A 54,995-nucleotide genomic window follows, 5' to 3' on the forward strand; every position below is an offset into this window, starting at 1 on the left:
ATCTTCGCGAGCAGGCTCGCTCCCACATTGAAAATTTTGTTATGTGCAACTAATGCCCGCCGACGACCATGTAGGTGAACGGTGCGACATACGCCTGCAGCGTCACCAACCCGCCCACCAGAATCGCCAGCACAATCGAATGGAAGAACACATAGCGCAGAATCTCGCCCTCATGCCCGTACCATCGGGTGGCGGTGGAGGCGACCACAATCGACTGCGCATCGACCATTTTGCCCATCACCCCACCGGAGCTATTGGCGGCGGCCATCAGCACCGGGCTGATCCCGAGCTGTTCCGCCGTCACCCGCTGCAAGCCGCCAAACAGCACGTTCGACGCGGTATCCGAGCCCGTCAGCGCCACGCCAAGCCAGCCGAGCAAGGTGCCGAACATCGGGTAGAAAATCCCCGTCGCCGCAAACGCCAGGCCCATGGTTGCGTCCAGCCCCGAGTAGCGCGTGAGGAACCCCAGCGCCAGCATCGCCGCAATGGTGATCAGCGAAAACCGCACCACCCACAGCGTGCGCAGGTATTGCTTGATCAGTTGCGGGATTGAATAGCCCATCAGCAAGCCGCCGACAATCGCCGCCAGCAGGATGCCGCTGCCGGTGGAGGTGAGCCAGGTGAACTTGTAGACGGCTTCTTCAGCTTTCGGTGCCGCCACTACCGGCGGGACTTTTTCGATTTGCAGGTGCAGATTGGTGAAGGTGATGGCCGGAGCGAAAATCGGGTTGGCCTCGCGCAGCGGTTTGCCCTGCGGATCAAGCTTGGCCGATTGCGTGACCGGATCGATCGCAGGGCGGGTGTCGAACATATTCTTGAAGCCCTGAGTGCCCCAGGCGAACACGAACACGGTGAGGATGATCCACGGCATCCACGCGCGCATCACCGCCGGGCGCGCCTGATCGCTGAACGCTGCGCTGGCGGTGACTTTCTCTTCGTCGACTTTGGAATTGTCGACCCGCCCGGACAGCGCCGCCGAGGTATGGATCGTCGCCGGTTTCCAGACCTTCAAAAACAGCGTCAGACTGGCCATGGAAATCAGCGCAGCAATCACATCCACCAGCATCGGCCCGTGGTAGTTCGACACCAGGAATTGCGGCACGGCGAAACTGACACCGGCCACCAGAATCGCCGGCCAGATCTCGAGCATCTTGCGCCAGCCGGCAAAGGCCCAGATCAGCCAGAACGGCACCAGCACCGAGAAGAACGGCAACTGCCGACCGACCATCATCGACAGCTCCATCTCATCCAGCCCGGTGACTTTGGCCAGGGTGATGATCGGCGTGCCGAGGGCGCCGAAAGCCACCGGCGCGGTGTTGGCAATCAGTGCCAGACCGGAGGCCGCCAGCGGTGAGAAGCCCAAACCAATCAGAATGGCCCCGGTCACTGCCACCGGTGTACCGAAACCGGCCGCCCCTTCGAAAAACGCACCGAAGCAGAAGGCGATCAGCAGCAACTGCAAGCGTCGGTCATCGGTAATCCGCGCCAGTGAATCCTGCAGCACTTTGAAGGAGCCGTTCTCGGTGGTCAGGCGATGCAGAAAGATGATGTTGAGGACGATCCAGCCAATCGGCAGCAGACCGTTGGCCGCGCCGAACAACGCCGCCGAACCGGCCATGCTCGCCGGCATGCCGAAGGCGAAGATCGAGATCAACAAGGCCGAAGCCAGCGCCAACAGGGCGGCCAGATGCGCCTTGACGTGGAAGAACGCCAGCGCCGCCAGCATCACGACCACCGGCACAGCGGCCATGAGCGTGGAGATCATCGGGTTGCCGAACGGGTCGTAAATCTGCTGCCAAACCATGGTGCACCTCTACTTTTTGTTATTGAGGGCGCAGTTCCATTGCGTGGTGATGGGTTGGGAGCAGTATAGGTGGCATTACGCCGCCGTTTGGCCGATCAGGACGAGGCGATAAACGGTCGTGGGCGGGCACTGAATCAAAGCCGATTTGCCCGGTCGTATTTGCGGCAGCGCGCACCGAGTCCCGGAGGCGAGGGCAGCGCTGGCCGATTCCGTCGTCAAAACCTTGGTTTTAGGGAAGTATTGAATGAAGCGCGCTACAACGATGCTGTTGACCGTGACTGCCGCCGTACTGCTGAGTGGCTGTATTGCGGACTTTGATGATGATCACCGCCACGGCCGGCATTACGACCGCGACCATGGGCGCAATTACGACCATGATCGTCGGGATAACCGTTGGGATGACCGCGATGACCGCCGCGATGGCCGTCGCTATCACCGCGATCGGGATGACGACTGATTGAACAAGAGAGGGCGTTCCCGCAAAGGAACGCCCTCGGTTCTCAAGAAAAATGAGCGCTCGCCTGGACGCGGGATCTCGCAGGCACTGAGGCCTCGATGTCCAGCAAATGAGTGGCGAGAATGTCGCTCAGAAAACGGAACTGATCGTTGATGCCGACCACTTCATTGCTGAAATGGTTAGTGGCGGCGGGCATCAGCAGATCTTCGAATTCTTCGTTGAACACCAATGTCTGCGCCTTGCGGTTTACGACGTGTTGTTCGTAGTAGTTGCTGCCGAACACCGGAAAACTCACGGAGAGTGCGATGGTGTGAATCATGATGTGTACTCCTCGTTGTGGTTCGGATGACGCAATCGTGCCTTCGCCGGCCGGTGGGCGGAAGGCAATCGTCGCGATGGTGAATATCGACGGTATTGATGGTCGGGATTTGTGGTGGTTTGGCTGGCCTCATCGCTGGCTTGCCAGCGATGAGGCCGGTACATCCAACATCACCTCTGACTGACCCACCTATACTCAAATCTGTCTCTCCCGTTTCAAGGACATCCCACCGTGAACCTGCGCGCGCTGGTCGTCGCCGCACTGTGTCTGTTGGCCGGCTGTGCCTCTACGGCGCGGGCCCCGGTAACGGCGCCTGCCGTGGTGGTGTCGCCCGCGACCTGGCAGCGGATCGACCGCGAGATCGTCAGCGCTTCGCAACAATCCACCGAGCAGGTCAAGCTGTTCGCCCGTGGTTCGATGGAACATTGGCGCACTCGCGTCTATCAGCAAACTGAAGAAAATTTCATCCCGTGGTTCAGCAGCTACTGGACCCAGGAATGGCTGTCGATGAAGGTCAGTTGGTACACGATCAGTGCCGGCGGTGAGCAGGACGCTTCGGCCAAAAAGCTGGCGGCGTATCTGCTTGATCAATATCAGGAAAAGGTGCTCGCGCCGGTCGCCGTGGAAATCGATCCGGACGCGATCCTCAGTCAGGCCACGGCGTTCTATGCGCAACTGATGGCCCAGCAAATGCCGCTCATCGCCCAGCGTCACGGCGTGCCGGTTGCCCAGCTCAACGGTCGCTTGCAGAAAGTCCCGGCCATCGCCCTCGGCCCGCCAGCGGCGCGGGATGCCTCGCTGTACAAGGTGATCAGCACAGAGCCGTTGAACACGCTGCCGGCCTACGCCGCGTTGATCGACAAGATTCACACCGACGGCGGCGCCAAAGGCATCGCCTCGACCGATGCCGGCATGGCGCCCGTGGCCAAACGCGCGAGCCAACGCATCGAAGCGGAAATGGCCCCGCGCGGCGCGGCCAGTGCGGTGGCCGCAGCGGCGGGCAAACTGGCCGGGGCGATGATTTCCGTGGGGGTGATGGGCATCCGCGCCATTATCCAGGCCAACGACCGCCCCGACAGTGAAGCGCTGATCCGCAGCAGCCTGGGCAACACTTTCGACAAGGCCTGGCTGAAACTGGTGCAAAACCCGACCACCGGCGTGATGGCCGGCACGCTGCACATGGCCGGGCAGGTCGAGCGCAATCTGGGCGGGGGAGAAGAGCCGTCGGTCGGGCTGGGGGCGAATCGTGTCGAATGGCAGCCGCCGCAATCGACTACCCAGCAGATCGAACCCACCGTACAAGGAGAATGAACATGGCTTACATCGATATTTTTGTAGCGCCGGTTCCGACTGCCAATCGTGAACAGTACAAAAAACACGCCGAAATCGCGGCAAAAATCTTCAAGGAGTACGGCGTCCTGAGTGTGGCGGAATGCTGGGGTGATGATGTCCCCGACGGCAAAGTCACCTCATTCCCGATGGCGGTCAAACTCAAGGACGGTGAAACCGTGGCGTCGGGCTGGCTGATCTGGCCGGACAAGGCCACCCGCGATGCGGGCATGGCGAAAATGATGGAGGACCCCCGCATGCAACCGGACGTCAACCCGATGCCGTTCGATGGGCAGCGGATGATCTTCGCCGGGTTCAAATACCTCATTGAACCTTGATTCCCTTGTAGGAGCTGTCGAGTGAAACGAGGCTGCGATCTTTTGATTTTGTTATGAAAGATCAAGATCAAAAGATCGCAGCGTGCCGCAGCTCCTACGGGTAACCGGGGTCACTCGGAGGAGGGCGTGATCCGGCAGCCCTTGCGGTTGCGTATCTGCTCGTCCGTTGGCCGTTCGCGGACGAACTCAAAACGCGGTTCGCCTTCGCTGTAATGCACCAGCCAGCCCCATTCCAGTTCGGCTTCATCCTGCCCGGGGCTCGGTGGTCTGGCCCACCACGGTTCTTTACTGAGGATCTCGCGCATGGCGTCCTCCGGTTGATGGCAATCCTTGCACTATAGACTTGTGTGGCGAGTCGTCAGAAAGGGACGGGTAGAATCGGCGATCACGAACCTTAAAGGAGCCAGGCCATGACGGATGAAAAGCGGCTGTTCTTTGCCCTCGACTGCCCACCGGCGCAGCGCAAGGCGATTGCTCAGTGGCGCAGCGAGTTGAGCCTGCGAGCCGGCAAGTCAGTGCCTGCGGACAACTTTCATCTGACGTTACTGTTTCTCGGCGCAGTGCCGTTGGCGCAGATTGGCGAGGTCTGCGAGGCCGCCAGCAAGGTACGCACGCCGGGGGAGGCGTTGAAAATTTCGCTGGATCGCGTGCAGGTCTGGCACCGTGCCGGGGTGTTGTCATTGGCGCCCGAGCAGGCACCACAGGCGTTGCTGCGCCTGGTCTATGCGCTGGAACAGGCCATGCTGCCATTTGGTTTTGAAGAGCCGTCGCACGAGTTTCGCCCGCACCTGACGCTTGCCCGGGACTATCGCGCGCCAGAGCCGGAGTCCGCCACGCCGCCTGAGTTCTTGCTGCGTGCCGAGCGCTTTGCCTTGTTCGAATCGCACAAGGGCCGTTACCGGATTGTGCAGGAATGGCCGCTGACCTGAGTGACAAAAAAAGGCGCCCGAGGGCGCCTGAAATTCACCTGAGCCGAGGGAGCCAGGTGAGGCCGTTCATTTGCAGGGTGCAGCGGTGGTAAGGCGCTGCGTGAACGGGAAATTTTTCCACTGATCGTTCCCATGCTCTGCGTGGGAATGATCATCTGAATCACTTGCCGAGCTTCACCCGGGTCCAGCCGCGAGTCATGATGCGCTGGGTCGCTATCGGCTGATCGGGCACCGCATACAGCGTGGCCATCACCGCTTGCGACGGGTAAGAACCGGGGTCGTTGCGGATCGCTTCGTCCACCAGCGGCGTGGCCGCCGAGTTGGCGTTGCTGTAGCCGTTGCTGTTGGTGATCTCGGCGATGATGTCCGGACGCATCAGGAAGTCCATGAACAGGTACGCGTTGTCGACGTTCGCTGCATCGCGTGGGATCGCGACCATGTCGTAGAAACTGCCGGCGCCTTCCTTCGGAATGCTGTAGTCGATCTTCACCTTGTTGCCCGATTCCACCGCGCGGGCCTTGGCCTGCAGCACGTCACCGGAATACCCCACCGCCACGCAAATGTTGCCGTTGGCCAGGTCCGAGATGTACTTCGAGGAATGGAAGTACGCCACGGATGGGCGGATTTTCATGAACAGCGCTTCGGCTTCGAGGATGTGCGCCTTGTCCTTGTCGTTCACCGGATAACCCAGGTAGTGCAGGGCGGCCGGGAGCATTTCGGTCGGCGAATCGAGGAAGCTGATACCGCAGGCTTTCAGCTTTTCAGCGTTCTCGGGCTTGAACAACAAGTCCCAGGAATTGGTCGGGGCGTTGGTGCCGAGCACTTCCTTGACCTTGTCCGGGTTGAAACCGATGCCGATCGAGCCCCACATGTACGGGAACGCGTGAGCGTTGTCCGGATCACTGGCGGCGGCGTTCTTCAGCAGCACCGGGTTGAGATTCTTCCAGTTCGGCAGCTTCGATTTGTCCAGCGGCTGATAGACGCCAGCCTTGATCTGCTTGGCCAGGAAACTGTTGGATGGCACGACGATGTCGTAGCCGGATTTGCCCGCCAGCAAGCGCGCCTCAAGGGTTTCGTTGCTGTCGAAGACGTCATAGGTCACACGGATGCCGGTCTCGTCTTCGAACTTCTTGACGGTGTCCGGCGCGATGTAATCGGACCAGTTGTAAACACGCAGCACCTTGTCGTTGGCTTGGGCGCCCATGACCATTGCGCCCATTAAGGACAGTGTCAGCAGAGTCCTGCCAAACATTTTCATCGGTACAACTCCATTCTTTTTATTCACATTACGCAAAGCCCCTCACCCTAACCCTCTCCCAGAGGGAGAGGGGACTGACCGAGGGGCTGATTCCAGTTCCTGCAGGGTTATGCGGTGGCGGAGCGTGGCGGTTGCTGCCACGACTCGTTCGCGGTCTGATCCATCGCGTCCTGAATCGCACGTTTGCGGTTGGCTTCTGCCTTGCGGCCGAAGTACCAGACGAGGAAGGTCACCAGCGACACCGCCAGCAAAATCAGGCTGGCCACGGCGTTGATCTCAGGCTTCACGCCCAGACGCACCGCCGAGAACACTTCCATCGGCAACGTGGTGGAACCCGGGCCGGACACGAAGCTCGCCAACACCAGGTCATCCAGCGACAAGGCGAACGACATCATCCCGCCCGCCGCCAGCGATGGCGCGATCATCGGAATGGTGATCAGGAAAAACACCTTGAACGGTTTGGCCCCGAGATCCATCGCCGCTTCTTCGATCGACAGGTCCAGTTCACGCAGGCGGGCGGAGACTACCACCGCCACATAGGCTGCACAAAACGTGGTGTGGGCGATCCAGATCGTGACGATGCCACGCTCCTGCGGCCAGCCGATCAACTGCGCCATTGCCACGAACAGCAGCAACAGCGACAGACCGGTGATCACCTCAGGCATCACCAACGGCGCGGTGACCAGACCACCAAACAGCGTGCGGCCCTTGAAGCGAGTCACGCGAGTCAGCACAAACGCCGCCAGCGTGCCCAAGGCAACAGCGGCAATCGCGGTGTAGCAGGCGATTTCCAGCGAGCGCAGCACCGAGCCCATCAGTTGCGTGTTGTCGAGCAGGCCGACGTACCACTTCACCGACCAGCCGCCCCATACCGTCACCAGTTTCGAGGCGTTGAACGAGTAGATCACCAGGATCAGCATCGGCAGGTAGATAAACGCCAGGCCGAAGATCAGCATGAATTTTGCAAAACCGAAGCGTTTCATCCCCGTGCCTCCATCTCTTTGGCCTGGCTGCGGTTGAACAGCAGAATCGGCACAATCAGGATCAACAGCATCACCACCGCCAGGGCAGACGCCACCGGCCAGTCGCGGTTATTGAAGAACTCTTGCCACAGCACGCGACCGATCATCAGCGTCTCCGGGCCACCCAGCAGTTCCGGAATCACAAACTCACCGACCACCGGAATGAACACCAGCATGCAACCGGCAATAATGCCGTTCTTGGCCAGCGGCACGGTGATTTTCCAGAAGTTGTTGAAGTTGCTCGAACCCAGATCCGACGCGGCTTCCAGCAGGCTACCGTCGTGCTTCACAAGGTTGGCGTACAGCGGCAACACCATGAACGGCAGGTAGGCGTAGACCACGCCGATGTACACCGCCGTGTTGGTGTTGAGGATCTCGATCGGGTGATCGGTGAGCCCGGTCCACATCAGAAATCCGTTGAGCAAACCGTTGTTGCTGAGAATGCCCATCCACGCGTAAACGCGGATCAGGATCGCCGTCCAGGTCGGCATCATGATCAATAGCAGCAGGACGTTTTGCGTTTCCTTGCCGGTCTTGGTGATCGCGTAGGCCATCGGGAAACCGATTACCAGACACATCAACGTGCTGAGTGCAGCGACCTTCAGTGAGCCGAGGTAGGCCGAGAGATACAGCTCGTCTTCGCCGAGCATGGTGTAGTTGCCGATGTTCAGCAGCAGCTGGAATTTCTGTTCGGCATAGGTGTAGATCTCCGAGTACGGCGGGATCGACAACGCGGCTTCCGAGAAACTGATCTTCATCACCAGGAAAAACGGCAACATGAAGAACAGGAACAGCCAGATGAACGGAATGCCGATTACCAGTTTTCGTCCGCTGGGCACCAGGCGCAGGAATTGCTGATTGAAGGTTCTCATGAGCGCAGTACCACGCCGCTGTCGTCTTCCCACCAGACGTAGACCGTGTCGTCCCAGGTCGGCCGCGCGCCACGGCGTTCGGCGTTGGCCATGAACGACTGGACGATTTTGCCACCAGGCAATTGGACGTAGAACACCGAGTGACCGCCGAGGTAAGCGATGTCATGCACTTTGCCTTCGGACCAGTTGTAGCGAGTCTCTGGCTTGATCGTGCTGACGAGCATTTTTTCCGGACGAATCGCGTAGGTGATCGACTTGTCCTGCACCGAGGTGCTGACGCCGTGGCCGACGTAAATCTTCTGCTGCAAGTCCGGGCTGTGGATGATCGCGTGACCTTCAAGGTCTTCCACCACGGTGCCGTCGAAAGCGTTCACGTTACCGATGAACTCGCAGACCATGCGGCTGACCGGCGCTTCATAGATGTCGACCGGGCTGCCGATCTGGGCGATCCAGCCCAGGTGCATGATCGCGATGCGCTCGGCCATGGTCATGGCTTCTTCCTGGTCATGGGTCACCATCACGCAGGTCACGCCGACGCGTTCGATGATCTCGACCAGTTCCAGCTGCATTTGCGAACGCAGCTTTTTATCCAGCGCACCCATCGGCTCATCGAGCAGCAGCAGCTTCGGACGCTTGGCCAAAGAGCGGGCGAGGGCGACGCGCTGGCGCTGACCGCCGGACAACTGATGCGGTTTGCGTTTGGCGTATTGGGTCATGTGCACCAGACGCAGCATTTCTTCGACGCGGGCGTCGATTTCGCTGGCCGGCAAACGGTCCTGCTTGAGGCCAAAGGCGATGTTCTGCGCGACGGTCATATGTGGGAACAACGCGTAGGACTGGAACATCATGTTGATCGGCCGCTCATAGGGCGGCATGTCGGTGATGTCCACGCCGTCGAGCAGAATTCGCCCTTCAGTCGGGCGCTCGAAACCGGCGAGCATGCGCAGCAGGGTCGATTTGCCCGAACCGGAGCCGCCGAGCAGGGCAAAGATTTCACCCTGATGGATCTCCAGGGACACATCGTCCACGGCGGTGGTTTCGTCGAACTTCTTGGTCACGCGATCGACTTTCACCAGAACCTTTTTCGGTTGCTGATGACCTTCAAGAGCCTTCCTGTAAGTGCTGGAGGCGTTTGCCATGTGAAACTCCCAACAGATTTCAGTCGCCGGGCCAATGTGGCCTGGCTTAAAAGTGGATTGCAGAGCTTTACGGGATGTCTGTCAGTTGTGGCGCAGAACCTGTGGGAGCGAGCCTGCTCGCGAATACGGAGTGTCAGTCGACATCATTGTTTGCTGATACACCGATTTCGCGAGCAGGCTCGCTCCCGCAGGGGAAGTGCGTTTACCTGGCTGGCATTACCCGTACCGATCCGGCTTGTTCGGCGCCGCCATCCTGGCTGCCTGGGTCGTACTTGTTGTTATTACGGTTTGTTGTTTTCACGGATGACGGATGCGCACACGCACAGCCGCCGACCCCGTGGGGGCAGTCAACAGTTATTGAATCCTGGGTTGTGTCAGCGCTTGTTGCGTCGCGCGGCCCGTTGCCGGCAAGCCTCACCGAATGCCTGGAAAATCTTCAGGTAGTTCGGGTTGTCCAGCACCTGCCATTCCGGGTGCCATTGCACGCCGAGGGCGAAGGTCGGGCTGTGCTCCACCGAGATCGCCTCGATCAGACCATCCGGCGCCACCGCTTCGGCGCGCAGGCCGGGAGCGAGGCGGTCGATGCCCTGACTGTGAATCGAGTTCACCTGGAACTCGCCTGGCAACTCCAGCGCTTCGAACACGCCGCCGCCAAGCACCGTGACGGCGTGAGCCGGTGCGTATTGCACAGCCACGTCCGGGCTGTCGGCTTCGCGGTGATCGAGCATGCCCGGCAGCTCATGCACCTTCTGATGCAGGCTGCCGCCGAAGGCCACGTTCATTTCCTGGAAGCCACGGCAAATGCCCAGCACCGGAACGCCCGCCGCAATGGCTGCACGCAATAAAGGAAGGGTGGTGGCATCCCGCGCCGGATCGTGATCCGTACCGGGAGCGCTGGCCGGGCCTTGATAGTGGAAAGGTTCCACATTCGAAGGAGAGCCGGTCAGCATCAGACCGTCGAGTTGACCGAGCAGGTCTTCGATTTCAGTCAGGTTGCCAAGGGAAGGAATGACCACCGGCAACCCCAGCGCCGCAACGCTGACAGCGCGAACGTACTTGTCGCCGCTGATGTGATAGGGGTGCAGGCCAATCTGTTTGACGCACGCTGTAACGCCGATCAATGGCTTGAATGCCATTTTTATTCACCTCGAAGTTTGACACTTGAACGAGCTTTTCCGGAGCTTAGCCTCGTTGATTTTAATTAACAACCGCCATGTAAAAAATTCTAAACGCCGTTCATCAAATCGTCAGGGTTTCTGGGCGTCTTGCGCCTGTATTGGCACGCAAGTGTTAAAAAAAGCCCTAAAAATAAAGGCTGAGCGGCAAGCTGTTCGCTATTGACTTCACTTTGCCGTTCGGGTTGACTGGCTCGGCGAAACAGCAGTGAACATAATAATTAACAGCTAAATAGGTGCATCATGTCGGTCCCTCTGCGTACCGTTCAACTCAACGAAGCAAACGCATTCCTTAAGAAATATCCTGAGGTTTTGTACGTCGACCTTCTGATTGCGGATATGAACGGTGTGGTGCGCGGCAAGCGCATCGAACGCACCAGTCTTCATAAGGTTTACGAGAAAGGCATCAACCTGCCGGCCTCGCTATTCGCCCTCGACATCAATGGCTCCACAGTGGAAAGCACCGGCCTAGGCCTGGACATCGGCGACTCTGACCGTATCTGCTACCCGATCCCCGGCACCCTGAGCATCGAGCCGTGGCAGAAGCGCCCAACCGCGCAATTGTTGATGACCATGCACGAACTTGAAGGTCAGCCGTTCTTTGCTGACCCGCGTGAAGTGTTGGCCAACGTCGTGCGCAAGTTCGATGAGATGGGCCTGACCATCTGCGCCGCGTTCGAACTGGAGTTCTACCTGATCGACCAGGACAACGTGAACGGCCGTCCGCAGTCGCCGCGTTCGCCGGTTTCGGGCAAGCGCCCGGTGTCGACTCAGGTCTACCTGATCGATGACCTCGACGAGTACGTCGACTGCCTGCAAGACATCCTCGAAGGCGCGAAAGAGCAGGGCATCCCCGCTGACGCCATCGTCAAGGAAAGCGCCCCGGCGCAGTTCGAAGTCAACCTGCATCACGTCTCCGATCCGATCAAGGCGTGCGACTACGCCGTCCTGCTCAAGCGTCTGGTGAAAAACATCGCCTACGACCACGAGATGGACACCACCTTCATGGCCAAGCCGTATCCGGGCCAGGCGGGCAACGGTCTGCACGTGCACATTTCGATTCTGGACAAAGAAGGCAACAACATCTTCGCCAGCGAGGATCCCGAGCAGAACGCCGCGCTGCGACACGCGATCGGCGGTGTGCTGGAGACCCTGCCTGCGCAAATGGCGTTCCTCTGCCCGAACGTCAACTCGTACCGTCGCTTCGGCGCACAGTTCTACGTGCCTAACTCGCCGAGCTGGGGCATCGACAACCGCACGGTTGCGGTACGTGTGCCAACCGGTTCCGCCGACGCCGTGCGTATCGAGCATCGCGTAGCCGGTGCTGACGCCAACCCGTACCTGCTGATGGCCTCGGTGCTGGCTGGTATTCACCATGGCCTGACCAACCAGATCGAACCGGGCGCGCCTGTCGAAGGCAACAGCTACGAGCAGAACGAGCAGAGCCTGCCGAACAACCTGCGCGACGCCCTGCGCGAGCTGGACGACAGCGAAGTCATGGCCCGCTACATCGACCCGCTGTACATCGACGTCTTCGTCGCGTGCAAGGAAAGCGAGCTGGCCGAGTTTGAGAACTCGATCTCTGACCTTGAGTACAACTGGTATCTGCATACGGTGTGATTGTTTGAGGGCCCCAAAAGCCCCTCACCCTAACCCTCTCCCAAAGGGAGAGGGGACTGACGGAGTTGTCTTGAGATATTCAGCGACCTGAACGATCCAGTCGATTATGGATTCGGCAAAAATTTTTCAGGTCGGCGGAGATTCTGAGCATCCCCCAATCGGTCCCCTCTCCCACCGGGAGAGGGCTAGGGTGAGGGCAGCCATCTCAAGCCAGACATCACCCCCAATTCCCCCTTGTCGAGCCACAACAATGACTACAACCCGCAACGACTGGGAACAACGCTTCCAGTCCCTGAGCATCGAATCCCGCGCCTTCATCAACGGCGAATACCGCCCTGCGATCAGCGGCGACACCTTCGAATGCCTGAGCCCCGTTGACGGCCGTTTCCTCGCCTCCGTGGCCAGCACCGATGAAGCCGACGCCAACCTCGCCGTTGAGGTCGCGCGCCAGTCTTTCGAATCCGGCGTGTGGGCGAAAAAAGCCCCGGCCGAGCGCAAGCGCATTCTGATCCGCTTCGCCGATCTGATCCTGCAACACCAGGAAGAGCTGGCGCTGCTCGAAACCCTGGACATGGGTAAACCGATCAGCGACTCGATGAGCATCGACATCCCGGCGACCGCCAACGCGATCCGCTGGAGCGCCGAAGCCATCGACAAGATCTACGACGAAGTTGCCGCCACGCCGCACGACCAACTGGGTCTGGTTACTCGCGAACCGTCCGGTGTTGTCGCCGCGATCGTGCCGTGGAACTTCCCGCTGATCATGGCCAGCTGGAAATTCGCTCCGGCGCTGGCGGCGGGCAACTCGTTCATCCTCAAACCTTCGGAAAAGTCGCCGCTGACTGCCATCCGCATCGCTCAGTTGGCGTTGGATGCAGGCATTCCAAAAGGCGTGTTCAACGTTTTGCCAGGCTTCGGTCACACCGTCGGCAAAGCATTGGCGCTGCACATGGACGTCGACGTGCTGGCCTTCACCGGCTCCACGGCGATTGCCAAGCAACTGATGATTTATGCCGGCCAAAGCAACATGAAGCGCGTCTGGCTCGAAGCAGGGGGCAAGAGCCCTAACGTCGTATTCGCCGACGCACCGGACTTGCGCGCGGCAGCACAAGCGGCGGCCGGCGCCATTGCCTTCAACCAGGGCGAAGTCTGCACTGCCGGTTCGCGCCTGCTGGTCGAGCGCTCGATCCGCGAGCAGTTCATCCCGATGCTGGTGGAAGCGCTGCAAGCGTGGAAACCCGGTCACGCCCTCGACCCGGCCACCACTGTCGGCGCCGTGGTCGATCAGCGCCAACTCGACAACGTGCTGCGCTACATCAGCATCGGTCGCGAGCAGGGCGCTGAACTGATCGCCGGCGGCCAACGCACCCTCGAAGAAACCGGTGGCTTGTACGTCGAGCCGGCGCTGTTCGACGGCGTGACCAACGCCATGACTATCGCTCAGGAAGAAATCTTCGGCCCGGTCCTGTCGCTGATCACCTTCGACACCGCTGAAGAAGCACTGCAAATCGCCAACGACAGCATCTTCGGCCTCGCCGCCGGGGTCTGGACCAGCAACCTGAGCAAGGCGCACACCTTCGCCCGAGGCCTGCGCGCCGGCAGCGTGTGGGTCAACCAATACGACGGCGGCGACATGACGGCGCCGTTCGGTGGCTTCAAACAATCAGGTAACGGTCGCGACAAATCGCTGCACGCGTTCGACAAGTACACCGAGCTGAAAGCAACCTGGATCAAGCTCTGATTTTTCTAAAGCGGTGGTCGCCTTCAATGGGCGACCCTCGGAGAACAATAAAATGAAACAACAACACGTCAACAGCTACTACGCCGCCACCCGCAACGAAGTCATCGACTTCCCGGTTCTGGAAGAAGCGGTGGATTGCGATGTCTGCATCATCGGCGCCGGCTACACCGGCCTGTCCTCGGCACTGTTTCTCAGCGAGGCCGGCTATAAAGTGACCGTGCTTGAAGCGGCGAAAGTCGGCTACGGCGCCAGCGGTCGCAATGGCGGTCAACTGGTCAACTCCTACAGCCGCGACGTCGATGTGATCGAAGAGCGCTACGGCGACAAGACCGCAGAAATCCTCGGCAGCATGATCTTCGAAGGCGCCGACATCATTCGTTCGCGCATCAAGGACTACGACATCAAATGCGACTACCGCCCGGGCGGCATCTTCGCAGCGATGAACAAGAAGCAGCTCAACGGCCTGGCCGAACAGAAGCGCAACTGGGAACGCTACGGCAACCACAACCTGAAGATGCTCGATGCGGCGGACATTCGTCGCGAAGTCGGCTCCGACGCCTACGTCGGCGGCCTGCTCGACCTGCAGGGCGGTCACGTTCACCCACTGAACCTGGCCCTCGGTGAAGCCGCTGCCATCGTGCGTCTGGGCGGCAAGATTTATGAACAATCCGCCGCCGTGGAAATCACCTACGGCGAGCCAAACGTTGTGCGTACCGCCAAAGGCCTGGTGCGCGCCAAGTACCTGCTGATCGCCGGCAACGCCTACCTGCCGCAAGGCCTCGACAACCGCGTGACCGCGAAAAGCATGCCGTGCGGCTCACAGATCGTCGTCACCGAACCGTTGACCGTAAAACAGGCGCGCAGCCTGATTACCAACAACTACTGCGTCGAAGACTGCAACTATCTGCTCGATTACTACCGCCTCACCGCCGACAACCGTCTGCTCTACGGCGGCGGCGTGGTCTACGGCGCCCGTGAACCGGACGACATCGAACAACTGATCCGCCCGAAGATCCTCAAGACGTTCCCGCAGCTCAAAGACGTGAAAATCGATTACCGCTGGACCGGCAACTTCCTGCTGACCATGTCACGCATGCCGCAATTCGGCCGCATCGAGAAAAACGCCTACTACATGCAGGGCTACAGCGGCCACGGCGTCACCTGCTCGCACCTGGCCGGCAAACTGATCTCGGAAATGATCCGCGGCGACGCCGAACGCTTCAACGCCTTCGCCTCGCTCCCACACATGCCAATGCTCGGCGGCCGCACCTTCTCCGCACCGCTGACAGCCCTCGGCGCGGTCTACTACTCGCTACGCGACCGCTTCGGCCTCTAAGTTACCTCCCCGGCGGCGGCCCCCAAGACCCCGCCGGTTTTTTACCTGACACAACGCTCTACTGTAGGAGTGAGCCTGCTCGCGATGAGGCCAGCCCAGCCATCACCACTCTTCCAGAAACACCACAAATCCTGTGGGAGCGAGCTTGCTCGCGAATGCGATCAATCAGTCAAAAGTGATGTTGAATGTGCCACCGAATCGCGAGCAGGCGAAGGCCTACAGATCCGCATTGCCAAGGCAGGAAAGACTTTTCCCCCACCATCCATCGAACCTGCTGAGCTACACCATCAAACGTGATTTAATAGCCGCCTTTCACGGTTCCGGGACACGGGAGCAACGTGATCCGCGCCCCGGCGCGTCACCCGCCACCCACCCCCATTACCCTTAAGTACCTCAACATAAGGCAGTCATGGATACGGGTTCTCGACTCAAACTAGTACGCGAAAGCTACAAACTCTCCCAGCGCGAGCTGGCCCGGCGTAGCGGCGTGACCAATGCCACCATCTCCCTGATCGAACAGAATCGCGTCAGCCCCTCCGTCAGCTCCCTGAAAAAGCTGCTCGAAGGCATCCCGATGTCCCTGGCCGACTTCTTCACCTTCGACCAGCCGCCGCGCGAACATCAATACGTCTTCCGCGCCAACGAACAACCCGACCTCGGCCGCCATGGCTTGCGCCTGCTGCTGATCGGCGCCTCCGTGCCGAGCCGGCAGATGCGCTTGCTGCGCGAGCAATACGCACCGGGCGCGAGCTCCGGGGAAGAGCCGATTGTGCATTCGGAAGGTGAGGAGTGTGGGTTGGTGACGCGCGGGACTGTTGAGTTGACCGTGGATGGGTCGGTGAGTGTTTTGAATGCGGGGGATGGGTATTACTTTCCGACAACGCTGCCGCATAAGTTCCGGAATATCGGGGCGGATGAGGCTGAGATTATTAGTGCGAATACGCCGGCGAATTTTTGATAATGCCCCGTGGCCGATATTGGCGACTGGTTACTGCCGGGGTTGTCGAGTTTAGGCAATAAACCAGTGTGGTGGCGGAAATACACTGTGGCGAGGGGATTTATCCCCGATCGGCGACGCAGTCGTCGTGATCCGTGGCGTGCGGCGTATCTGGAGAAATGAACTCGCCGGGTTGGGGCCGCTTCGCAGCCCATCGGTGATGAATCCCCGCGCCACAAGAGGTGTTTTCCTACGCGTTTTTCAGACTTCAAATTCGGTCGAATCTCAAATCATGGCTTTGCATCCCGTTTGGAACTTTCCTTAAAAGCGATGTCAATTTGATGGCGTGTCGCGACGCTCATTTTGAACGGATCAAGCAGTGCCAGGCTGTTTCCTGGTGAGCCTAAGGAAGTGTGAGATGAAGCTGATTCTTGCGATGTTGTTGATGTTCAGCGGTTACGCTTTTGCCGGTTGCGGAAATATTGATGACCATGACCAACGTGCCTATTGCTATGCGCGGGAGAGCGGTGGCAGTTGCGGCAACATTGATGATCATGATTTGCGTGAGCGCTGCAATGCGGAAAATGGCAATGGCTCCTGTGGCAACATTGCTGATCACGACCAGCGTACCTATTGCAATGCCAGGAAGAGCGGCGGCAGTTGCGGCAATATCGATAATCATGATTTGCGTGAGCGTTGCAATGCGGAAAATGGCAACGGCTCCTGCGGCAACATTGGTGATCATGACCAGCGTACTTATTGCGAGGTCATGAAGGGTAATGGGAGCTGCGGCAATATAAGCGACCATGACTTGCGTACTAGGTGTGATGCCAATAAGCGCTGATACCGATGGTGAAGACAGCCCGGCTATGAGCCGGGCTTTTTTATATCGTGAGCATCACGGCTTAGCCGTTCGTTGCTTTCATTTCACCTTCCAATCCCCACCCCCACTTTCGCAATCAATCTTCGCCTGCCCCAGATTCTCCGCACCGTAGTAATACGTGGTCACCTGCGCACCATCAGGAATATTCAACGCCTTGGCGTTTTTGTCCTTACTGGTGGAGTGCGGGTTGGCCAGTGATTCCTGGGTGAGGGTGGCGATGCAGGTGGCCTGGTAGTGGTCGTCGCACTGTTGGACCTTTTTCTTGACGGCGTTGACCATGTCTTTGCTTTCGTTGCTGCACGACCAGTCGATGGAATTGACGGGCACACCCTCATATTCGTAGCAACTGTGGCTGGAGACGGTGGGCACGGAGGCGCTGGAGGAGCGGGTTTCGACGTCGCAGCCTTCGGCCATGACGCAGGTGGGGATGACGCTGAAAGTGGCGATCAGAAGCAGGAATCGAATGTTCATCGGGCTTTCCTCTTCAATGGCGCCGGTTCTGATCAATGAGTGGGCGCTTATGGTTTCGAGATAGCGCAGGGGAAGGAGGTTCAATCAGGTTTTTGATTTGCGCTGTTCGCGTAGACTGAGAAACAATCGGACACATCTAGCGCCCCAAGGATTGGAATATTGCCCATGATTGAAATCGGCAGCCGCAACAACGCCCCCACGTCGCAGCACCCAACCCACGACGTCTACATTTTCAACATCGACCTGTCCCGACCGGCCACGCCTTTGTGTTTCGAACAATCGACGGCCGGAGGGCATGGTGGGCAGGGCGGTGCGCGCTGGTTGGCGCTGGATGAGCTGGACGCCTGGCCCGGTGAGTGGCGTGAGCATTTGAAAAAGGCTGATTGTGTCTGGGTCGCGGAGTTGATCGATGCGCATCCGGGGGCGGATCAAGTGACGATGGTGTCGATGATACTCAAGCGTCACTCCGAGCCAGCGAAGCCAGTCGGTCGCTTGAAGGCCATTGGCGCTTGGCTCAAACGCAATATCCACGTTGGCGGCCGGTACGGCGTTTAACCCGAGGAAATTCCATGACGCAAACACTCGAACGCGCAATCGCCATCGCCGCCACTGCGCACGCGGGGCAGGTGGACAAGGGCGGGGCGCCGTACATTTTGCATCCGCTGAAAGTGATGTTGCGCATGACCACGCTGGAGGAACGCATCGTCGCGGTGCTGCACGATGTGGTCGAGGATTGCGATATCAGCCTGGATGACCTTCGCAAGGAAGGTTTCAGCGAAGAGGTGCTGAGCGCTATCGAATCAGTTACCAAGGTGCCCGGCGAGTCCTATGAGGATTTCGTCGAGCGCGCGGCGCAAAACCCCATCGGCCGGGTCGTGAAACTGGCGGATCTGGAAGAGAACAGCGACCTGTCGCGCATCGCCTCGCCAAGTTGGGAGGATCTGGAGCGGATCGAGAAGTATCGGCGCGCGATTGGACGGTTGCGCGCTTAAGCCATTTGAATAGCCAGGAAGGCGAATATGAAATCCATTCTATGTTTGTTGATCGCCGCCGGTTTTGGCGCTGTGTTGCAGTCCCTCGGTGTACCTCATGGGGTGCTGCTGGGGTCGATCCTTGTTACGGCATTGGTCGTCACTAAATCCGGTTTTGCACCCGCGACACCTTATGGTTTGGGCTACATCCAGGTCACGCTGGGCATCGCCACCGGGCTGATGTTCGAAGCGTGGGACAGTGCGACGGCGTCGACGATGTTGCCGAGCCTTGGCGTGTTGCTGCTGTGCTTGACTGTGCAGATTGCCTTGGCCGGTTGGTGGCTGACGTGCGGGGCAGGGTGGAATCGCACGGATGCGCTGCTGGCGGTGTATCCGGGGGCGCTGGCGGCGGTGTTTGATTTGCTGGAGTCGGAGAAGGCCTCGAGCAAGGTAATCATCGTGCATCTGATGCGGTTGCTGTTGATCACGGTGTTGGTGAGCTTTTTGATTCCGGGGCAGGTGTCGGTTGCTGCTGTTGATAGCGATCCGTTGACCACCGGCATGGCGTTGACGGTTTTCTCGGTAATCGGCTTGAGCGTCGTGCTCGGTCGATTGCTGCTGGTAATCGGCGTGCCGGCGCCATTTATGCTCACGGCGATTATCATCACCGCAGTCTTTGTAAAAGCAGGCTGGCTGCAGGGTTTTCACATGCCGGACTGGAGTTTGAATCTGGCAGCCCTGGTGCTCGGCGTACGCATCGGCTCGCGGTTTAAGGGTTTGGGCCTCAAGGAATTGGGGCTGCATGGTCGTGCGGCGCTGGTGTCGGTCGGGTTGATGATCGTGGTGGCGGCGGCATTTGCCGAAGGGGCGGCGCGATGGTTGGGCAGCGATCCGCTGTCTCTGTGGCTGGCGTACATGCCGGGGGCGATTGAGACGATTGCGATTGTCGCGTTTGGGGGTGGGCTGAATGTGGTGTTTATCCTCACTCACCACCTGGCGCGGATGGTGCTGCTGCATTTTGCGCCGGCGTTGTTGGTGCAGGTGCGGCGGGTGCGGGAAGAGTCCTGATTACACATCATCCGTCGTGGTGAGGGAGTTTGCTCCTTCACCGCTTAAATGAGTTTGTCACTGGTGAACTACACTATTTGATTACCCCGCATCACAGCCAACCCCAGGCCCCGCCGGAGGTAATCATGAACCGTTTGTCGTCCACCGCTCTCTTGATCGCCGCTCTTTGCGCCACGCAAGCCCATGCGCAAACCATCATCCCGCTCAAGGGCCAGACTTCGCAACAAACCCAGATCGACATGAACGACTGCCATTCGGTCGCCGCCAGTTCCACCACTTCAACCCCGCAAACCGGTGGTCGCCTGAGGGGCGCTGCCGTCGGTGCTGCGGCCGGTGCAACAGCGGCTGAGGTGCGCGGCCGTCAGCACGACGAGTTTTATGATGCGGTCGACGATGATCGCAAGCAGGATTACCGGCAGAACCGCGCCGGGCAATCGGCTGCCGCCGGCGCGGTGGTGGGTGGTGCGCGACAGCGTCAGGATCGACGTGCGCAGAGCAAGACTGATGCAGCAGCCAGTTCCAGTGCTTACACCGGGTGTCTGCAAGGGCGCGGCTATCAGGTCACGCCTTGACGGCTTGGTTTGTGCGCTTCGAGCAGGCGCATCATCAACGCGCTGTAGAGCGTCACCAGAATGAACAGACCCATGCGCACGGCGAACGCGCTGTAGACGTCTTTGCCCGCGGCGCTGTCCTGCACCGATTGGCCGAGCAGGATGATCATCGTCACCAGGGTGTTGAGCCAGAAGCCGGGGCTGAAGGTTGTCGGGCTGAGGCGATTGAGTTTGCGCGCCAGCCACAGCCCGAACAGCAGCGTCCACAAAAAGAACATCCACACATGCACAAACAGGCTCAAGCCACACCAGAGCAGCACGGCCAGCAAGCCTCCGAGCAGGGTCGAGCCGAGCAGTTCGCGCCCGGCGTGATGGGTGTTGGGCGTGGAGGTTTGCTGGCCGAGGCTGACGGCTTTGAGGATGATCGGCAGGTAACTGGCCGGGTCGCTCAGGGCCAGCAAGAATGTCGGCATGACGATCAGGGTGGCGCGCAGTGCCACACGCGGGACTTCATCGGCGGGTAAGGTGGGCGGTTTCGGTGGGACAGGGCTGTCGGGCCGTTCTGGAAACAGTGTATGGCTGATGCCCACTACCGCGACCGCCAGCAACAAGCCTTTGACCAGCGCACCAATGACCGCCATCGCCAGATCGAATTCGGCAAACCCGGCGGCAGAAATCATGGTCATGCCGATCACCAGAAAGGTCACGATCAACGGGTTACCGCCGCGCAGGCCAAAGCGAAACACCACAAACAAACCGAGCCCAATCAACAACACACCACTCACCGGGTAATAGCGCAGCAACGGCACCAGCAGCAGGCCGATGCTCGTCGTGAGCGCAGCGACCAGTGCCAACACTATCGCGCCTTTCAGCGGTAATGGCCGGGGCAGACTGGCCAGCAACAACACCGCCAGCACGGGCGAAATAAACGCCAGCGGAAGCGCCAGCGCATAACTGACGGCGGTGCACAGCGCGGTGCCGAACGCCAGGCGCAAGGCCCGTTGCGCCGGGACGCTGCGCTCAGTAGGCATACGACAGCCAGCTCATCAGCCCGACAAACAAGCGCCCCAACGGGTTGAGCGGATTGCCTTCGCTGGGGAAGGCCATGACTTCCGCCTGACCGCCGGCACGGATGGCGCGGCTGTCGATCAGGCGTTTTTTCGCCTCTTCAGTGAATTCGATGATCACCGGAAAACGTTGCGCCGGACGCAGCCAGTCGCGGCTGTTCTGGATGCTCGGCAGGGTGCCGGGCGCCGGCGTCTGGCCGACACTGACGCCATAGCCGACGCTGCGCACCCGGCCGTCGAGGACTTCGCCGGGCAGTGCGTCAAGGACGATGGCCACCGGGGTTCCAGGTTGCACGCGGCCGAGGTTGTTTTCAGTGAGGTCGGCGCTGACCCATACGTCGTGGATCGCTATCAGGGTCATCAGCGGGCTGCCGGCGGCGGTGAACTGGCCGACGTCGGTGCGCAGGTCGGTGATCAACCCGGCCGAGCGTGCGCCGATGCGGGTGTTGGCCAGATCCAGCTCGGCTTTGGCCAGTGCCGAGGCGGCGCTGCGTAACTGCGCGTTGGTGTCGGTATTGCCACCTTCCTGTTCCTGCGCCCGTTGCACTTCGGCGCGGGCGGCGGCAACTTGGGCGACCGCTTGTTCACGGTTGGCTCGCGACACCTCAAGAAGGCGAACGGAGACCGTGCCGGGATCTTGTTTGTACAAACCCTCGAGGCGCTGATTGTCCTGTCGTGCCTTGAGTTCGTTGGCTTGCGCGGCCCTTAAGGAAGCCTGTGCCGAGGCGATTCCGGCGGTGCTCGCGCCGACCTGACGTCGGGTCGATTCCAGATCGGCTTTTGCTCGATCGACGGCGATTTGCAGCGGCTGTGGATCAAGTTCGAAGAGGGTGTCGCCCGCTTTCACATCCTGGTTGTTGCGCACGTTGACCCGAATCACCCGACCCGCGACTTCCGCCGCCACCGGAATCACGAACGCACCGACCCGCGCCTGCTGGGTGTAGGGCGTGTAGCGGTCGGCGAGCAGATACCAGGCCAGGCTCAGTACAATCAGCAGTAGCACCCAGCGGATGCCTTTTTTCGCTGCGTCGGGCTGGACAGGGGCAGGAGCGGGCGTCGTGTTTTCAGTCATGGCGGCTTTCCTGCGATGGAAGGGGATACGCCGGTTGGGCGGGTGGCGCGGTGAGCAAATCGCCCCAATCGGTGCGTTGTTGCATCTGTTGTCGGGTCGGCTCGTCTATCTGCGGCGCGTTGCTCTGCCAGCCGCCTCCGAGGGATTTGTACAGAGCTATCAGATTGCTCACGGCGTTGCTGCGGCTGACCAGATAGTTGTCCTGCAATTCCAGCAACGCACGCTGGGCGTCGAGCACCCTCTGGAAGTCCGAATAGCCTTCGCGGTATTGCGTGTTGGCCAGCACCAGCGAACGCCGCGCTGCGCCTTCGGCCTCACGCAAAATGCGTTCGCGTTCCAGCGCCTTGCTCAAGCCACTGGCGGCGTCGTCAGCCTCGCGCGCGGCTTGCCGAACCTTGTCGCGATAGGCTTCGATCAGTTGCTGCAAGCGTGCGTCCTGCACCCGCACGTTATTGCGGATGCGGCCGTAATCGAAGATGTTCCAGCGCAGGCTCGGGCCACCGATCAAGTCGAGGCTGCGTGGGGTAGCACCGAGGGAATCTGTCGACCAGACGATGCTGCCGAGCAAGGTCAGCGACGGGTACAGATCAGTCTCGGCAACACCGACCAGCGCCGATTGCGCGGCGACATTCAGTTCCGCCGCGCGCACGTCCGGGCGGCGCATCAGCAGGTTGGCCGGGACGTCTTGCAAGACGGCGCGATCCAGCAATGGAATCAGCCCGGTTTGTTCGGCCAGCAGCGCCGCGGCGCCACCGGGCGGCTGGCCGACCAGCACCGCCAGGGCATTGCGCGTGCGCAGCAATTGGTCTTCGAATGCCGGAATGCTGCTCAGCGTGCCGAGGTATTGGGTTTTCGCCTGTTGCAGGTCGAGTTCGGCGCTCTGGCCGCTGGTGAAAAGCTTTTCGGTGATCTCGAAATTGCGTTTTTGCTGGACGGCGTTTTCCCGGGCGACGCGCAGTCGTGCTTCAGTGGTGCGCAGGGAAAAATAGGTGTCGGCGACTTGCGCGCGCAGCAGTACAAGGGCGTCTTCGTAGTTGGCCTGAGCGGCGAAGTAGCTGGCATCGGACGATTCGATGGCGCGACTGAAGCGCCCCCAGAAATCCAGCTCCCAACCGATATCGAAAGCGGCGCTGTGTTGCCAGAAGTGCAGATCCTGCGGGTTGCTGCCGCCGGACTGGTGGCGGTCGATGTAGAGGCTGTCGACCCCGACCTGTTGCAGTTGCGGGTAGCGGCCGCTTTCGGCGATGCCCAGTTGGGCGCGGGCTTCGAGCACCCGCAGGCCGGCGATTTTCAGGCTGCTGTTATGTGCATCCGCATCGGCAATCAGGCGATCCAGCACCGGGTCGGCGAACACCTGCCACCACTGGCGCAGATCTGGCTGGGCCGCACGTTCGCTGGCCTGCTCCAGCGCTGCGCTGTTCCACTGCTTGCTCCATGCTTCGGCCGGCGGCTGGAAATCCGGCCCCAGACGCACACAGCCGCTGAAGCTCAGCGCGCCGAGCAACAACAGGTGACCGGGCCGCGTCAGCAGGGCTGTCGGTGCAGGCATTGCGTGTGTCCCCAATCGCCAATATCACTGGAGCATAGACCGCGAATTGCAGGTTGTTCGGGCGAATCTGCTGCTACGCTTTTCAGGCACGGCATCCCGCCAAAACAGGTACGAAACCATGGACACTGCCCAAGATCCGGTAACGCCGACCACCACCGCCAACTGGCGCTTCAAGGTCGGTGTGGCGATCATCTGCCTGATGCTCGGTTCGTGGCTGATGGTGCCACTGGCCGCCGCCCTCGATGTGCCCGGCTCGAAAGTGGCGGCGCTGACCGGTGTGCTGTTTATCAGTAACAAAGTGCTGTTGCTGCTGGTGATCGCGGTAATGGGCAAGGCCGGATTCGCCGAGCTCAAGCGCAAGATCGGCGGTTATGTCTCGGGAATGATTCCGACACCGGTCGACGAGGTCGGGCCGCTGCGGCACAGGATCGGCGTGGTGATGTTTTGCCTGCCGTTGCTTGTCTCGTTTCTGGAACCGTATTTCGATAACTTCTGGCCGGGGTTGCGGCCCAATCTGTGGCAGCTGCAATTGCTTGGGGATTTGATGTTTGTTGGCAGTTTCTTTGTGCTGGGCGGCAACTTCTGGGAGAAGGCCCATGCGTTGTTTGTGCGTAAGGCGCGGGTGGTATCGCCTTGAGATACGGTGAAGGAGCTTGCTCCTTCACCTTTCTCCGCTAAATGAGGTGTGCGGCAAAGCCCTGCTTACCGGGCGCAACATCATCCTTCAACGTCAACCCCGGAATCTCGTAATCCCCCGCATTCTGCTGCCTGAACGCAATCGGCCGGGCACTCCACAACTCATCCAGTCGGCGCCCCAGTTCATCCGTTGTCTCGGTAAACCGGGCGTCGTCCATGCGGCTGGTGCGATAGACAAGGAAGGGGGGCAGCACGTCAAAACCGGGGTAATGCAGAACTCCGTGCTGAATCGGGAACAACAGGTCATCCATCGGCCCATTGATCCCGCGCGGGCTGTAATGCGATTCCCAGCCACCAGTGGTGACCATCAACATCGCCCGTTTGCCTTTCATTTTCCCTTCGCCATAACGCTCGCCCCAACGGCTGTCGGAGTGTTCGCCAACGCCATAGGCAAACCCGTAGGCGTAGACGCGTTCGATCCAGCCCTTGAGGATCGCCGGCATCGTGAACCACCAAAGCGGGAATTGCAGAATCAGCGCGTCGGCCCACAGCAGTTTTTCCTGCTCGCGGGCGATGTCGGCGGCTTGCGTGCCTTGGGCGTAGGCGAGTTTCGAGTCGAGGGAGGCGTGGAACGGTTTGCTGTTATCACGCTGTGGGGCGTCGTCGGCATCGAGGATGGCTTTCCAGTTCATCGCGTAAAGGTCGGAGACTTGCACGTTGTGGCCGGCGGCTTCGAGGCGCTGAACGGTGAAGTCCTTGAGCGCGCCGTTGAGGGAGGTGGGTTCGGGGTGGGCGTAGACCAGTAGTACATTCATTTTTAAAGCTCCGTGGCTGAGTGGGAGCAGGATCAGCGCTCCACAGGTATATTGGAAATGAATGTCTGATATGTCTGGTATAGCCATGAATAATTTGAGACGACTGGATATTAATCTGCTGTTGACCCTCGATGTGCTGCTGTCCGAGCACAACGTAACCCGCGCGGCGCAACGGCTGAACCTGTCGCAGCCCTCGGTGAGCGTCCATTTGGCCAAGCTTCGCGACATCTTCGGCGATCCGCTGTTGCTCCCTGGCCCGCGGGGTATGCGCCCGACGGCGCGAGCCGATGAGTTGCGTGAGCCTTTGCGCGAGGCTCTGGACGCACTGGAACGGGCGGTGGCCCCGGCCACTGTGTTCGACCCCGCACTGGCGACCCAGACCTGGAGAGTCGCGGCAACCGACTACGGTGAATCGACCATTCTTCTGCCGGCGCTGAGCAGTTTACGTGCGCAGGCACCGGGCACTCGGCTGGCGGTTATCGACCTGATGCCAGCGCAATTGGTCAAGCAAGCGGAGCAGGGCGTGTTCGATCTGGCGCTGCACATCACCGAAGACGCGCCGCTGGACCTGCATCAACGGGTGCTGTTTAGCGAGCGTTACGTGTTGGCCGGGCGTCTCGGGCATCCCGGTTTGACGGGTAAACCGAGCTGCGATGAGTTCTGCGCACTGGAACATGTGCTGGTGTCGCGAGAGGGCGGGGGCTTTTTCGGGGTGACTGACAAGGTGCTGGCCGACGTGGGGCTGTCGCGCAAAGTGGTGCTGTCGGTGCCGCACTTTCTGATGGTGATGTCGGTGCTGGCGAGCACCGATCTGGTGGCAATGCTGCCGTCACGGCTGGTGCGCGGCAACTCGGCATTGCAAGTGGTCGAGGCACCGCTGCAGGTGCCGGGCTACGAAATGGCGATGTTCTGGGACGAGCGACTTCACCGTGATCCCGCGCACAAGTGGTTTCGCGAGCATCTGGCGGCGTCGGTTTAATGCCTCAGGCGTGGCCCAAAGCGATCGCGAACGACACGACGATCATGCAAGCAAACGCGAAATTGAGATTCATTAGGTGGTCATCCTGAGCCTGTTGAGAGTGGGGCCATTCTGAACAGGCTGAATGCAAAGGAAAAATTCGGCTTTGTGATTCCAATGATCGAAACAATTGATATCCGCCGATTTGTGTTTACCCGAGGCTTTCGCTAGTCTCGGCGAAAACCTGCAACTACAAGCATAAACAGGCAGAACCATGCACGATCATTCAGTCACCGAACTTCCCTCCCTGCGCCGGCAGAAAATCCTCCTGATTCTTGAACGTGACGGCAAGGTCATGGCCTCCGAGTTGAGCCAGCATTTCGCTGTGTCCGAGGACACCATCCGCCGCGACCTCGCCGAGCTGGATAACGCCGGCCTGGTGCAGCGGGTACATGGCGGCGCGTTGCCGAGGCCGAAAGACACCGGCAAGGATTACTTCACCCGCATCAGTGAGACCGACGAGGTGAAAACCCGCCTGGCGCAACTCGCCGCCGGACGGGTGAAGGATGGCCAGATCGTGCTGTTCGATTCCGGCACTACCACGTTGCAGATCGCGCGTTCGTTGCTGGCGGATATCAAGATCACAGCGGTGACCACGTCTCCGATGACCGCCATCACCCTCGCCGAATACAAAGGCATCAAGGTGATTCTGGCGGGCGGGCAGTTGAACCTGGCAACGATGTCGGTCAGCGGCCACGAGACCGTGCGCCTGCTGCAAAGCATCAAGGCTGATCTGCTGTTTACCGGGGTGTGTGCGATTCATCCGGAGGTGGGGTTGAGCTCGCTGTATTTCGATGAGGTGCCGGTGAAGCAGGCATTGTTCGATAGCGCCGCGCAGGTGATCGCGGTGACCACGGCGGACAAGTTGGGCGCGGTGGAGCCGTTTGTGGTGGCGCCGTGCACGCGGGTGCATACGTTGATTACCGAGCGGCACCTGGCGTCGGGGAGTGTCGAGGATTATCAACGGTTGGGGATTGAGGTGGAGCAGTTGCCTGACTGAGATTTGTATAGCGGCGTAGGGCCTCATCGCGAGCAGGCTCACTCCTACAGTTGGAATGCATTCCCCTTGTAGGAGTGAGCCTGCTCGCGATGGGGTCAGTCCAGTCAACGCAACTTTTCAAGCATCTGGTAGTACCACATCCCCGCCGCCAGTAACGGATTGCCCAGCAAATTCCCCATCGGCACGCGAATGTGCTGACACGCCGCAAACGTATCGAACTGCTCCATCTGCCCGGTGATCGCCCGACTCATGATTTCGCCCATGATGTGGGTAGAGGCGATGCCGTGCCCGGAGTAACCCTGGCAGTACCAGACATTGTCCGAAAGCTTGCCCAGTTGCGGGATGCGGTTGATCACGATGCCCATCGCGCAGCTCCACTGGTAGTCGATCTGCACGCCTTTGAGCGCCGGGAAAGTCTGCTCGATGCACGGGCGCAGTTCGGCGGCGATGTCGCGCGAGTCCTTGCCGCTGTAGTTGGCGCCGCCGCCGAACAACAAGCGGCCGTCAGCGGTGAGTCGGTAGTAATCGAGGACGAAACGGCAGTCGTACACCGCCAGATCTTCAGGGTTGATCTGCCGTGCCAGATCGCCGAGCGGGGCCGTGGTGACGATGCCGCCCATGGCCGGAAAAATCTTGCCCTTGAGCTGTCCTGGTTCGAGTTTGTGATAGACGTCGCCGGCGAGCATTACCTGATTGGCGTCGATCTGGCCGTGGGCGGTTCTGACCCCAGGCGTATCGCCGTGAATGATCTCTAGCACTTCGCTGTTTTCGAAGATCAGCGCACCCAGACTTTCCGCCGCTCGCGCTTCGCCGATGCACAGGTTGAGCGGGTGCAGGTGCATGTTGCGGGTATTCTTGATCGCGCCGTGGTAGAGGTCGCTTTGCAGCAGGTCGCGCACCTGGCTGCGGTCGAGCAGGCTGACTTCATCACCCAGTCCGCGTCGCACGGCTTCTTCGTAATCGCTGCGCAGATCGGTCATGTGGCTGGGTTTGTAGGCGGCGTGCAGATGACCGTGTTTGAGGTCACAAGCGATGGCGTATTTCTCGACGCGCTGTTTGATGATCTCGTGCCCGCGCCAGCGCAGATGCCAGATGAAATCGTCGACCTCATCACCCAGTTTCGGGCGCATCTGTTTGCGCATCGCGCCATCGCCAGAGAGGCTGCCGGTGACCTGGCCGCCATTGCGCCCGGTGGCACCCCAGCCGATTTTGTTGCTCTCGACGATGGCGACTTTCAGGCCTTTTTCGGCGAGTTCGACAGCGGTGGCAACGCCGGTGAAACCGCCGCCGATGATCACCACATCGACTTTGTGCCGGCCTTGCAGGGTCGGGTAGTCGGTGTCCTGGTTGAGGGTGGCGGTGTAGTAGGAATTGCAGCGATTGGTCATGTCAGTGTCCACACAAAATCAAAGTCGGTATGCGATCCCCTGTAGGAGTGAGCCTGCTCGCGATAGCGGTGTGTCAGTCAAATCAGCGTTAACTGACAGATCGTTATCGCGAGCAGGCTCACTCCTACAGGGGGAGCAGTGGTGATTTCTCAGGCTTCAGTCAGATACCAGCGCCAATCCTGCTCACCCACTTCAGCCATGAACTGCCGATACTCAGCGCGCTTCACCGCCAGATAAACCCCAAGAAATTCTTGCCCCAACGCATCCCGCGCCCAACTTGAATTTTCCAGCGCCTGCAACGACGTCAGCCAATCGGTCGGCAGTAATTCCTTCGCTTGCGCATAGCCGTTGCCCTCGACTGGTGCGCCCGGATCAAGGTTTTCGCGAATGCCGCGATGAATGCCGGCAAGGATCGCCGCTGCCGCCAGATACGGGTTGGCGTCGGCGCCGCAGATACGGTGTTCGATGTGTCGGGTGTTGGCCGGGCCGCCGGGCACGCGCAGGCTGACGGTGCGGTTGTCGACACCCCAGGTCGGCGCCAGTGGCGCATAGCTGTTGGCCTGAAAACGGCGATAAGAGTTGGCATTCGGGCAGAACAGCAGCAGCGAATCGAGCAAGGACGCGAGCATCCCGCCAATCGCCGTGCGCAGCAGCGGGGTACCGGCCGGGTCTTCGGAGGCGAACAGGTTACGGCCTTCGGCATCGGCGAGGCTGACGTGCATGTGCATGCCGGTGCCGGCCAGATCATCGAACGGCTTGGCCATGAATGTCGCTTGCATGCCGTGCTTGTGCGCCACGGCTTTGACCAGGCGCTTGTAGCGCACCGCTTGATCCATCGCCTCCAGCGCATCGCCATGTTCGAGGGTGATTTCCACTTGCCCCGGTGCGTATTCCGAGATCGCCGTGCGCGCCGGAATGCCATGCAGTTTGCAGGCGCCGTAAAGGTCGGCGAGGAACGGTTCGATCTGCTCCAGTTCACGCAAACCGTAGACCTGGGTGTGTCGCGGTCGACCGCCGTCAGCATCCAGCGCCGGTTGCGGGCGGCCGTTGTGATCGCGTTTGGCATCGAGCAGATAGAACTCCAGTTCGCAGGCCATCACCGGGTAATAACCCTCGGCTTTGAGCGCGTCGACCACCTTGATCAACAGGTGGCGCGGGTCGGCGATGCTCGCCGGCATGCCCTCGGTGGGGTGCATGCTGACCTGCACCGCAGCGGTGGGGATCTGCCGCCACGGCAGGCGTACCAGGCTGCCCTCCAATGGATAGGCGCGGCAGTCGATATCGCCGACATCCCAGACCAGACCAGAGTTTTCGACGTCCTCACCCTGTACGGTCAGACCGAGAATAGTGCTGGGCAGCGGGCGGCCGCTTTCATACACGGCGAGCAGTTCTTCACGGTGCAACAGCTTGCCGCGTGGTACGCCGTTGGCATCGAGAATGAACAGTTCGATCATGTCGATATCGGGGTTCTGTTCAAGGAACAGGCGTGCGTCTTCAATGGCTGCGAATTTCATAATCAATCACTCACGGTGGCGCCGCAAAGGCGCGCAGATTCGGCCAGAGGACATTAGTGGGCAAAAGCCCAGGCGTCCTGGCAGGGATATCGAAAGAGAAAAGTCCTACGCGTTTTTCAGATGCGATCAGGCAGAGAGGGCGATATCCGGCGGGCGTGCGGAGTGACGCAGCTTGGAACGGCGCAGGGCCATGGGGAGATTGACGATGCGATTCATGCGCGGCCTCTTTGACAGAGGGCGCACACAGCGGAGACGTTCAACGATTTTGGTTGTTGTAGTGACGTACTCATGACGCGTGTTTCCGTTGGCGGAAAACGTCGGTGGCGGGACTGACCCGCCGACCGGTGTGCCCGGATAGTAAGGGGCATTCCTCGGGCGTGTAAACGATTGATTGCGCATCGGCGATGCGACGGTTGTTTAGCGCAACAGGTGAAAGCCCAGCCCGACAAGGGCGCAAACGATCAACACTTCAATCACACCACGTTTGAAAACGAACAGCGCCAGTGCCGCCAGGACTGCCAGCGCTATCGAAAAAACATCCGGTTGCCCGGCGAAACCGCTCGGCCAGAACACGTGATACGCGAAAAAACACGCGAGGTTGAGAATCACCCCGACCACTGCCGCCGTGATCGCGGTCAGCGGCGCAGTGAACTTCAGTTCATTGTGAGTCGATTCCACCAACGGCCCGCCGGCGAGAATGAACAGAAACGAAGGCAGAAAGGTGAACCACGTCACCAGCGTCGCTGCCATTGCGCCAGCGGCGAACGCATGTTCCGCGCCGAATACCGGTTGCACATAACCGCCGATGAAGCCAACAAACGCCACCACCATGATCAACGGCCCCGGCGTAGTTTCGCCAAGCGCCAGGCCGTCGATCATCTGCGTCGGCGTCAACCAGCCGTAATGCCCCACCGCGCCCTGATAGACATAGGGCAACACCGCATAGGCCCCTCCAAAGGTCAGTAATGCGGCTTTGGTGAAGAACCAGCCCATCTGCGTGAAAGTGCCGTCCCAGCCGAACAATGCCGTCAGCAAGGCCATGGGCAGACACCACAGCGCCGCGCCGACCAATGCTAGCCGCGAGAGCTTCGACAGACTGAAACGAGCGTGTTCGGGCGTCGGGGTGTCGTCATCAATCAACGCCGGGCCAAAGGATTTTTCACTGCTGCGCTGGCCGCCGTTATCGAACCGCTGCGGCGCCAGACGCCCACCGAGATAACCGATCAACGCGGCGCCGAGCACGATCAGCGGGAACGGCACATTGAAGGCAAAAATCGCCACGAACGAGGCCCCGGCAATCGCCCAGAGCCAGCCATTCTTCAAGGCCCGTGAGCCGATGCGATGCGCCGCGTGCAGCACAATCGCAGTCACCGCCGGTTTGATCCCGTAAAACACCCCGGCCACCGCCGGCACGTCACCGTAGGCGATGTACAGCCATGACAGCGCAATCAGGATAAACAGCGACGGCAGCACAAACAGCACGCCCGCAATCACGCCGCCCCAGGTGCGATGCAACAACCAGCCGATGTAGGTCGCCAGTTGTTGAGCCTCGGGGCCGGGCAGCAACATGCAGTAGTTGAGGGCGTGGAGAAAACGTCGTTCGGAGATCCAGCGGCGGCGTTCGACCAACTCCTGATGCATGATCGCGATTTGCCCGGCGGGGCCGCCGAAGCCGATACAGCCGAGCTTGAGCCAGAAGCGCCAGGCCTGACGCAGGGTGACGGGATCGGGGCGGGGAAGATCCTGCGGCGGTGTACTCAAGTGCGGCTCCTGAGTCGAATTCTGGCGGAGCCGCTATCTAATCAGGCTTTTGTTAAATCCAATAGTGCTCAGACAAGGCTGTGACTGGCGGCTCAACTCAGGACGTAATCGACGGGCGTCAACGCCGGTGGCAGTTGCGCAACACCCAGTTCAGCCAGAATGTCGCGCTCGATCGTGCGGACCAGAGCATCGGTTGGCAGGTCGTTTTCATCGCGGCCGAATGGGTCTTCCAACTCATCGGCAATCGCATCCAGACCGAAAAAGGTGTAACTGACAATCGCGGTGAACAGCGGCGTCAGCCAGCCCAGCGGCTCGGCCATGGCGAACGGTAACAGGATGCAGAACAGGTAAATCGTGCGATGCAGCAGCAAGGTATAGGGGAAGGGCAGCGGCGTGTTCTTGATCCGCTCGCACACGGCTTGAGCTTGCGTGAGGCTGGTCAGGTGATTGGCCAGCAGCATGTAGCGCCATTCGCTCAGTGCGCCGGCCTGTTGCAGATCGGAGCATTGTTCGCCAATCCGGTGCAGGATCTGTGCGCTGTAGTCGGGCACCTGAGCGTCGGGTTTCGGGTCGACCCACGCGCCGCTGGCCGCCGCCTCGTCTTCACGCCGCAGTCGCGCGTTGAGGGAGTGGGCGAAGCCGCACAGATTGAGCAGCAGCGGCCGGCGTTGCTCCGATTCGCGGATGATGTGGGTTTCGCGAATGATCGAGCGCACATGGACGATCACTTCGCCCCAGGCCTTGCGCGCTTCGTACCAGCGGTCATAGCAGGCGTTGTTACGAAAACTCATGAAGATCGACAGCGACAAGCCCAGCAGCGTGAAGGGCGTGGCGTTGACCTTGGTGAAGCTGCTGGGATGGAGGATTTCCACCAGCACAATCGCCGACGCCAGCAGGGTGACCATCAGGGTGCGCAAGGCGATTCGCTTGGCAATCGAACCCTTGAGGGTAAAAAGGATGGCGAACTGACTGACCTTGGGTCTGATGATCATGCTGGGTGATCCCGATTACGCGTGGACGTGACGCATCAACCGCCGGTCATGTTCATGAATCGCACGATTTGTACGTCATCGTTCACTTCAAAGTTGTGCCTGTAGGGCTTGAGCTTCATCGCTTCGATGATCGCTTTCTCCAGACGTTCCGGTTGCCCGGGATGGGCGCGCAGCACGGCTTTCAAGTCCAGCGAATGCTCGTTACCTAGACACAGTAGCAAACGCCCCTCCACCGTCAGCCTCACCCGGTTACAGGTAGCGCAGAAGTTGTGGCTGTGCGGAGAAATAAAACCCAGGCGAATCTGCGGGGCTTCGGCCAGCCGCCAGTAGCGCGACGGGCCTTGGGTCGATTCGGCGGAGTCGATCAGGGTGTAGCGTTCGGCGATCCGTTCGCGCACTTGTGCGCTAGAGAAAAACGATTCGGCGCGGCTGTGTTCGTCAATGACGCCCAGCGGCATTTCTTCAATGAAAGAAATGTCCAGCTCACGGTCGATGGCGAAGCTCACCAGATCATTGATCTCTTGATCATTTCGGCCCTGCATCACCACGCAGTTGAGTTTGGTGCGAGTGAAACCGGCCTTGCGCGCGGCATCGATACCCTTGATGACCTGCGCCAGATCGCCGGTGCGGGTCATCTGTTTGAAGCGCTCAGGGCAGAGGCTGTCGAGGCTGACGTTAAGGCGTTTAACGCCTGCGTCGAACAGTGGTGCGGCGAGTTTGCCCAGTTGTGAGCCGTTGGTGGTCAGGCACAATTCGCGCAGGCCGGGCAGGGCGGCGATCTGCTCGCACAGTTGCACCACGCCGGGACGGATCAGCGGTTCGCCGCCAGTGAGACGGATCTTGCGCGTGCCCAGTGCGACGAAGCTTTGTGCCAGTTGGTAGATTTCCTCCAGCGTCAGCACTTGCTGGCGCGGCAGAAACTGCATGTCTTCAGCCATGCAATACACACAGCGAAAGTCGCAACGGTCGGTCACCGACATGCGCAGGTAGTCGACGCGGCGGTTGAAGCCATCGATCAAGACGCGCTCTGACATGACAGCCTCGCTGTGGGGAAAACCGCTAAGCGCGGATCTGGACGGCGCAGGGTATGGGCAATGTCGAACAGCGTCCAATCACTCTTAATGACCGGGTGATTGATGCCGTCGATGATCAGCAGAACACCACAAAAAAACTGTGGGCTTGAGATTTACTGCGCCCCAAACATCGCCGTCCAGTAAATCCCTGCATCGCTCTTCGGGTCGGTCGCATAAGCGGCGCCGAGTTCCTTGTACTGCGGGTTCATCAGGTTGGCGCAGTGGCCGGGGCTGGCGAGCCAGCCGTCGACGACTTTGCCCACAGTGTCCTGGCCGGCGGCGATGTTTTCGCCGACCAGTTGACCGCTGTAGCCGGCCAGTTCGGCGCGGTCACCGGGGGTGCGGCCGTCGCGGTCCTTGTGGTCGAGGTAGTTTTTGTTGGCCATGTCGCGGCTGTGATCCTGGGAGACCGTGCCCAGCGTCGCGTTCCAGGCCAGCGGTGCGGCAGCGGCGAAGGCCTGGCCGCCGCACTGGCGTGGCTGGCTGCGTGCGGCGTTGAGCTGCTCAAGCAGTTTTTGCCCTTCACCCTGCGCATCGCCAAGTTTGGCCGACAACAATGGCCGCGCCAGCACAACGCGCCAATCACGATCAGCGCGGCTGACACCGACATCGACGAACTGCGGATCGAGCACCACCTGACAGAAACTTTCCTGAATCGCCTGCATCGCCGACGCCGCATCGCGCGGGCCGTTGAGGGTGATCGCCTGTACGTTGACCATCGGGTAACTGGCGCTGGCCATGGCTTGCTGCAAATTGACAGCCCCACTGGCCGGTAGCCGCAGTCGCGGATCGGCCGACAGCGGTGGCAGTTCGCTGGATGCCTGAGCACCGCAACGTTGCGGTTCGCTGCGGTACTTGTTGATCGATTCGATCAGTTGCGACTCGTCGCTGGCCATGGTCGAGGCGGCAAAGGCCAGGCCGGCAGACAACGCGGCAAAGCGCAAAACGGATGGCATGAAGCGCATGGAGATCTCCCTTGAGCTGAATGCGCCCATGATGCGCGAAACGCCCCCGGTGGGTGCAATGTCTTTTTCTTGATTTGGCGGATTTTTCAGCGGAACGTTGCCCGCGATTTTGCCGTCTACACTCAGCCAAGACCCCGGGATGCGGGCGTCTCCCCTACGTAACACCTTGCCCGACTCGGGCCCTGCCGGAAGAGCTGACATGGCATTGAAATGGTTGATTGGATGCGTTGCGTTAACCCTGTTGGCCGGCACTGCCATGGCCACCGATCAAACGCCGATCAAGGCAAAAGCCGAAGAGAAAGCCCAGGTGCTGGAAGAGAAAGCGGCGGACAAAGTCAGCACGGCACCGGCGCCCAAATCCGAAGCCATCACCCCGACCGAAGTGCAAGCGGTGGACCCGGCCGGCGCCGCACCGCTGGATGATCCAATCACCTGTCTGGCGCGCAGTATCTACTGGGAAGCCAAAGGCAGGGACACCCCGGAGATGGAAGCCGTGGCCAGCGTGGTGATGAATCGCCTCGGCCATGAAGGTTTTCCCGACACCGTTTGCGCCGTGGTCAAGCAAGGCTCGGAAACCAAAAGCTGCCAGTTTTCCTGGTGGTGTGACGGGCGTCCGGATCAGGTCAAGGAAGATGCCGAATACGCGCTGGCCAAGGAAATCGCCGGCAAGGCGTTGAACCGTCAGCTCAAGGATCGCACCAACGGCGCGTTGTATTTCCATGATCGCAACGTGCATCCGAGTTGGGCCAAGGAATACCGGAAAACCGCCGAGACGAAAAAATTCCTGTTCTACAAACCCGCTGGCGGTGACGCGCTTTAGGCACAGACTTCCCGCACGCAGTTGCGCAACCAGCGATGTGCCGGGTCGGCGTCCATGCGCGGATGCCAGAGCATGGACACGCTGATGGGCGGCATCTCGAAGGGCAGGGCGAAACTGTGCAGGCCGGTGCGCAGTTTGCTGGTGTGACGTTCCGGCACGGTGGCAATCAGGTCTGATTCACGGACCAAAGTCAGTGCCGCTGAAAATCCGCCGAATGAAGTGACAATGTCCCGCGTCAGGCCCAAGGCGAGTAACGCTTCATCGACCGGGCCGCTGCTGCGTCCGCGTCGTGAAATGAGAATGTGCTGGCCGCCGGCAAAGCGCTTGGCGCTGATCTTGCCCGAACCCAATGGGTGCTCCTCACGTACCACCCCGATCCAGTGATCCTCAAAGAGGATGCGGCTGTGCAGCGTCGGGTCGGTGCTGTCGTCGACCACACCCGTCTCCAGATCCACCCGGCCTTCGCGCAGCGGCGTGCTGTCCTTGTCGGCTTTCTGCACAAAGCGCAGGCGCACGCCGGGCGCTTCTTGCGCGATGCGGGCGAGCAGGGCGGCGGCGAAGGTTTCGACAAAACCGTCGGTGTTGCGCAGGGTGAACGTGCGCTGCAACTGGCCGGGATCAAGCACTTCGGCGGGACGCAAAACCGCCTCGGCGTCCTGCACCAGATGACTGACCCGTTCGCGTAACTCCAGCGCGCGCGGGGTCGGCACCAAGCCACGACCGGCGCGCACCAGCAACGGATCGCCGGTGGTTTCGCGCAGACGGGCCAGAGCACGGCTCATGGCCGACGGGCTCAGGCGCAGACATTTGGCGGCGCGGGCGACACTGCCTTCACGCAGCAGCACGTCGAGGGTGATCAGCAGGTTCAGATCCGGTGCAGTCATGATATGGCGTTCTGTGCAGGTATTAAGTGCAAAGCATGCGTCTTGCGCCTTGTATTGTCGAGGCTCAGGCTACGACGCATTAACTTTGCACAGTGAATGCGCCATGCCTCGACCACCCCTGAACACCACAGCCCGCTGGGCCCTGACCAGTCTGGCGCTGTCGATGTTGATGCCGTCGCTGGACACCAGCATTGCCAACGCCGGGTTGCCGATTCTGGCGGCGGCGTTTGAGGCGACGTTTCCACAGGTGCAGTGGATCGTTCTGGCCTACTTGCTGGCGATCACCACGTTGATTGTCAGTGTCGGGCGTTTAGGGGATGGCCTCGGGCGGCGGCGATTGCTGTTGATCGGCATCGGCATTTTTACTGCCGCGTCGTTGGCCTGCGCGCTGGCCCCGGGGCTGGGCTGGCTGATCGGCGCACGGGCGGTGCAAGGCCTTGGCGCGGCGATCATGTTCGCCTTGACTGTGGCGCTGGTGGCCGATGCGGTGCCCAAGTCCCGGGCGGGCAGTGCGATGGGATTGTTGGCGACCATGTCGGCCACCGGCACCAGCCTCGGCCCGTCGCTGGGCGGGTTGTTGATGACGCATGCCGGCTGGCATTCGATTTTTCTGCTCAACGTGCCGTTGGGCTTGCTCAATGCGTGGCTGGTGTATCGCTATCTGCCGGCGGATCGGCCAGTCCGGGTGCGTATTGCGTTTGATTATTTCGGCACCGGGTTATTGATGCTGACGCTGGCGGCCTATGCGCTGGCGATGACCCTTGACGGATTCACCCCGGCGTTGCTGCTGATCAGCCTGTGCGGCGCGGGATTGTTCATTGCGGTCGAGATGAAGACCAAGGCACCGCTGATTCGCTTGTCACTGTTCGCCGACCTGCGGCTGAGTGGCAGTCTGGCGCTGACGCTGCTGGTGACGACGGTCATGATGACCACGCTGGTGGTTGGGCCGTTTTACCTGAGCCGAGGGTTGGGCCTGACCAGCACGGTGGTCGGATTGGTGTTGTCGGTCGGGCCTTTGTTGGCGGCGTTCGGCGGCGTACCGGCCGGGCGCTTGGTGGATCGCTTCGGCGCGCGGAGAGTGGTGCCGGGTGCCTTGCTCGGGATGGTCGGCGGTTGTGGCTTGTTGGCGCTGTTGCCGATGAGTTTCGGCCTGCCTGCGTACCTGCTGCCGATGACGGTGATCGCCGCTGGTTATGCGTTGTTCCAGGCGGCCAACAATACCGGTTTGATGGCTGGGGTCAGCCAGGATCAGCGCGGCGTGGTGTCGGCACTGCTCGGGTTGGCGCGCAATCTGGGCTTGATCACCGGGGCGGCGGCGATGGGCGCGGTGTTTGCCGTGGCCACCGGCGATCCGACCCAAGCCCCTGATGCCGTTATCGCCACGGGGTTGCACATTACTTTTGGCGTTGCCACGGCCCTGATGGTCATGGCCCTGATCATCAGCCGAGCGCAGATCAACTGTAGGAGCGAGCCTGCTCGCGACAGCGGCGGCACAGTCAAAATCTCACCTGACTGACCCACCACCACTTTCTGTAGGAGCTGCGGCACGCTGCGATCTTTTGATTGCAAAGATCAGGATCAAAAGATCGCAGCCTCGTTTCACTCGACAGCTCCTACAGGGACTTGTGGTGGATGTCAGCCCCGGGATTCGCGAGCGGGGAAAAACAGTTCGAAGCACGTCTCGCCATCGACGCTGCTCACAGCATAGCGACCGTGATGCAACTGCATGATCGTCGCGACGATCGACAGGCCCAGCCCATTCGATTGCGCAGAGCGCTCGCGCGACGGGTCGACGCGGTAGAAACGTTCGAACAGTCGCGCCAGATGTTCCGGCGCAATCGTTACGCCCCGGTTGCGCACCCGCAGATAACTGCCGTCTGCCTCGGCAAACGCCTCGACCTGTACCGTCGAATCCGCCGCGCCGTACTTGATCGCATTGGCGCACAGATTGGCCAGCGCCCGGCGCAGCAACATCGGCTCGGCCCAGATCACGCCGCTGCCTCGCGCCTCGATGCACACGCCGACATCCGCCGCCAAGCCTTCAAAATAATCGGCGATGCGCTGCATCTCATCGGCCGCGTCCAGCTCCTGACGTTGATTCAAGGCACTGGCCGGATCGGTGCGCGCCAGAAACAGCATGTTGTCGAGCATGCGCGTCAGCCGCTCAAGCTCCTCGACATTGGAGGCGAGCAACTGCTGATACGCCTCGACGCTGCGGTTCTGATGCAGCGCGACCTGGGTCTCGCCGAGCAGGTTATTGATCGGTGTGCGCAGTTCATGGGCCATGTCGGTGGACACCTGGCTCAACTGCGCAAAGCCCTTGGCGAGGCGGTCGAGCATGGCGTTGAACGCCCCGATCATCGGCTGCAACTCTCGCGGGGCACCATGGCTGTCGAGGCGTTCACTGAGGTTGCCAACGCCGATGCCATGGGCGTGGTTGGCCAAGCGCCGCAACGGTAACAGTCCGCGATACATCAGCAGACAGCCAATCACTGCCAACATCAGCGCCGCCAGCGACGCGAAGCCATAAACACTCAAGCGATAATTGGCGAGCATCGCCGTGCGCTCGCTCATCAGACGCCCGGACTGTACTTGCAGATTGCCCAGATCGCCGGAATCGATGCTTGCCGCCACGGCCGAAAACGGCACACCGTTGACGTCGGGCAGATGCTGCACATCGTTCAGCGACAGCGGCCGGTCAATCGGCACCGCCGGTAAATTTGGCGTGGCCAGGTTGCCGGGATTGACCACCAACAGCGGCGGCTGGCCTGGCGCGCCGATGGTTAGCAGCGCTTCGTGGTTGCCGAGCATGTTCTGGAACAGCGCCGGTTTGTTCTTGATCAGCTCAAGGGTGTTGCTGTCGTTGAGGAAACTGCGCAACTGATCGACGCGACTGACCAGCGCCGTGTCGTCGCGCCGGATGAGTTGTTCTTCAAGCTCGCTGTACAGCGCCGCGCCGAGCCCGGCCAGTGAGGCAAAGGCGAGCAGGGCGAACACCAGTGCCAGGCGCAGGGTCAGGGAATACGGGCGATTCGTGCTCATGGCTGAGTATCGAAGCGGTAGCCGATCCCGCGCACGCTGTGGATCAGCTTGAGCTGGAACGGGTCGTCGATCTTCGCCCGCAAGCGGCGCACGGCGACGTCGACCACGTTGGTATCACTGTCGAAATTCATGTCCCACACCCGTGAAGCGATCAGGGAGCGCGCGAGCACTTGCCCGGTGTGGCTGGCGAACAGTTGCAGCAGGGCGAACTCCTTGTTGGTCAAGGTGATCCGCACCCCGGCGCGGGTCACGCGGCGCTTGAGCACGTCGATCTGCAGATCGGCCACTTGCAGTTGTTCGTCTTCATGAATCGGCCCGCGTCGGGTCAGGGTGCGCAGGCGCGCCACCAGTTCGGCGAAGGAAAACGGCTTGATCAGGTAATCGTCGGCGCCCAGTTCCAGGCCCTTGACCCGGTCGGCAATGTCATCGCGGGCGGTGAGGAAGAGCACCGGCGTGTCAGCTTCCTTGCGCAGCCGGCGCAGGACTTCCCAGCCATCCATTTTCGGCATCATCACATCCAGCACGATCACGTCGAAGCTGTGCTCCAGCGCCAGATGCAGACCGTCGGCGCCATCCCGGGCCAGGCTTACGCTGTAGCCCAGTTCCTGCAAACCGTTGAGCAGATAATTGCCGGCCTTGGGTTCGTCTTCGACAACCAGAATATTCATGGGCGATCAGTCTCAATGGTCGTTGGTGCAGCCGGTGCCTTGTACTTGATAGTCCAGCACATGCTCACGGCCCTGATGATCGAGGTAGTTCAGTTGCGCCGGAATCACGCCGCAGGCCTGTGAAATATCGGTGCTGGACAGGACTTTGTCGACATCCAGGTGCACGAAGAAGCCGGTTTTGTCATGAATCACGGCGGTGTCAGGCGTATCGGCGGCGAATACCGAGCCAGTGGCGAGGAGGGCGGAGAAGGCGAGGATCAGGGTTTTCATGATGAGTCACTCAGTGGCTGAAGTTGATCGGCATTGGCGCCGGGACAACGTCAGGCTACCGAGCGATCCGCACGGCAAACCGACAACTGAATGACAAAGTTGTAATGAAACGAATTGCACAACGTCACCCCTGTAGGAGCTGCCGAAGGCTGCGATCTTTTGATTTTTTCAAAAAAAACAGATCAATAGATCGCAGCCTTCGGCAGCTCCTACAGGGTTTTGCGGTGTTTAGCTGGCATGAGTACTCAAAATGCTCGCCACCTGCTGCGGCTGGCAATTGAGGTACGGCGACTTTTTCAGCCAGCGCTGATCCGGGTACCACGAAAACATGAACTGGCCGTCCTTGAGTTTATCGATCACTTGCTTGGCAATCTGTGGCCGAACCGCCGGGCAACCCTGACTGCGGCCGATGCGACCCTGACGTTTGCTCCACAACGGATTCACATAGTCGGCGGCGTGGATGACGATGGCGCGGTCGCGGGCCATGTCGTTGAAGCCCGGTTCCAGGCCGTCCATGCGCAGCGAATAACCGTGAGTGCCACTGTAGCTTTCCTGAGTGCGGAACAGGCCGAGGCTGGACTGATAACTGCCTTCGACATTGGAAAACTGCGTGGCGAAGTTTTCCCCGGAATTGGAGCCGTGGGCGACCAGATCGCGCAGCACCAGTTTTTTCCGGTTGAGGTCGAAAATCCACAGTCGGCGCTCAGTGGACGGTTGCGAATAATCGATGATTGCCAGGTGGCGGGAAGGTTTGGCGCCGTTGTTGACCGCACATTGCATGGCGCTCAAGGCACCTTTCAGCGCTTGGGCATTGAGTTCTGGCGCGGCGTGCGCGAGGCTGGTGAACAAAACCGGCGATGGTTTGCCGGCGGCGAAAGCTGGGCTGGTCACGGCGACAAGGGTCACGGTGCTCAGCAGAAGTCGGCGCAAAAACGTCAACATTTATAAAGTGTCCTCAGCTTGCTACTTATTTGGCACTTTGGCTCCTGACGTCCAGTCGTAACCTGCAGGCCGGAAGATTCGAGCCTGACTGTTCAGCGCACCTGATGTAAGGTTGGCCATCATCTGGATGGCCATGGATTGGAGTAAAGCAGTTGTTCAAAAAGTACGCATGCTACTTGAGCATTTGTTTGCTCGCTGCGCCGTTTGTCGCTTGTGCCGATGAGCCGCTGCCACCCTTGCAGACGCTGCCGACGCCACCTGCCGAAATGCCGGTCGAGCCGCAAAGCCCTTTGCAGGCCGTGATGATCGGTCTGCGACAGTCATGCCCGGCGATTGCAACACAGCTCAATGGCCCGGCGCTGGAACAGTTAAAAGGCTTCTACCAACAGCAGGACTGGATGCCGGTGTGGGCCAGTGAGTCCGGACGATTGCAGGCGTTGCAGGGCCAATTGCAGTTGTTGGCCGACGATGGCCTCAGCCCAAAACGCTATCCGGTCGCCACCACTGCACCGCAGGACGGCGAGTTGTGCGCTGACATCGACATCAGCCGCTATTACCTGCAAGCGCTGCAGGATCTGCATTACGGCCGTCTGCTGCAATCGCACTTCGAACCGCTGTGGCACGCCGACGAAGCGCCGCGTGACCGTCAGGCGGAATTGTTGTCGATTGCCGTACCGGGCATGCATGACATTCCGGCGGCGTTCGATCTAGCCCGGCCGCGTCTGGCGCAATATCAGAATCTGCGTCAGCTCTACGCCGCGCAAAGGATCAAAGCCTTGCCGCAATGGCAGTCGGTCGGCAACGGCCCGCTGCTGCGCCCGTCCATGGAAGACAAACGCGTGCCGGAACTGGCGCTGCGTCTGCACAGCGAAGGCTATCTGACCGATTACATCGCCACGCCCGGCAATGCCTACGAAGGCGTGTTGGTGGAGGCGGTGAAAAGCTTCCAGGCCAACCATTCGTTGCAGGCTGACGGTGTGGTCGGGCCGGGCACGATTGCCGAACTGAACATAAGCCCGCTGACCCGCCGCGACCAACTGCGGGTCAACCTCGAACGTTTCCGTTGGATGGCCCAGGACATGGAGCCTGATGGTTTGCTGGTCAACGTCGCTGCGGCCGAACTGATGCTGTATCAGGGCGGCCAGCCAGTGTGGCAGACCCGTACCCAGGTTGGCCGTGCCGAGCGCCAGACACCGTTGCTCAAATCCCGCGTCACGCGTCTGACCCTGAACCCGACCTGGACGGTGCCGCCGACCATCTGGAAGGAAGACAAACTGCCGGAGATTCGCAAGGACCAGACCTTCCTCAGCCGCCAGAACCTGCAAGTGCTCGATGCCAACGGCCAGCCGCTGGCCGCTGCGGACATCGACTGGGACAATCCCGGCAATATTCTCCTGCGTCAGGACGCCGGGCCGCGCAATCCGTTGGGGCAGATGGTCATTCGCTTCCCCAATCCGTTCTCGGTGTACCTGCATGACACGCCGAGCAAGGCGCTGTTCGACAAGGGGCCGCGGGCATTCAGCTCCGGTTGTGTGCGGGTCGAGCACCCGATGCAACTGCGCGATCTGCTGCTCACACCAGCGGAAAAGGCCCGCACCGAGACCTTGCTCGCCACCGGCACCACCCACGAGTTCCGCTTGTCGGCGCCGGTGCCGATCCTGATGACCTACTGGACCGCGCAAGTCGACAACGCCGGCCACGTGCGCTACGCGCCGGACATCTACAGCCGTGACAACGCGTTGCTGGTTGGGCTGGATCGCGCGCATTGAGTCTCAGCGGGTGCTTCGCTTCCAGAACACCCGCGCCAGCCAGGCATCGACACTCAACTTGCCGGCCCCGGCGAACACCAGCGGCACCAAAGCGGCCAGGTAAATCGCCGGCAGCTTGAAGTTGCCGAAGCCCTTGTTGGTGATCGCATAACCCTGCGCCAGCTCGCTCAACGACGACCAGTCGGCGGGCCAATGCACGGCGGCGGTGGCCACGACAGTCACCACGATCAGCGCGATGGCCGAAATTCGTGTGCCGAAGCCAATCAGAATCGCCAAGGCACAAATCAGCTCGGCCCACATCGACAGTTCCCAGTTCAGCGTCGCCGGCAGGTGGTCGAAGGGAAACGGGAAGCGCTCCTGAATGTCTTCGAACCAGTTCTGGCCGTTGAATTTCTCCAGCCCCGACTCGAAAAATTCCCAGGCGATAAACAGGCGCAAAGTCAGCGGCGCGAGCCAGGTGCCGGCACGGTCGAGGTTCAGGTGCAGGCCTTTGAGGGCGGAGGAAAGGGTCGAGGTCATGGGAGTTCTCCGGTGGATTTTGGAAGTTGAATCGACCGGTGCATTTGAGCCTTGGGGTGTATCGGTGATGTGTCGTCGGGGTGGGGAATTGTGCGGTGGGTGTGTCTGCGGTGGGGCGATATACAGTGCGATACAGTCTGCACGCTGGACGCGCATCACCTGTCCGGTCAGCATGGCCGAAAAAACGGATCAAACCCCATGCGACGACTCCCCTCACTGGCCGCCCTGCGTACCTTCGAATGCGCCGCCCGCCACGCGCATTTCGGTCGCGCCGCCGCAGAGTTATGTGTCACCGACAGCGCCGTCAGCCATCAGATCCGGCAACTGGAAGAACACCTCGGCGTCTCACTGTTCATCCGCGAAGGTCGGCAGATTCGCCCGACCATCGCCGCCGGGCGTCTGATGCAAAGCTTGCAACAGGCCTTTGAACTGATCGGCGATGCCTGCGATGAACTGCGCGACCCGTCTTCGCTGGCGGTACTGCGCCTGGCCGTGACCGCTGAGCTTTCGCAGAAGTGGTTGATGAGTCGCCTCAGCGATTTTTACGCGCGCTATCCGCACATCACTTTGCACCTCTACGAACAACCCATCGACGCCAGCGCGCCGGGCGAGGATATCGATCTGGCGATCACCTACGGCACCGGCCCGGTGGACAGCAGCGCCTATTTCGTTCGCCCTTTGCCCGCGTTGCAATTCTTCCCGGTGTGCAGCCCCGGACTGTTCAACCAAGGCACCCTGAAAACCCCTAAGGATCTCGCTCGCCACTGCCTTCTGCACGATGATCAGGACGGCAAGACCTGGACCGCGTGGCTGACCAGCCATGCCGGCGATCAGCGCCCGCAACGCCAGTTGTATTTCGCCCACGCCGGGTTGGCACTGGAGGCGGCGGCGCAAGGGCAGGGCGTGGCGATGGGCGACAATCTTACTGCCCAGGAAGACTTGCAGAATGGTCGGCTGGTGCGGCCATTTACTTCCAGCATGACGGCGCTGGGCCAATACGCACTGGTTTGCGAACGGGTGCGACTGGAGCGTCCGGCAGTGGCGCAGATGCTTGAATGGTTCAACGATCAACTGGCTGATTGATGAGTTGAATTCAACTGTTCCGCAATAATCATCGTTGGCGGGCGCGCTGCCGTCGACCTTAGCCTGTGGTCATTCCCATCCCGAAGACGAGGTTTGACCATGGCACGTTTGCTCGACTCCACCCCCAAACACGACGGCTTTCGTCTGCCCGGCGAATTCGAAGCCAAGTCTGGCTGCTGGCTCGGCTGGCCAGAACGCACCGATGTCTGGCGCAACGGCGCCAAGCCAGCGCAGAAAGTCTGGGTGCAGATCGTCACGGCCATTTCGCGAAGCGAACCGGTCACCGTGTGCGCTTCTGCCGCGCAATTCGCTACCGCCCGCTGGCAGTTGCCGCCGCAAGTGCGCGTAGTGGAAATGACCTGCAACGACACCTGGTTTCGCGACAGCGGCCCATGCTTTGTGGTCAACGATCAGAGCGGTGAAGTGCGCGGTGTCGACTTCGAATTCAACGCCTACGGCGGTCTCGACGGCGGCCTGTATTACCCGTGGGACAAGGACGATCAGATCGCCAGCAAGATCCTTGAGATCGAACGCTTCGACCGTTATCGCGCGCCGTTGATTGCCGAACTCGGCGGCATCCAGAGCGACGGCCAGGGCAGCATCCTCACCACCGAACAATGCCTGCTCAACCGCAATCGCAACCAGCATCTGGGCAAGGACGAAGTCACTCGGCGGTTGAACGATTACCTCGGTGCCGAACAGGTGATCTGGCTGCCACGGGGCTGCAAGTTCGATGAAACCGACGGCCATGTCGATGACCTTGCTTGCTTTGTTCGTCCCGGTGAAGTGGTGCTGCAATGGACCGACAACCGCGATGATCCGCAGTGGGAAATCTATCAGGAGGCCTACGACATCCTGCGCAGCACCCGCGACAGCCGTGGTCGCGAGTTGATCGTGCACAAACTGCCGCAGCCGGACGTGTTGGAGTGGACCGCCGAGGAAGCCGAAGGTCTCGATCAGCAAGACAGCACCCACACACGGCAGGCCGGTACGAAAATTTGCGCGTCATACATCAACTACTACGCTGGCAATAGTTCGATCGTCGTTCCCCTGTTTGGTGATCGCCAGGACAACATCGCTTTGGCGACCCTGGCCGAACTGTTCCCGCAGCACAAAATCGTCGGCATCGAAAACTCCCGGGAAATCCTCCTCGGCGGCGGCAACGTCGCGTGCATCACCATGCCGCAATACGCCGGCCTGAAGAAGGGAGCCTGAGCATGGGCCTGCACAAACTGACTCAAGCGTTAATGCTGGTGCTTGCACCCTTGTGTGTGCAGGCCGCCGACACCGCCAAACCGGTGGTCAATCTGTATATCTGGGGCGAGTACCTGGCGCCGGACACTCTGAAGAATTTCGAGGCAAAAACCGGTATTCATGTGGTCGCCGATCACTTTGATTCTCTGGAAACGGTGGAGACCAAACTGCTCACCGGGCGAAGTGGCTATGACTTGGTGCTGACCGCTGGCCAGCACCTGTCGCGAGCCATCGAGAGCGGTGCGATCCAGCCGCTGGACAAGGCGAAAGTGCCGCACTTCGCCGGGGTTGGTGAGGAGTTTCGTCAGCACATGGCGGTGTTCGATCCCGGCAACCGTTATGCCGGGATTTACGCATGGGGCACCACCGGTGTGGGTTATCAGGAGCAGGCGATCAAGCAGCGTTTGCCTGACGCGCCGACGGACAGTTGGGCGATGTTGTTCGACCCGGCGGTGGTCTCGAAATTCGCCGATTGTGGGGTGAGCCTGCTCAACGATCCCAATGAAGTGTTTGCTGCGGTCATGAAGTACATGGGCCTGGACATCAACCGGCAGAACCTCGATGACCTGAAACTTGCCGAGCAGCAACTGGCGAAAATCCGTCCGTACATTCGCTACTTCGACAACGACCTGAACATCAGCGATCTGGCCAACGGCAATACCTGCGTGGCGATGTCGTGGAATGGCAACGTCGCCATCGCCGCCGGGCAGGCGCAGGCGGCCGGCAAACCGTTCAAACTCAGTTATCGAATACCGAAGGAGGGCACGCTGATCTGGTTCGACGCCATGGTCATCCCCAAGGACGCACCGCATCCGCAGGCCGGGTTGGCATTGATGGACTATTTGATGACCCCGGAGGTGATTGCGCCGATCACCGACACCATTCACTACGCCAATGCGATCACGGCGGCGGACGGGTTGGTGGAGGCGGCGATTCGCAATGATCCGGGGACGTATCCGTCGGCCGAGGTGAGGGCTTCGTTGTACAGCAAGAATGACAACGGCAAGGCGTTCAATCGGGCGTTGATTCGGGCGTTCAGTCGCTTGAAGTCTGGCCTGTAAATGGGTGTTAAATCGACTGACGCCTTCGCGAGCAGGCTCGCTCCCACAGGGAACTGCATTTCAAATGTGGGAGCCTGCTCGCGAAGAACGATAACGCGGTCTACGGCTTGGCCACCCGCCACAAATACCAAGCCGCTACGGTCCGATAGGGACTCCACGCTACCCCAATCTCGACCATTTGCCTGCGCGTCGGCTGCACCTCCAGCCTCTTCAGCCGCCGATAGCCCTCGCGCACACCGAAATCATCCGCCGGCAACACATCCATCCGCTCCAGGCTGTAAATCAACAACATCTCCACCGTCCAGCGCCCGACGCCGCGCAAGCTGACCAGCCGCTCGATCAGCACTTCGTCGTCCATGGCCAGCGCCGTGGCGTAATCCGGCACCACGCCGTCCAGCGTGGCTTGGGCAATGCCCTGAATCGTCGCGATCTTGCCCGCCGAAAACCCGCAGCCGCGCATTCGATCAAAGTCGGTCGCAAGAATCCGCTCAGGCCGAGGAAACGACTGGCCGGGAAACAACCCGACCAGCCGCCCGACAATCGCATCCCCGGCCTTGGCATGCAGTTGCTGATAGGCAATCGCCCGCACCAGCGATTCGTAAGGATCACGCGCCGGATGCGGTTGATGCAGGCAAGGCCCGACAGCCGCGACATGCCGCTGCCAATCAGCATCGAGCGCGGCCAGAAATTCGCTTGCCGCCTGATAAGCATCCGCCATGCTATTTCAGCAATCCGTTGACTTCGCCGTAGGTGAACGCCTTCAGATCGTGGGTATCGAGTTTGCCGGTGTCGAGGAAGCTTTTCACCAGCCCGCCCATCGCGCCATACATGAACTCGGCAATGCCGGAGCCGGCGCTCAAGCGGTGTACGCCCAGTGCTTGCAGCTCGGCAGGCGAGGGCAGGCCGGCTAAGCCCAGCACGTTGACCGGCAACGCAGTGCCCTTGCAGATGGCTTCAATCTCGTAGGCAGCGGTGACGCCTGCAGCGAACAGACCATCGGCGCCGGCGGCCTGATACAGGGCGGCACGACGCAGGGTTTCGGCGACGCGGTCTTCGGCTGGCACCAGACCTTTGAGGTAAACATCGGTACGGGCATTGATGAACAGCTTCACATCGCGTTTATTGGCGACTTGCCGCGCCAGTTCGATCTTGCGCGCCAGCAATTCGGGATCAGCCGATCCGTCCTCGATATTGATCCCGACGGCGCCCGCTGCAATGACCGCGTCGAGCACTTCGGCCACGCGCCCGAGGTCATCGGAGTAACCGGCCTCGACGTCGACGGTCAACGGCACGCTGATCACCCGGGCAATCGACTCCACGGTGGAAACCAGGCGTTCGAGGGGCAGGGTGTTGCCGTCCGGATAACCGTGCGCCCAGGCCACGGCGGCGCTGCTGGTGGCCACGGCTTTACCGCCCAGATGTTCGACCAGTCGCGCACCGGTGGCGTCGCCTACGTTGGTCAGGATCAGCAGGCCTTGCTGGTGCAATTGGTGAAACTGCGTGTCGAGCGCGTTCATCGGAATCCCTTCTTGTCAGTAGTGTCGAATCGTCAGAAAGCCAGTTGTTGCGTGATTTGCATCGCGGCGTTTTCCAGCCTCAGCAGAAACGCCTTGCGCGGCTGTCCTCCACCATAGCCGGTGAGCGAGCCATCCGCGCCGATCACCCGATGACACGGCACCACAATCGCCAATCGGTTGTGCCCGTTGGCCAGGCCGACTGCGCGACTGGCGCCGGGTTTGCCCAAACCGGCGGCAATCGCGCCGTAGGTGGCAGTGTGGCCATAGGGGATTTGCAGCAGATGCGCCCAGACCTGACGGTCGAACGGGCTGCCGGGCAAGTGCAGGGCGACAGTAAATGCGGTCAGTCGGCCGGCGAAATACTCCGCCAGTTCGCCTTCGATCTGCTGCAAATGCGCATTGTGTCCCGGGGCGACTGCGTAGCCGTAACGGTTCTGCAGCGCTTCTACTTCGCGGGTCAGCGCCGGCCGATCAAGAAACTCCAGCAATACAAGTCCACGACGCTCGGCCATGGCAATCATCGGCCCCAGCGGCGTGGTCAGACGCGTGAACAACAGCGGCTCGCTGGCCACCGCACGGCCCGGGGTGATGTGGAACGACTTCTGGAACGCGTCGCGAAAGCCGCTGAGGGATTCGTAGCCGGAGTCGAACGCCGCGTGATCGATCGAGGTGCCTTGCCTGATCCCGCCCAGCGCCATGCCGAGCCGACGGGTGCGCAACCACGCATGGAAAGTCATGCCGAAATGCTGCTTGAACCAGCGCCGCAGTTTCAGCGGCTCAATGCCTTCGGCGAGCAGTTGCGCATCGCTCCAGCGCATCTCGGGATTGGCCTCTACCGCGTTGAGCAGGCGCTGCACCCAGTCCGGCGCAATGGCCGCCGCGTCCAGCGGCTTGCAGCGCAAACACGCGCGATAGCCGGCAGACATGCATTCATCGGCATGGGCGAAGAATTCGACGTTTTCCGGTTTCGGCTTGCGCGCCGTGCAACTGGGGCGGCAGAAAATCCCGGTGGTTTTCACGGCCGTGAAGAACACGCCTTCATAGGCGGTGTCACTTTCGAGCATGGCGCGAACCATTTCGGCGTGGGGCGGCAGGGCAGCGGTTTGTATGTTCATGGCGTCAGAGTAAAACCGGTTTGTCGATGGCTCCACCGAAAAATCGACAGTGAATTTTCCATGCCCCTGAACTACCGTGTAGGAGCTGCCGCAGGCTGCGATCTTTTGATCTTTTTTTTTGAGAATCAACGTCAAAAGATCGCAGCCTGCGGCAGCTCCTACAGGGTTTGTGAGGCACTGAATCCATGCAACCGTTCGTCATTCAACACATCGATCACATCGTACTGCGCGTCGCGGACCTGCAACGCAGCATCGACTTCTACGGCCGTGTGTTCGGCGCCGAAGTGGTCAAATACAACGAGCCGCTGGGGCTGGTGCACCTGCGCGCCGGGACGTCGATGATCGATCTGGTCGATCTGCAAGGCGAACTCGGGCGAAAGGGAGGGGGAGCGGCGGGGGACAAGCGGCGCAACGTCGATCACTTCTGCCTGCGCATCGAGCCTTTCGATGAGGCGGCGCTGACAGAGCACTTGCTGGAACATGGTCTGACCGTGGAAAAAGCCGCCACCCGCTTCGGTGCCGAGGGCGACGGCCTGTCTCTGTATTGTTTCGACCCGGACGGCAATCAAGTCGAACTCAAAGGGCCGTCCGAGCTTTTTTTACGTTAACTGTAATCCTTGAAGGTTTTATCTTGCACTTTGCCGGTGATTGGATTGGATACCTTATCCGGTGATTGTACAGATCCCGCCGCCCCCGATCCGGTATGGCCTCCTTCAATTGAACTGATTTCATTGATGTTGACGTCATAAGTCGTTCCGGAATATGTCGTGCTTTCAAGCACGGCAACGCCAGCCGTCAGATCCACACTTTTCAATTTTCCCTGCAAACACTGCGGGTTGATTGAGCCTGGGAATTTGCCCCAAATTCGAAGATATGTGCCTTCAGGGGTAGCAACGAGGTCATCGGCAAAAGTACTCATTTCTGGTTCCTTCAGAATAATTATTGGCATACAACTGGCCTCAATATAGTTCTTGAATCAAATGCGCTTATATCGTTTTGAATTTTTCAATATCGCGTTTAAGTCGCACGCATAAAAAACGCATGGACGCAGCTCAGAGGGATTGGGTGCAGTCATGCTGCTGTGTCGCGATACGGACGCCGCTGGCGTTGATCAATAGGGTCGAACTTTCTGTGCGCAAGGCAACTCTGAAAGAGTCGGAGGGTGCTGGCTTCGTCAGAAAAACTATCCATCCGGTCAGAAACGGCATTTGCCGTGTAAGATTTCGCTCCACGTAACGCCAACCACGAATGGCCCCAGGCGGCCCCACCAAGAGCGATATACATGCCAGCAAAGGCCCGTGAAATTTATGTGCCACCCGTGCTGCAAGATCTGCGAGCCGGCACTGCCGAACTGCACATCGCACTGGAAAAACGCCTTCCTTTTTTCTCCGATACCCTCGATGCGCAAGCTTTTGGGCGCCTGATGCAGGCCTATTACGGTTTCTACGCACCTCTGGAAAACGCTTTGCAGCGCAGCGGTTCAGTCCCCGACGATTTTGATCTGACGCCACGTCTCAAGACCCACACGCTGCGCGGCGACCTGCGTGCACTGGGTATGGCAGACGCCGCGCTGGCAAGCCTGCCGATTTGCCAGCAGTTGCCGCTGATCGACTCCAGCGCTGCCTGCCTTGGCGTGTTGTACGTGCTTGAAGGCGCAACCTTGGGCGGGCAGATCCTGCGCCGGGAAATCGCCGCGCGTCTGGCTGTGGATGCCGACAACGGCGCGGCGTTTCTGGATATTTACGGTGCCGCGACCGGTCGGCGCTGGCGTGATTTCATCGAATACCTGGGCAGTCGACCGATGGACGCCGCCGAGCGTGAGGCCGTCGTGTGTGCCGCCCAATCTACATTCAGCTGTTTCGAGCGCTGGCTCGAAAGCCAGGAGGTACTGGCGTGACCGAGCAAGAAAAAGAGACTTTTGAACAACTGCTGAGCAATTGTGCCGACGAGCCGATTCGTTTCCCCGGCGCGATCCAGCCCCACGGCTTGTTGTTGACCCTGAGCGAGCCTGCGCTGGACATCATTCAAGTCAGTGCCAACGTCGAAACCCTGCTGGCCCGCGCGCCAGAAGAGCTCATTGGTCAGCCGCTGGAGCGCCTGATCGGCGACGTGGATGCCCAGGCCGTGCGCGTGGCGTTGCAGCAACCGGCACTCTTCGATGTGCCACCGCTGCGTTTTCAGCTCAATGGCACGGCGTTCGAAGGCTTGCTGCATCGCCATCAAGGCGTGTTGATTCTGGAGCTGGAAATCCACGCGGAGAACTTCCAGCCACGCAACGTTGCCGGTAATCAAACCCACTTGGGGCGGATGCTCCAGCGGTTGCACGCGGCGACCACGTTGCAGGCGCTGTACGACATCAGCGTCCAGGAAATCCAGGCCCTGACCGGTTACGACCGGGTGCTGATCTACCGTTTCGAGGAGGAGGGCCACGGTCAGGTCATCGCCGAAGCCTCCTCCCCGTCGATGGAAGTGTTCAATGGCCTGTTCTTCCCGGCCTCGGACATTCCCGAGCAGGCCCGCGAGTTGTACCGCACCAACTGGCTGCGGATCATCCCCAATGCCGACTATCAACCGGTGCCGTTGGTGCCGAAGCTGCGTCCTGACACGCAGACGCCGCTGGATTTGAGTTTCGCCACGCTGCGCAGCGTGTCGCCGATTCACTGCCAATACATGAAGAACATGGGCGTGCTGTCGTCGATGAGCATTTCCCTGCTCAAGGGCGACAAGCTGTGGGGCCTGATCAGTTGCGGCAACCGTCAGCCGTTGCATGTGCCGCATGAATTGCGCAGCGCATGCCAGACCATCGGCCAGGTGCTGTCGTTGCAGATCAGCGCGATGGAATCTCTGGAAATCAGTCGTCAGCGAGAAGAGAAGCTCGATGCGCTGGCGCTGCTCAACCAAGCGATGATCGATTCGCCGCAAAACGTTTTCGATGGCCTGGCAAACCTGCCGCAAACTCTCATGGCGCTGACCAATGCGGGCGGTGTCGCGATCATTGAAGACAAGCAGATGCACCATTACGGTATCTGCCCGGAACCCGATGAGATCCGCGCCCTGCACAAATGGTTGCAAGAGAGCGGCCAGTCGGTGTTCGCCAGTCATCACCTGGCCAGCGTTTATCCGCCGGCCGCGCAATATCAGCAGGTAACCAGCGGCGTGCTTGCCATGAGTCTGCCCAAACCGGTGGCAAACGGCGTGCTGTGGTTTCGTCCCGAGGTGAAAGAAAACATCAACTGGAGCGGCGATCCGCGCAAACCGCTGGCGCTGGAAAATTCCGACGCCGGTTTGCATCTGCGTCCGCGCACGTCGTTCGAAATCTGGAAAGTCGAGATGGCCGGGATCTCCACCAAGTGGAGCCACGGCGACCTGTTCGCCGCCAACGACCTGCGCCGTTCGGCGCTGGAAAACGATCTGGCCCGCCAGGTGCGCCGCGAGCAGGATGCGGTGCACGCCCGTGATGAATTGGTGGCGGTGGTCTCGCACGACCTGCGTAACCCGATGACGGTCATTTCGATGCTCTGCGGTCTGCTGCAAAAGGACTTCAGCTCCGAAGGTCACCATCCCTCGCGGCGCATCTCCACGGCCATCGACACCATGCAACAGGCCGCCGCACGCATGAATACGCTGCTGGAAGACTTGCTCGATACTTCGAAAATCGATGCCGGACGCTACACCATTACGCCGCAGCGGCTCGACGTGGGGCAGATGTTTGACGAAGCTCAAGCCTTGCTCGGGCCGCTGGCGCAGGACAAGGACATCCGCATTTCCTTCGAGGCCGATCCCGGCCTGCGTATCCATGCCGACCCCGAGCGCTTGTTTCAGGTGCTGTCGAATCTGGTCGGCAACGCGATCAAGTTCACCCCGCGCCTGGGCGCAGTCGATGTGCTGGCCAAATCCGTGGGCAGCGATATTGTTTTCACCGTGCGCGACAGTGGTGAAGGCATTCCCAAGGAAAACCTGGCCCGCGTCTTCGACCGTTACTGGACTGTGAAAGAGGGCAACCCGACCGGCACCGGCCTGGGTTTGTACATCAGCCAAGGCATTGTCGAAGCCCATGGCGGGCGGATTTTCGCTGAAAGCGAGGTGGGGCAGGGCAGCGAGTTCCGCTTCACCGTGCCGCGTCTGGACTGATCGCCGAAACACCTGAACCCCGTGTAGGAGCAGCCTGCGGCAGCTCCTGTACAGAGTGTGTTGTTGGCAGGGTGATTTTCTTCAATACCGGGGGCGGGGCGCTGGTTACCGTGAGCGCCTTGTTCCCCGATTTGAAGCAGGTGTGCGATGAGTCTGATTATCTCGATGGCGGCGTTTGCCCTAGCCGCGTCCATTACCCCCGGCCCGGTCAACATCGTCGCGTTGAGTTCCGGCGCGCAGTTCGGCTTTCGCGCCAGCCAGCGGCATGTCCTCGGTGCGACGCTGGGGTTTGTGCTGCTACTGGTGCTGATGGGGCTGGGCCTGCATGAAGTCCTCAAGCTCTGGCCGTTCATGACCCGCGTGGTGCAACTGGCCGGGGTGGCGTTTCTGCTGTTCATGGCCTGGAAGCTGGCGACCGACAACGGGCAGTTGAATGCCGGCGACTCGGGCCGCGCGCCATCGATGCTCTATGGCGCGGTCATGCAGTGGCTCAACCCGAAAGCCTGGCTGGCCTGCGTGGCCGGGATGGGCGCGTTTGTAGCCGATGGCGAGGCGCGGTTGGTTTGGCAGTTTGCGGCGGTGTATCTGGTGATCTGCTATCTGTCGGTGGGCTGCTGGGCGTATGCCGGGACGTTTTTGCGCGGGTATCTGGGCAATCCGGCGGGGATGCGCCTGTTCAATCGAGTGATGGCGGGGTTGTTGGCGTTGAGTGCGGTTTATCTGCTGTTGCCTTGAAATCCCCGCAGGGGGTCGATGTCAGCCGCGATATTGGCCGGGGGTCGCCGCCAGATGTTGTTTGAACGCCCGTTGAAAATGCGCCTGATCGGCAAACCCCGCCTCAAGCGCCACA

General features: G+C 60.4%; 57 protein-coding genes (1 of these 57 running past the window's edge). 27 read left to right on the forward strand and 30 right to left on the reverse strand.

The genetic code is table 11. From position 1 onward, the window contains the following. Window positions 1-49: 49 nt before the first annotated feature. A complete protein-coding gene (locus IAI51_RS22660; RefSeq protein WP_187680489.1) occupies window positions 50-1,804 on the reverse strand; it encodes an L-lactate permease in 1,755 nt (584 codons plus the stop codon). A gap of 244 nt (window positions 1,805-2,048) precedes the next feature. Between IAI51_RS22660 and IAI51_RS22665 the strand changes: the two genes are divergently transcribed. Beyond that, window positions 2,049-2,261 (forward strand): hypothetical protein, encoded by a 213-nt coding sequence (locus IAI51_RS22665; protein WP_187680490.1) that lies wholly within the window; start codon window positions 2,049-2,051, stop codon window positions 2,259-2,261. Between the two features lie 43 nt (window positions 2,262-2,304). Here IAI51_RS22665 and IAI51_RS22670 read toward each other — a convergent pair whose 3' ends face one another. Next, window positions 2,305-2,580, reverse strand: coding sequence for a hypothetical protein (locus tag IAI51_RS22670; protein ID WP_187680491.1), 276 nt, complete (start codon window positions 2,578-2,580; stop codon window positions 2,305-2,307). On the opposite strand from IAI51_RS22670, the gene IAI51_RS22675 reads away from it, so the two are divergent. From IAI51_RS22675 to IAI51_RS22685, 3 genes are read left to right on the forward strand one after another with little or no spacing between them, the layout of a single operon-like run. Beyond that, on the forward strand, window positions 2,579-2,764 hold the full coding sequence (locus IAI51_RS22675; protein ID WP_187680492.1) for a hypothetical protein: 186 nt from the start codon (window positions 2,579-2,581) through the stop codon (window positions 2,762-2,764). The genes IAI51_RS22670 and IAI51_RS22675 overlap by 2 nt on opposite strands. A gap of 47 nt (window positions 2,765-2,811) precedes the next feature. Continuing rightward, on the forward strand, window positions 2,812-3,891 hold the full coding sequence (locus IAI51_RS22680; RefSeq protein ID WP_187680493.1) for a hypothetical protein: 1,080 nt from the start codon (window positions 2,812-2,814) through the stop codon (window positions 3,889-3,891). Between the two features lie 2 nt (window positions 3,892-3,893). Beyond that, entirely contained in the window at window positions 3,894-4,247 is a 354-nt protein-coding gene (locus IAI51_RS22685; protein ID WP_187680494.1) for a DUF1428 domain-containing protein, read from the forward strand. Window positions 4,248-4,357: 110 nt separating this feature from the next. Here IAI51_RS22685 and IAI51_RS22690 read toward each other — a convergent pair whose 3' ends face one another. Further along, window positions 4,358-4,552, reverse strand: coding sequence for a hypothetical protein (locus IAI51_RS22690; protein ID WP_187680495.1), 195 nt, complete (start codon window positions 4,550-4,552; stop codon window positions 4,358-4,360). A gap of 105 nt (window positions 4,553-4,657) precedes the next feature. On the opposite strand from IAI51_RS22690, the gene thpR reads away from it, so the two are divergent. Next, the gene (thpR, locus tag IAI51_RS22695; protein WP_187680496.1) at window positions 4,658-5,176 is read left to right on the forward strand and encodes an RNA 2',3'-cyclic phosphodiesterase; all 519 of its coding nucleotides are present in this window, start codon (window positions 4,658-4,660) and stop codon (window positions 5,174-5,176) included. Window positions 5,177-5,336: 160 nt separating this feature from the next. Here thpR and IAI51_RS22700 read toward each other — a convergent pair whose 3' ends face one another. From IAI51_RS22700 to IAI51_RS22720, 5 genes are all read right to left on the reverse strand, one after another. Then, the gene (locus IAI51_RS22700) at window positions 5,337-6,434 is read right to left on the reverse strand and encodes a polyamine ABC transporter substrate-binding protein (RefSeq protein WP_187680497.1); all 1,098 of its coding nucleotides are present in this window, start codon (window positions 6,432-6,434) and stop codon (window positions 5,337-5,339) included. 107 nt (window positions 6,435-6,541) lie between these two features. Continuing rightward, window positions 6,542-7,417, reverse strand: coding sequence for an ABC transporter permease subunit (locus IAI51_RS22705; protein ID WP_187680498.1), 876 nt, complete (start codon window positions 7,415-7,417; stop codon window positions 6,542-6,544). Continuing rightward, window positions 7,414-8,295 carry an ABC transporter permease subunit gene (locus tag IAI51_RS22710; protein ID WP_187680546.1) on the reverse strand — a complete coding sequence of 294 codons (882 nt, stop codon included), beginning with the start codon at window positions 8,293-8,295 and terminating at the stop codon, window positions 7,414-7,416. Before IAI51_RS22710 ends, IAI51_RS22705 begins: the two co-directional genes overlap by 4 nt. 29 nt (window positions 8,296-8,324) lie before the next feature. Next, window positions 8,325-9,467: a polyamine ABC transporter ATP-binding protein gene (gene potA / locus IAI51_RS22715; protein ID WP_187680499.1), complete on the reverse strand. Its 1,143-nt coding sequence runs from the start codon at window positions 9,465-9,467 to the stop codon at window positions 8,325-8,327. A gap of 374 nt (window positions 9,468-9,841) precedes the next feature. Then, a complete protein-coding gene (locus IAI51_RS22720; RefSeq protein ID WP_187680500.1) occupies window positions 9,842-10,603 on the reverse strand; it encodes a gamma-glutamyl-gamma-aminobutyrate hydrolase family protein in 762 nt (253 codons plus the stop codon). Window positions 10,604-10,885: 282 nt separating this feature from the next. Here IAI51_RS22720 and IAI51_RS22725 point away from each other — a divergent pair, with 282 nt between their 5' ends. From IAI51_RS22725 to IAI51_RS22745, 5 genes are all read left to right on the forward strand, one after another. Further along, window positions 10,886-12,262, forward strand: a complete 1,377-nt coding sequence (locus tag IAI51_RS22725) for a glutamine synthetase family protein (RefSeq protein WP_187680501.1) — start codon at window positions 10,886-10,888, stop codon at window positions 12,260-12,262. 250 nt (window positions 12,263-12,512) lie between these two features. Continuing rightward, the gene (locus tag IAI51_RS22730; RefSeq protein ID WP_187680502.1) at window positions 12,513-14,003 is read left to right on the forward strand and encodes an aldehyde dehydrogenase; all 1,491 of its coding nucleotides are present in this window, start codon (window positions 12,513-12,515) and stop codon (window positions 14,001-14,003) included. Window positions 14,004-14,055: 52 nt separating this feature from the next. After that, window positions 14,056-15,339 carry an NAD(P)/FAD-dependent oxidoreductase gene (locus IAI51_RS22735; RefSeq protein WP_187680503.1) on the forward strand — a complete coding sequence of 428 codons (1,284 nt, stop codon included), beginning with the start codon at window positions 14,056-14,058 and terminating at the stop codon, window positions 15,337-15,339. A gap of 409 nt (window positions 15,340-15,748) precedes the next feature. Next, the gene (locus IAI51_RS22740) at window positions 15,749-16,297 is read left to right on the forward strand and encodes a cupin domain-containing protein (protein ID WP_042558757.1); all 549 of its coding nucleotides are present in this window, start codon (window positions 15,749-15,751) and stop codon (window positions 16,295-16,297) included. 397 nt (window positions 16,298-16,694) lie between these two features. After that, window positions 16,695-17,120, forward strand: coding sequence for a hypothetical protein (locus tag IAI51_RS22745; protein ID WP_187680504.1), 426 nt, complete (start codon window positions 16,695-16,697; stop codon window positions 17,118-17,120). A gap of 78 nt (window positions 17,121-17,198) precedes the next feature. Here the strand turns inward: IAI51_RS22745 and IAI51_RS22750 are convergent, their stop codons facing one another. After that, window positions 17,199-17,630 (reverse strand): hypothetical protein, encoded by a 432-nt coding sequence (locus IAI51_RS22750; RefSeq protein ID WP_187680505.1) that lies wholly within the window; start codon window positions 17,628-17,630, stop codon window positions 17,199-17,201. A 165-nt stretch (window positions 17,631-17,795) separates the two neighbouring features. On the opposite strand from IAI51_RS22750, the gene IAI51_RS22755 reads away from it, so the two are divergent. The 4 genes from IAI51_RS22755 (at window position 17,796) to IAI51_RS22770 (ending at window position 20,241) form a co-directional block, all read left to right on the forward strand. Continuing rightward, entirely contained in the window at window positions 17,796-18,185 is a 390-nt protein-coding gene (locus tag IAI51_RS22755) for a hypothetical protein (RefSeq protein ID WP_187680547.1), read from the forward strand. Between the two features lie 14 nt (window positions 18,186-18,199). Beyond that, entirely contained in the window at window positions 18,200-18,622 is a 423-nt protein-coding gene (locus IAI51_RS22760; RefSeq protein ID WP_187680506.1) for an HD domain-containing protein, read from the forward strand. Window positions 18,623-18,649: 27 nt separating this feature from the next. Further along, on the forward strand, window positions 18,650-19,669 hold the full coding sequence (locus IAI51_RS22765) for an AbrB family transcriptional regulator (protein WP_187680507.1): 1,020 nt from the start codon (window positions 18,650-18,652) through the stop codon (window positions 19,667-19,669). Window positions 19,670-19,794: 125 nt separating this feature from the next. Continuing rightward, on the forward strand, window positions 19,795-20,241 hold the full coding sequence (locus IAI51_RS22770; RefSeq protein WP_187680508.1) for a YMGG-like glycine zipper-containing protein: 447 nt from the start codon (window positions 19,795-19,797) through the stop codon (window positions 20,239-20,241). Here the strand turns inward: IAI51_RS22770 and IAI51_RS22775 are convergent. Genes IAI51_RS22775 through IAI51_RS22785 form a run of 3 tightly spaced genes read right to left on the reverse strand, consistent with a single transcriptional unit; the run spans window position 20,226 to window position 23,908 of the window. Further along, complete coding sequence (locus tag IAI51_RS22775; RefSeq protein WP_187680509.1) at window positions 20,226-21,251, reverse strand: DUF2955 domain-containing protein; 1,026 nt, start codon at window positions 21,249-21,251, stop codon at window positions 20,226-20,228. The genes IAI51_RS22770 and IAI51_RS22775 overlap by 16 nt on opposite strands. Further along, window positions 21,241-22,359 carry an HlyD family secretion protein gene (locus IAI51_RS22780; RefSeq protein WP_187680510.1) on the reverse strand — a complete coding sequence of 373 codons (1,119 nt, stop codon included), beginning with the start codon at window positions 22,357-22,359 and terminating at the stop codon, window positions 21,241-21,243. The genes IAI51_RS22775 and IAI51_RS22780 overlap by 11 nt, the downstream gene beginning before the upstream one ends. Beyond that, window positions 22,352-23,908 (reverse strand): efflux transporter outer membrane subunit, encoded by a 1,557-nt coding sequence (locus IAI51_RS22785; protein ID WP_262410376.1) that lies wholly within the window; start codon window positions 23,906-23,908, stop codon window positions 22,352-22,354. The genes IAI51_RS22780 and IAI51_RS22785 overlap by 8 nt, the downstream gene beginning before the upstream one ends. Before the next feature lie 118 nt (window positions 23,909-24,026). Here IAI51_RS22785 and IAI51_RS22790 point away from each other — a divergent pair, with 118 nt between their 5' ends. Continuing rightward, a complete protein-coding gene (locus tag IAI51_RS22790) occupies window positions 24,027-24,545 on the forward strand; it encodes a transporter suffix domain-containing protein (RefSeq protein WP_187680511.1) in 519 nt (172 codons plus the stop codon). Between the two features lie 37 nt (window positions 24,546-24,582). On the opposite strand, the gene IAI51_RS22795 is transcribed toward IAI51_RS22790, so the two are convergent. Then, window positions 24,583-25,359, reverse strand: a complete 777-nt coding sequence (locus tag IAI51_RS22795) for an NAD(P)H-dependent oxidoreductase (protein WP_187680512.1) — start codon at window positions 25,357-25,359, stop codon at window positions 24,583-24,585. An 85-nt stretch (window positions 25,360-25,444) separates the two neighbouring features. On the opposite strand from IAI51_RS22795, the gene IAI51_RS22800 reads away from it, so the two are divergent. Together IAI51_RS22800 and IAI51_RS22805 are read left to right on the forward strand one after the other, a co-directional pair. Next, window positions 25,445-26,338 (forward strand): LysR family transcriptional regulator, encoded by an 894-nt coding sequence (locus IAI51_RS22800; RefSeq protein ID WP_222944255.1) that lies wholly within the window; start codon window positions 25,445-25,447, stop codon window positions 26,336-26,338. Window positions 26,339-26,591: 253 nt separating this feature from the next. Further along, window positions 26,592-27,377, forward strand: a complete 786-nt coding sequence (locus IAI51_RS22805; protein ID WP_187680514.1) for a DeoR/GlpR family DNA-binding transcription regulator — start codon at window positions 26,592-26,594, stop codon at window positions 27,375-27,377. Between the two features lie 104 nt (window positions 27,378-27,481). Here IAI51_RS22805 and IAI51_RS22810 read toward each other — a convergent pair whose 3' ends face one another. The 6 genes from IAI51_RS22810 to IAI51_RS22835 form a co-directional block, all read right to left on the reverse strand. After that, a complete protein-coding gene (locus IAI51_RS22810) occupies window positions 27,482-28,765 on the reverse strand; it encodes an NAD(P)/FAD-dependent oxidoreductase (protein ID WP_187680515.1) in 1,284 nt (427 codons plus the stop codon). Between the two features lie 149 nt (window positions 28,766-28,914). Next, a complete protein-coding gene (locus tag IAI51_RS22815; protein WP_187680516.1) occupies window positions 28,915-30,279 on the reverse strand; it encodes a glutamine synthetase family protein in 1,365 nt (454 codons plus the stop codon). A gap of 417 nt (window positions 30,280-30,696) precedes the next feature. Further along, on the reverse strand, window positions 30,697-32,040 hold the full coding sequence (gene chrA, locus IAI51_RS22820) for a chromate efflux transporter (RefSeq protein ID WP_187680517.1): 1,344 nt from the start codon (window positions 32,038-32,040) through the stop codon (window positions 30,697-30,699). Between the two features lie 92 nt (window positions 32,041-32,132). Further along, window positions 32,133-33,032, reverse strand: coding sequence for a bestrophin family protein (locus IAI51_RS22825; protein WP_187680518.1), 900 nt, complete (start codon window positions 33,030-33,032; stop codon window positions 32,133-32,135). Between the two features lie 35 nt (window positions 33,033-33,067). After that, entirely contained in the window at window positions 33,068-34,066 is a 999-nt protein-coding gene (gene moaA, locus IAI51_RS22830; RefSeq protein WP_187680519.1) for a GTP 3',8-cyclase MoaA, read from the reverse strand. Window positions 34,067-34,218: 152 nt separating this feature from the next. Further along, window positions 34,219-35,070, reverse strand: a complete 852-nt coding sequence (locus IAI51_RS22835) for a CAP domain-containing protein (protein WP_187680520.1) — start codon at window positions 35,068-35,070, stop codon at window positions 34,219-34,221. A gap of 199 nt (window positions 35,071-35,269) precedes the next feature. Here IAI51_RS22835 and IAI51_RS22840 point away from each other — a divergent pair, with 199 nt between their 5' ends. Next, entirely contained in the window at window positions 35,270-35,890 is a 621-nt protein-coding gene (locus IAI51_RS22840) for a cell wall hydrolase (RefSeq protein WP_187680521.1), read from the forward strand. Here IAI51_RS22840 and IAI51_RS22845 read toward each other — a convergent pair. Further along, window positions 35,887-36,774 (reverse strand): LysR family transcriptional regulator, encoded by an 888-nt coding sequence (locus tag IAI51_RS22845; RefSeq protein WP_187680522.1) that lies wholly within the window; start codon window positions 36,772-36,774, stop codon window positions 35,887-35,889. The genes IAI51_RS22840 and IAI51_RS22845 overlap by 4 nt on opposite strands. Window positions 36,775-36,877: 103 nt before the next feature. Here IAI51_RS22845 and IAI51_RS22850 point away from each other — a divergent pair, with 103 nt between their 5' ends. Then, window positions 36,878-38,290, forward strand: a complete 1,413-nt coding sequence (locus IAI51_RS22850; RefSeq protein ID WP_187680523.1) for an MFS transporter — start codon at window positions 36,878-36,880, stop codon at window positions 38,288-38,290. A 119-nt stretch (window positions 38,291-38,409) separates the two neighbouring features. Here the strand turns inward: IAI51_RS22850 and IAI51_RS22855 are convergent, their stop codons facing one another. The 4 genes from IAI51_RS22855 to IAI51_RS22870 all read right to left on the reverse strand — a co-directional run bounded on the left by IAI51_RS22855 (window position 38,410) and on the right by IAI51_RS22870 (window position 41,696). Beyond that, complete coding sequence (locus IAI51_RS22855) at window positions 38,410-39,816, reverse strand: heavy metal sensor histidine kinase (protein ID WP_187680524.1); 1,407 nt, start codon at window positions 39,814-39,816, stop codon at window positions 38,410-38,412. Then, the gene (locus tag IAI51_RS22860) at window positions 39,813-40,484 is read right to left on the reverse strand and encodes a heavy metal response regulator transcription factor (protein ID WP_187680525.1); all 672 of its coding nucleotides are present in this window, start codon (window positions 40,482-40,484) and stop codon (window positions 39,813-39,815) included. The genes IAI51_RS22855 and IAI51_RS22860 overlap by 4 nt, the downstream gene beginning before the upstream one ends. Window positions 40,485-40,496: 12 nt before the next feature. Then, entirely contained in the window at window positions 40,497-40,754 is a 258-nt protein-coding gene (locus tag IAI51_RS22865; RefSeq protein WP_187680526.1) for a DUF2790 domain-containing protein, read from the reverse strand. A 228-nt stretch (window positions 40,755-40,982) separates the two neighbouring features. After that, complete coding sequence (locus IAI51_RS22870) at window positions 40,983-41,696, reverse strand: murein L,D-transpeptidase catalytic domain family protein (RefSeq protein ID WP_187680527.1); 714 nt, start codon at window positions 41,694-41,696, stop codon at window positions 40,983-40,985. 152 nt (window positions 41,697-41,848) lie between these two features. Here IAI51_RS22870 and IAI51_RS22875 point away from each other — a divergent pair, with 152 nt between their 5' ends. Continuing rightward, a complete protein-coding gene (locus tag IAI51_RS22875) occupies window positions 41,849-43,465 on the forward strand; it encodes a murein L,D-transpeptidase (protein WP_187680528.1) in 1,617 nt (538 codons plus the stop codon). A 3-nt stretch (window positions 43,466-43,468) separates the two neighbouring features. On the opposite strand, the gene IAI51_RS22880 is transcribed toward IAI51_RS22875, so the two are convergent. Next, a complete protein-coding gene (locus IAI51_RS22880) occupies window positions 43,469-43,984 on the reverse strand; it encodes a DoxX family protein (RefSeq protein WP_187680529.1) in 516 nt (171 codons plus the stop codon). 198 nt (window positions 43,985-44,182) lie between these two features. On the opposite strand from IAI51_RS22880, the gene IAI51_RS22885 reads away from it, so the two are divergent. The 3 genes from IAI51_RS22885 (at window position 44,183) to IAI51_RS22895 (ending at window position 47,382) form a co-directional block, all read left to right on the forward strand. Continuing rightward, a complete protein-coding gene (locus IAI51_RS22885) occupies window positions 44,183-45,067 on the forward strand; it encodes a LysR substrate-binding domain-containing protein (protein WP_187680530.1) in 885 nt (294 codons plus the stop codon). 99 nt (window positions 45,068-45,166) lie between these two features. Next, window positions 45,167-46,282: an agmatine deiminase gene (gene aguA, locus IAI51_RS22890; protein ID WP_187680531.1), complete on the forward strand. Its 1,116-nt coding sequence runs from the start codon at window positions 45,167-45,169 to the stop codon at window positions 46,280-46,282. Between the two features lie 2 nt (window positions 46,283-46,284). Beyond that, window positions 46,285-47,382, forward strand: coding sequence for an extracellular solute-binding protein (locus IAI51_RS22895; protein ID WP_187680532.1), 1,098 nt, complete (start codon window positions 46,285-46,287; stop codon window positions 47,380-47,382). Window positions 47,383-47,482: 100 nt separating this feature from the next. Here the strand turns inward: IAI51_RS22895 and IAI51_RS22900 are convergent, their stop codons facing one another. From IAI51_RS22900 to IAI51_RS22910, 3 genes are read right to left on the reverse strand one after another with little or no spacing between them, the layout of a single operon-like run. Beyond that, the gene (locus tag IAI51_RS22900) at window positions 47,483-48,100 is read right to left on the reverse strand and encodes a DNA-3-methyladenine glycosylase family protein (RefSeq protein ID WP_187680533.1); all 618 of its coding nucleotides are present in this window, start codon (window positions 48,098-48,100) and stop codon (window positions 47,483-47,485) included. A gap of 1 nt (window position 48,101) precedes the next feature. Further along, window positions 48,102-48,899, reverse strand: coding sequence for an isocitrate lyase/phosphoenolpyruvate mutase family protein (locus IAI51_RS22905; protein ID WP_187680534.1), 798 nt, complete (start codon window positions 48,897-48,899; stop codon window positions 48,102-48,104). Window positions 48,900-48,931: 32 nt separating this feature from the next. Then, window positions 48,932-50,014, reverse strand: coding sequence for a bifunctional transcriptional activator/DNA repair enzyme AdaA (locus IAI51_RS22910; RefSeq protein WP_187680535.1), 1,083 nt, complete (start codon window positions 50,012-50,014; stop codon window positions 48,932-48,934). Window positions 50,015-50,199: 185 nt separating this feature from the next. Here IAI51_RS22910 and IAI51_RS22915 point away from each other — a divergent pair, with 185 nt between their 5' ends. Further along, window positions 50,200-50,622, forward strand: coding sequence for a VOC family protein (locus IAI51_RS22915; protein WP_187680536.1), 423 nt, complete (start codon window positions 50,200-50,202; stop codon window positions 50,620-50,622). On the opposite strand, the gene IAI51_RS22920 is transcribed toward IAI51_RS22915, so the two are convergent. Continuing rightward, entirely contained in the window at window positions 50,619-50,933 is a 315-nt protein-coding gene (locus IAI51_RS22920) for a hypothetical protein (RefSeq protein ID WP_187680537.1), read from the reverse strand. The two genes, IAI51_RS22915 and IAI51_RS22920, sit on opposite strands and share 4 nt — an antisense overlap. A gap of 363 nt (window positions 50,934-51,296) precedes the next feature. On the opposite strand from IAI51_RS22920, the gene IAI51_RS22925 reads away from it, so the two are divergent. From IAI51_RS22925 to IAI51_RS22935, 3 genes are all read left to right on the forward strand, one after another. Further along, window positions 51,297-51,911: a biliverdin-producing heme oxygenase gene (locus IAI51_RS22925; protein ID WP_187680538.1), complete on the forward strand. Its 615-nt coding sequence runs from the start codon at window positions 51,297-51,299 to the stop codon at window positions 51,909-51,911. Beyond that, on the forward strand, window positions 51,908-54,145 hold the full coding sequence (locus IAI51_RS22930) for an ATP-binding protein (protein WP_187680539.1): 2,238 nt from the start codon (window positions 51,908-51,910) through the stop codon (window positions 54,143-54,145). The genes IAI51_RS22925 and IAI51_RS22930 overlap by 4 nt, the downstream gene beginning before the upstream one ends. 147 nt (window positions 54,146-54,292) lie before the next feature. Beyond that, window positions 54,293-54,880 (forward strand): LysE family translocator, encoded by a 588-nt coding sequence (locus IAI51_RS22935; protein ID WP_187680540.1) that lies wholly within the window; start codon window positions 54,293-54,295, stop codon window positions 54,878-54,880. A gap of 21 nt (window positions 54,881-54,901) precedes the next feature. Here IAI51_RS22935 and IAI51_RS22940 read toward each other — a convergent pair whose 3' ends face one another. Next, on the reverse strand, window positions 54,902-54,995 hold the 3' end of the coding sequence (locus tag IAI51_RS22940) for a helix-turn-helix transcriptional regulator (RefSeq protein WP_187680541.1). 740 nt of this gene lie beyond the right edge of the window; only the last 94 of its 834 coding nucleotides appear in the window; its start codon lies beyond the right edge, outside the window; it ends in the stop codon at window positions 54,902-54,904.

The organism is Pseudomonas sp. N40(2020) (genome assembly GCF_014472415.1).
Lineage (GTDB): Bacteria > Pseudomonadota > Gammaproteobacteria > Pseudomonadales > Pseudomonadaceae > Aquipseudomonas.

What these genes read in the sequence shown, in the direction of transcription:
- IAI51_RS22750 (WP_187680505.1), bottom strand. Translation starts at nt 17,630, where the DNA reads ATGAACATTCGATTCCTGCTTCTGATCGCCACTTTCAGCGTCATCCCC.
- IAI51_RS22835 (WP_187680520.1), bottom strand. Translation starts at nt 35,070, where the DNA reads ATGCGCTTCATGCCATCCGTTTTGCGCTTTGCCGCGTTGTCTGCCGGC.
- IAI51_RS22910 (WP_187680535.1), bottom strand. Translation starts at nt 50,014, where the DNA reads ATGAACATACAAACCGCTGCCCTGCCGCCCCACGCCGAAATGGTTCGC.
- IAI51_RS22740 (WP_042558757.1), top strand. Translation starts at nt 15,749, where the DNA reads ATGGATACGGGTTCTCGACTCAAACTAGTACGCGAAAGCTACAAACTC.
- IAI51_RS22850 (WP_187680523.1), top strand. Translation starts at nt 36,878, where the DNA reads ATGCCTCGACCACCCCTGAACACCACAGCCCGCTGGGCCCTGACCAGT.
- IAI51_RS22905 (WP_187680534.1), bottom strand. Translation starts at nt 48,899, where the DNA reads ATGAACGCGCTCGACACGCAGTTTCACCAATTGCACCAGCAAGGCCTG.
- IAI51_RS22790 (WP_187680511.1), top strand. Translation starts at nt 24,027, where the DNA reads ATGGACACTGCCCAAGATCCGGTAACGCCGACCACCACCGCCAACTGG.
- IAI51_RS22805 (WP_187680514.1), top strand. Translation starts at nt 26,592, where the DNA reads ATGCACGATCATTCAGTCACCGAACTTCCCTCCCTGCGCCGGCAGAAA.
- IAI51_RS22780 (WP_187680510.1), bottom strand. Translation starts at nt 22,359, where the DNA reads ATGACTGAAAACACGACGCCCGCTCCTGCCCCTGTCCAGCCCGACGCA.
- IAI51_RS22670 (WP_187680491.1), bottom strand. Translation starts at nt 2,580, where the DNA reads ATGATTCACACCATCGCACTCTCCGTGAGTTTTCCGGTGTTCGGCAGC.
- IAI51_RS22700 (WP_187680497.1), bottom strand. Translation starts at nt 6,434, where the DNA reads ATGAAAATGTTTGGCAGGACTCTGCTGACACTGTCCTTAATGGGCGCA.
- IAI51_RS22870 (WP_187680527.1), bottom strand. Translation starts at nt 41,696, where the DNA reads ATGTTGACGTTTTTGCGCCGACTTCTGCTGAGCACCGTGACCCTTGTC.
- IAI51_RS22880 (WP_187680529.1), bottom strand. Translation starts at nt 43,984, where the DNA reads ATGACCTCGACCCTTTCCTCCGCCCTCAAAGGCCTGCACCTGAACCTC.
- IAI51_RS22690 (WP_187680495.1), bottom strand. Translation starts at nt 4,552, where the DNA reads ATGCGCGAGATCCTCAGTAAAGAACCGTGGTGGGCCAGACCACCGAGC.
- IAI51_RS22725 (WP_187680501.1), top strand. Translation starts at nt 10,886, where the DNA reads ATGTCGGTCCCTCTGCGTACCGTTCAACTCAACGAAGCAAACGCATTC.
- IAI51_RS22810 (WP_187680515.1), bottom strand. Translation starts at nt 28,765, where the DNA reads ATGACCAATCGCTGCAATTCCTACTACACCGCCACCCTCAACCAGGAC.
- aguA (WP_187680531.1), top strand. Translation starts at nt 45,167, where the DNA reads ATGGCACGTTTGCTCGACTCCACCCCCAAACACGACGGCTTTCGTCTG.
- IAI51_RS22935 (WP_187680540.1), top strand. Translation starts at nt 54,293, where the DNA reads ATGAGTCTGATTATCTCGATGGCGGCGTTTGCCCTAGCCGCGTCCATT.
- IAI51_RS22720 (WP_187680500.1), bottom strand. Translation starts at nt 10,603, where the DNA reads ATGGCATTCAAGCCATTGATCGGCGTTACAGCGTGCGTCAAACAGATT.
- IAI51_RS22825 (WP_187680518.1), bottom strand. Translation starts at nt 33,032, where the DNA reads ATGATCATCAGACCCAAGGTCAGTCAGTTCGCCATCCTTTTTACCCTC.
- IAI51_RS22840 (WP_187680521.1), top strand. Translation starts at nt 35,270, where the DNA reads ATGGCATTGAAATGGTTGATTGGATGCGTTGCGTTAACCCTGTTGGCC.
- IAI51_RS22925 (WP_187680538.1), top strand. Translation starts at nt 51,297, where the DNA reads ATGCCAGCAAAGGCCCGTGAAATTTATGTGCCACCCGTGCTGCAAGAT.
- IAI51_RS22660 (WP_187680489.1), bottom strand. Translation starts at nt 1,804, where the DNA reads ATGGTTTGGCAGCAGATTTACGACCCGTTCGGCAACCCGATGATCTCC.
- IAI51_RS22665 (WP_187680490.1), top strand. Translation starts at nt 2,049, where the DNA reads ATGAAGCGCGCTACAACGATGCTGTTGACCGTGACTGCCGCCGTACTG.
- moaA (WP_187680519.1), bottom strand. Translation starts at nt 34,066, where the DNA reads ATGTCAGAGCGCGTCTTGATCGATGGCTTCAACCGCCGCGTCGACTAC.
- IAI51_RS22760 (WP_187680506.1), top strand. Translation starts at nt 18,200, where the DNA reads ATGACGCAAACACTCGAACGCGCAATCGCCATCGCCGCCACTGCGCAC.
- IAI51_RS22685 (WP_187680494.1), top strand. Translation starts at nt 3,894, where the DNA reads ATGGCTTACATCGATATTTTTGTAGCGCCGGTTCCGACTGCCAATCGT.
- IAI51_RS22730 (WP_187680502.1), top strand. Translation starts at nt 12,513, where the DNA reads ATGACTACAACCCGCAACGACTGGGAACAACGCTTCCAGTCCCTGAGC.
- IAI51_RS22845 (WP_187680522.1), bottom strand. Translation starts at nt 36,774, where the DNA reads ATGACTGCACCGGATCTGAACCTGCTGATCACCCTCGACGTGCTGCTG.
- IAI51_RS22815 (WP_187680516.1), bottom strand. Translation starts at nt 30,279, where the DNA reads ATGAAATTCGCAGCCATTGAAGACGCACGCCTGTTCCTTGAACAGAAC.
- IAI51_RS22915 (WP_187680536.1), top strand. Translation starts at nt 50,200, where the DNA reads ATGCAACCGTTCGTCATTCAACACATCGATCACATCGTACTGCGCGTC.
- IAI51_RS22885 (WP_187680530.1), top strand. Translation starts at nt 44,183, where the DNA reads ATGCGACGACTCCCCTCACTGGCCGCCCTGCGTACCTTCGAATGCGCC.
- IAI51_RS22785 (WP_262410376.1), bottom strand. Translation starts at nt 23,908, where the DNA reads ATGCCTGCACCGACAGCCCTGCTGACGCGGCCCGGTCACCTGTTGTTG.
- IAI51_RS22800 (WP_222944255.1), top strand. Translation starts at nt 25,445, where the DNA reads ATGAATAATTTGAGACGACTGGATATTAATCTGCTGTTGACCCTCGAT.
- IAI51_RS22755 (WP_187680547.1), top strand. Translation starts at nt 17,796, where the DNA reads ATGATTGAAATCGGCAGCCGCAACAACGCCCCCACGTCGCAGCACCCA.
- IAI51_RS22735 (WP_187680503.1), top strand. Translation starts at nt 14,056, where the DNA reads ATGAAACAACAACACGTCAACAGCTACTACGCCGCCACCCGCAACGAA.
- IAI51_RS22675 (WP_187680492.1), top strand. Translation starts at nt 2,579, where the DNA reads ATGATGTGTACTCCTCGTTGTGGTTCGGATGACGCAATCGTGCCTTCG.
- IAI51_RS22900 (WP_187680533.1), bottom strand. Translation starts at nt 48,100, where the DNA reads ATGGCGGATGCTTATCAGGCGGCAAGCGAATTTCTGGCCGCGCTCGAT.
- IAI51_RS22920 (WP_187680537.1), bottom strand. Translation starts at nt 50,933, where the DNA reads ATGAGTACTTTTGCCGATGACCTCGTTGCTACCCCTGAAGGCACATAT.
- IAI51_RS22705 (WP_187680498.1), bottom strand. Translation starts at nt 7,417, where the DNA reads ATGAAACGCTTCGGTTTTGCAAAATTCATGCTGATCTTCGGCCTGGCG.
- IAI51_RS22860 (WP_187680525.1), bottom strand. Translation starts at nt 40,484, where the DNA reads ATGAATATTCTGGTTGTCGAAGACGAACCCAAGGCCGGCAATTATCTG.
- IAI51_RS22745 (WP_187680504.1), top strand. Translation starts at nt 16,695, where the DNA reads ATGAAGCTGATTCTTGCGATGTTGTTGATGTTCAGCGGTTACGCTTTT.
- IAI51_RS22865 (WP_187680526.1), bottom strand. Translation starts at nt 40,754, where the DNA reads ATGAAAACCCTGATCCTCGCCTTCTCCGCCCTCCTCGCCACTGGCTCG.
- IAI51_RS22895 (WP_187680532.1), top strand. Translation starts at nt 46,285, where the DNA reads ATGGGCCTGCACAAACTGACTCAAGCGTTAATGCTGGTGCTTGCACCC.
- IAI51_RS22795 (WP_187680512.1), bottom strand. Translation starts at nt 25,359, where the DNA reads ATGAATGTACTACTGGTCTACGCCCACCCCGAACCCACCTCCCTCAAC.
- thpR (WP_187680496.1), top strand. Translation starts at nt 4,658, where the DNA reads ATGACGGATGAAAAGCGGCTGTTCTTTGCCCTCGACTGCCCACCGGCG.
- potA (WP_187680499.1), bottom strand. Translation starts at nt 9,467, where the DNA reads ATGGCAAACGCCTCCAGCACTTACAGGAAGGCTCTTGAAGGTCATCAG.
- IAI51_RS22765 (WP_187680507.1), top strand. Translation starts at nt 18,650, where the DNA reads ATGAAATCCATTCTATGTTTGTTGATCGCCGCCGGTTTTGGCGCTGTG.
- IAI51_RS22770 (WP_187680508.1), top strand. Translation starts at nt 19,795, where the DNA reads ATGAACCGTTTGTCGTCCACCGCTCTCTTGATCGCCGCTCTTTGCGCC.
- IAI51_RS22775 (WP_187680509.1), bottom strand. Translation starts at nt 21,251, where the DNA reads ATGCCTACTGAGCGCAGCGTCCCGGCGCAACGGGCCTTGCGCCTGGCG.
- IAI51_RS22855 (WP_187680524.1), bottom strand. Translation starts at nt 39,816, where the DNA reads ATGAGCACGAATCGCCCGTATTCCCTGACCCTGCGCCTGGCACTGGTG.